The organism is Pseudomonas sp. AF03-9 (genome assembly GCF_020515815.1).
Classification (GTDB): domain Bacteria; phylum Pseudomonadota; class Gammaproteobacteria; order Pseudomonadales; family Pseudomonadaceae; genus Aquipseudomonas.
Window position 1 is genome coordinate 283192 of record NZ_JAHPJF010000002.1, and the last position, 56895, is coordinate 340086.

Consider the following 56895-nt stretch of genomic DNA (forward strand, 5'->3'; position numbering starts at 1 on the left):
GTGGCGCGGTAGCCGGCGTCGATCATGTCCTTGGCGCGGCCGAAGTCGGTCACGCCGTAGGCGGCCAGGGGCGGCTGGATCAGCACGTCCTTGGGGTGCAGGTCCTTGAGCTGTTCTTCGGAATTACGCCGGGTCATCAGGGTGATGGATTGGTTGAGTACGTCCACCACCGTTGCCAGTTGTTTGCGCGAACGTAGCGGGGTGCCGATGTCCACCACGATGGCGATATCCACGCCCATCTCCCGCGCCACATCCAGCGGGATATTGTCGGTCATGCCGCCGTCCACCAGCAGTCGGCCGTCCAGTTCCACCGGGGCGAACACCGCCGGGATCGACATGCTGGCGCGGATCACCTGGGGCAGATGGCCCTTGCGAAATACCACCTTTTCCCCGGTGGTGATGTCGGTGGCTACGGCACGAAACGGGATCGGCAGCTTGTCGAAATTTCGCGTGTTGCTGGCGTGGGCGAACATGCTTTCCAGCAGCAACGCCAGGTTCTGGCCCTGGATCACACCCAGTGGCAAGCCCAGGCTGCCGTCGTCGCGAAAGCTGAGTTTCTGTTTGATCAGGAAATCGCGGTCATCCTGCTTGCGCCGGAACGGCACGTCTTCCCGTGGCGGCGCGTCGGACAGGGCCTGTTGCCAGTCGATGCTCAGCGCGAGCTTTTCCAGTTCGTCGATCTTGTAGCCGGAGGCGTACAGCCCGCCGATCACCGCGCCCATGCTGGTGCCGGCAATGGCATCGATCTGGATGCCCTGTTCTTCCAGGGCCTTGAGCACGCCGATATGCGACAGGCCTCGGGCGGCGCCGCCGGAGAGCACCAGGCCGATTTTCGGGCGTGGGCTTTCAACGGCTTGGGCGAGGAGGGGGAGCAGGCACAGCAGTAGGCAGGACAACAGGCGGCGCATCGTGAATCTCGGGGCTGGGCGATAAAGGCCGGTATTATAGCCACCCGAACCCCCGAGCCCGTTACGCCAGGAGCCTGTCAAAAAATGTCCACGCGCAAACCCGAGATCGTCATCACCTATTGCACCCAATGCCAGTGGCTGTTGCGCGCCGCGTGGCTGGCCCAGGAACTGTTGAGCACCTTCGCCGATGACTTGGGCAGGGTGGCGCTGGAGCCGGCCACAGGTGGCGCATTTCGCATCACCTGCGACGGCGTGCAGATCTGGGAGCGCAAGCTTGATGGCGGTTTCCCCGAAGCCAAGGTACTCAAGCAGCGCGTGCGCGACAGGATCGACCCGCAACGCGACCTCGGGCACAACGACCGCACGCCGTAAAGGCCGCCGCCCCAGAGGGCGGTGGCCGGGCACCTATTTGGCGTCGAGCTTTTGCTTGATGAAGCCGATGACCCACGTCAGCACCAACCCGCCGACGCCACCGCCGACGATATTGCTGCCGACCGCTGCCACATCCAGTGCTTCGGTGCCGGCGGTGCCGGTGAGCGCCGAAACAATCTGGCCCAGTACCAATCCGCCGATACCGCCGAGAAAGGTGTTGAGCCCGGTCCCCATACTTTGTTTGGTCATGCCGGCGATGTTGCCACCGACTGCGCCGCTGATGATTTGAACCAACAAGTTGATGAGCATTTCCATGGTAAAGCTCCTGCATCGCGTTAATGGGGTGACCACTCGCTTGCAGCAACTTCGGAAAACACCAGGGCTGTCATCGAGCTGTCGGGTACCCGTTGAACGACTACTGGCTGTTGCGGATGTTTAAAGTATAGATCAGGCCGTTGTCGCGGGCTGTTTGGCCTGGCTCGCACTGCCCATCAGCCCCGACAGCACAATGGCGATGATGATCAGCAGGCCACCGAGCAACATGCGTAAGGTCGGGGTTTCGGCGAACAGCAGCCAGGCCACGGTGATGCCATAGACCGGTTCCATGGCGAACACCACCGACGCGGTGCGCGCCTTGATCACCGCGAGGCTGGCGACAAACAGGCTGTGGGCCAGGCCGGTGCAGAACACTCCGAGCAGGCCGATCCACAGCCAATCAATGCCCCGCACGTCCGCCAGACCAGGCGCCGCTACGGGCAAGAGCAGCGCGGCGACCACCACGTTCTGGCACAGCGCCGCCTGCACCGCTGGAATCCGTCCGGAGCTGGCGCGGTTGTTCAGCGACAGCAGGGAAAACAGCAGCCCCGACGCGATGCCCCAGAGCAAGCCGCCGGTGGCCGCGCTGGCGAGGTTGAAGTCTGGCGTGACCAACACCAGGCCGATGCTGACCAGCACCACCAGCAGCACTTCGTTGGCGCGGATGCGTTCACGGAAGATTAGCCCTTCGAGGATCACGGTAAACGCCGGGAACGCGGTAAAGCCCAGCGTGGCAACGGCCACGCCGGCGACCTTGACCGCCATGAAGAACGTCACCCAATGCGCCGCCAGCAATACGCCGCTGACCAGCAGCCGGCGCCAGTCGCGGCTTTCCAGGTGTTTCCAGGGGGCATTGCTGGCCAAGCGCGCGAACACCGCCAGGGCCAGCACGGCGAACGCGGCGCGACCAAACACGATAATGGCCGGCGACGCCGCCGCCAGCTTGCCGAATACGCCGGTGAGGCCAAACATCAATGCGCCGATATGCAGGGCGCCGAGGGCTGAACGGGGAGTCATTGCGATCCTTGAAACAACGAGGTGACAGAAGCCCAGTCTAGGGGGTTGCAGGCGTGGGTGTCTGTCGTACGACTCGCGATTTTTAGCGCAGGACTCTTCTACGCTGAACGTCGCAGCGCGCCTGGCGAAGCGCCAAACTCGCGCAGCATCGCGGCGGCAAACGCGCTTTGCGAGCTGTAGCCGACTCGCTCGGCGATTTCGCCGATGGGCAGCGGGGTACTTCGCAGCAAACCGAGGGCCAGTTGCAGGCGTCGGCTGCGGATGTAGTCCATGGGCGTCTGCCCGCATTCGGCCACGAACCGCGCATGCAGGCGCGGCACCGACAGGTCGGCGATGCGTGCGAGGTCGGCGACCTGCAAGGGGTGGGCGACATGGCGTTCGATGTGCGCATTGAACGCGGCATACGGCAGGCGCTTGCCAGCCAGCGGCTGCTCCTGGGGATGATTGAGACTGGCCAGCAGCAACACCGCGCCTTGCTGCACGATCAGCGGGTCGTCCACCGGACTGCGGGCCAGCCATTGCACCAGTTGGTGTTGCCGGGCGTCCAAGGCCAGGCGCGCCGGTTGATCGAGCAGGCGGCGGCTGGCGTCGGCGTGCTCGCCCAAGGATTGCAGCACCCAGTGCTCGGTGGGCACGTCCAGCACCAGGCAGCGGCTGCCGTCGCGGCTGTCGCAGGCGTGGTGGGCGTCGTAGGGCAGCACCATCACGCTGCTTTCCCGCACCTGGCTGCCACGGCCATCGACCTCGAAATCCAGGTGCCCGGACAGGCCGAACACCAGTTGCGCATGCTCGTGGCTGTGGGCAATCGGGGCGGTGGTGTAATGGCGTAGCGTGAGGATCGGTCTCATCGCGGTCTCCTGGGGCAGGCTGTCGCAGTCTACAACGCTTCGCGTCTTGCGGGCGCTGTCATCAGACTGACGCACAGTTGTCATGGGCTATTAATCGCCCTGGCGCAAGCTCGCGAAAACACCGTCGAGGGACACCCATGACCAGTGCCGAGTTGATCAAGCCCAGCCGCAAGCAACGGGTGCGTACCCTGTGGATTTCCGACGTGCACCTGGGCACCCGGGATTGCCAGGCCGAACATCTGTCGCAATTCCTCAAGGGCTACCAGGCCGACAAAATCTACCTGGTGGGCGACATTATCGATGGCTGGAAACTGCGCGGCGGCATGTATTGGCCCCAGGCTCACACCAATGTGATCCGTCGCCTGCTGACCATGGCCAAGCGTGGCACTGAAGTGATCTACGTCACCGGCAACCATGACGAATTCCTGCGCCGTTATTCGAAGCTGATCCTGGGCAATATCCAGTTGGTCGACGAAGCGGTGCACGTGACGGCCGACGGTCGCCATCTGCTGGTGATCCACGGTGACCAGTTTGACGTGATCACCCGATATCACCGCTGGCTGGCGTTCCTTGGCGATTCGGCCTACGAATTCACCCTCACGCTGAACCGCTGGCTCAATCACTGGCGCGCGCGGTATGGCTACGGTTACTGGTCGCTGTCGGCGTATCTGAAGCACAAGGTGAAGACGGCCGTGAACTTCATCAGCGATTTCGAAGAAGCCATCGCCCATGAGGTCACCAAGCGTGAGTTGCACGGGGTGGTGTGCGGGCATATCCACCATGCGGAGATTCGCAAGGTGGGCGAGGTGGACTACCTCAATTGCGGGGATTGGGTGGAGTCGTGCACGGCGCTGATCGAGCACTGGGATGGGCAGATCGAGTTGTATCGGTTGGCGGATGCGCAGGCCAAAGAGGCGCAGCTCAAGGCCGAAATGGTTGCTGGCTGAGAGGTTGTCCTCGGTCCAAATGTGGGAGCTGGCTTGCCTGCGATAGCTGGCTATCAGTGAAAAATGTGGGGCTGACACACCGCTATCGCAGGCAAGCCAGCTCCCACACAAGCCAGCTCCCACACAAGCCAGCCCCCACACAGGCCAGCTCTGGGTTTCGTCAGTTGGAAACGTCGGCGATCGCTTCGGCAAGCAGCGCCAACCGCGTCGCATCAATCCCGGCAACGTTGGCCCGCCCCGAATTGACCATATACACGCTGTGCTTCTCGCGCAGCTGTTTGACCTGCTCGGCACTCAAACCGGTGTAGGAAAACATCCCGCGCTGCGCACCAATATGAGCAAAACGCTCGGCCAGACCGTGGGGGGCCAAGGCCTCGACCAAACCGGAGCGCAGGTGCGCGATCCGTGAGCGCATGGCTTCGACTTCTTCGCTCCACTGCTGTTTCAGGCCAGCATCACCGAGGATGGTCGCGACCACCGCGGCGCCGTGATCCGGCGGTGTCGACCACAGGTTGCGCGCGATATTCGCCAGTTGGCTGCGCACATCCGTCAGCTTTTCGGCATCCGCCGCGCACACGATCAGCGCGCCGACACGGTCGCTGTACAGGCCGAAGTTCTTCGAGCAGGAACTGGTGATCAACACTTCCGGCAGCTCGGCGGCAAACAACCGCACCGCCCAGGCGTCTTGCTCCAGGCCATCGCCAAAGCCCTGGTAGGCGAAGTCGATCAGGGGCAGTAACCGGCGTTCGCGCACGATCTGCAACACCTGGCGCCAGTCATCCTGGGACAGGTCGAACCCAGTCGGGTTATGGCAGCATGCGTGCAGCAGCACCACATCACCGTGGGGGATGGTGGCGAGGGTCGCGAGCATCGCTGCCACATCCAGGCGATTGTCCGCGCCCACGTAGGGGTAGTGGCTGACCTTGAGCCCGGCCTTGGCGAAGATGCTTTCGTGGATCGGCCAGGTCGGGTTGCTCAGCCATACGCCACGGCCGGGCAGGCTGTGGGCGATGAAGTCGGCGCTCAGGCGCAGGGCACCGGTGCCGCCCGGGGTCTGGGTGGCGCCGGCGCGGCGGGCGTGGATCAGCGTGGAGTCGCTGCCGAGCACCAGTTGGCTGATCAACGTGCCGAAGGCGGCATTGCCGTGGCCGCCGATGTAGGTCTTGGTGGTTTGCGTGTCCACCAGGCGCTGTTCGGCGAGTTTTACCGAGTGGGGAATCGGCGTCAGGCCCTGGTCGTCTTTATACACACCTACGCCGAGGTCGAATTTGTGCGGGTTGCTGTCCTGGGCATACAGGTCCATCAGCCCGAGGATCGGGTCGCCGGGCACGCGGTCAATCGCATCAAAATGCATTACTTACGGCCCTCGGCGTCCTTGGCCACTTCGTCGGTGCGCGCGGCCATGATGAAGTCGTTGCGGTGCAGGCCCTTGATGGAGTGGCTCCACCAGGTCACGGTGACTTTGCCCCACTCGGTGAGCAGGCCTGGGTGGTGGCCTTCGGCTTCCGATATTTCACCCATGGCGTTGGTAAAGGCCAGGGCGAATTTGAAGTTCTTGAACAGGAAGACCTTTTCCAACTGCATCACGCCGTCGCGCACTTCGATATTCCAGTCGGGGATCTGCTTGATCAGCACCGGCAGTTCTTCGTCGCTGACTTGCGGGGCGTCGGCGCGGCAGGCTTCGCAGTGGGCTTGGTTCAAGGTGGTCATGTGAAAGTGTCCTGAATTCGAGTATTTGAAGGTCAGTGGCGTCACCCTAAAGCAACGCGGGGCCAGGGAACAGACTCACCTGGCGCAAAAAACCGAGGTTTAGGCGGCTTTGGGTTTGGGCGGGAACTTGGGCGCGTGCAGACCCAGCTGCATGCCGCGCTCGACCATGCCCATGATGTCCTCCTGCGCGACTTCGAACAGACGCTTGAGCTCGGGCAATACGAAGTACAGCGGTTGCAGGATGTCGATGCGATACGGCGTGCGCATCGCTTCCAGCGGATCGAAGGCCTGGTGCTCGGGTTCGGACGACAGGCTGTACACCGTCTCCTTGGGCGACGACAAAATGCCGCCACCGTAGATGCGCAGGCCGGCGGGCGTATCGACCAGGCCGAACTCGATGGTCATCCAGTACAGCCGCGCCAGGTACACCCGTTGCTCCTTGGTGGCCGCGAGGCCGAGCTTGCCATAGGTGTGGGTGAATTCGGCGAACCAGGGGTTGGTCAGCAGCGGGCAGTGGCCGAAGATCTCGTGGAAAATATCCGGTTCTTGCAGGTAGTCCAGCTCTTCACGGGTACGGATGAACGTCGCTACCGGAAACTGTTTGCTGGCGAGCAATTCGAAGAAGGTCTGGAAGGGGATCAGTGCCGGCACGCGGGCGACTTGCCAGCCGGTGGTCTCGGCCAGCACTTTGTTGACCTCGCCCAACTGCGGGATACGGTCCAGGGGCAGGCCGAGCTTGTCGATGCCGTCCAGGTATTCCTGGCAGGCGCGACCCTCGATCACTTTCAACTGGCGCGTGATCAGGGTGTTCCACACCGCGTGTTCTTCCGGCGGGTAGTGGATAAAACCTTGCGCATCGGGCTCGCGGGCCACGTACTGCGTCTGCTTCATACGGCTCTCCTGCTAGGCATTCGTTCTTGTTATGTCCTGCTGTGCCTCTATTGATAACCCGGCGTGGGCAAGAATCCATCCGCCTCTGACGACGGTGTGTAGGAAAATGCGCTGGTTTTCGTAAAGTAATCGTTACGATTGTGGCATCTTGCGCTGCATTGGGCTGGGAAAAGCTCACAAGCTGTCACATAATCTTGACGACTATCTGCGCCCAGCGACAAAAAGACGCGGCGCCTCCCCACCTTTCGGGTCTTTTCATGCGTATCAAAGTGCACTGCCAGAACCGCATCGGCATCCTGCGGGACATCCTCAACCTGCTGGTGGAGTACGGCGTCAACGTCGCCAAAGGCGAGGTGGGCGGTGAGCATGGCAACGCCATCTATCTGTTCTGCCCGAACCTGGTGAACATGCAGTTCCAGGCATTGCGCCCGCAATTCGAGGCGATTGCCGGGGTGTTTGGTGTGAAAAGGGTAGGGCTGATGCCCAGCGAACGTCGGCATATGGAGCTCAATGCGCTGCTTGGCGCCCTGGAGTTCCCGGTGCTTTCCATCGACATGGGCGGCTCCATCGTCGCCGCCAACCGCGCCGCGGCGCAGTTGCTGGGCGTGCGGGTGGATGAGGTGCCGGGCATTCCGCTGTCGCGCTACGCCGAGGATTTCGATTTGCCGGAGCTGGTGCGCGCGAGCAAATCGCGGATCAACGGGCTGCGGGTCAAGGTCAAGGGCGACGTGTTTCTGGCGGACATCGCGCCGCTGCAATCTTCCGAGCACGATGACAGCGAAGCCATGGCCGGTGCCGTGTTGACCCTGCACCGAGCCGATCGGGTCGGTGAGCGCATCTATAACGTACGCAAGCAGGAGCTGCGCGGTTTCGACAGCATCTTCCAAAGCTCCAAGGTCATGGCCGCCGTGGTCCGCGAGGCCCGGCGCATGGCACCGCTGGATGCGCCGCTATTAATAGAAGGCGAAACCGGCACCGGCAAGGAATTGCTCGCGCGTGCCTGCCACCTGGCCAGCCCGCGTGGGCAGTCGCCGTTGATGGCCCTCAACTGCGCGGGTTTGCCGGAGTCGATGGCCGAGACCGAATTGTTCGGTTACGGCCCAGGTGCATTTGAAGGCGCACGGGCTGAAGGCAAGCTGGGGCTGCTGGAGCTGACGGCGGGGGGGACGTTGTTTCTCGATGGTGTCGGGGAAATGAGTGCGCGCTTGCAGGTGAAGTTGCTGCGCTTCCTGCAGGACGGTTGCTTCCGGCGTGTGGGCAGTGATGAAGAGGTCTACTTGGATGTGCGGGTGATCTGCGCGACTCAAGTGGACTTGTCGGAACTCTGCGCCCGTGGTGAGTTCCGCCAGGACCTTTACCACCGGCTCAACGTGCTGTCGCTGCATATCCCGCCGCTGCGCGAATGCCTGGATGGCTTGGCACCCTTGGTTGATCACTTCCTTGACCAGGCCAGCCGCCAGATTGGTTGCCCGCTGCCCAAGCTGGCGCCGGCGGCCATGGAGCGCCTCAGCCATTACCACTGGCCGGGCAACGTGCGGCAGCTGGAAAACGTGCTGTTCCAGGCGGTGTCGTTGTGCGAGGGCGGTACAGTGAAGGTTGAGCATATTCGGTTGCCGGACTATGGGGTGCGTCAACCCCTTGGCGATTTTTCCCTGGAGGGTGGGTTGGAAGAGATTGTCGGACGGTTCGAGAAGGCGGTGCTGGAGGCGCTGTACGCAGAACACCCCAGCAGCCGGCAGTTAGGTAAACGGCTAGGGGTTTCGCATACCACGATTGCCAATAAGTTGCGGGACCATCATGTGACCAAGTAACGGTTCCATAGGGTTGCGCGCTGAACACTACGCAAGGTGCGCAGTGTTCAAATTAGCGTGCGTGAGCGGTATCAGTGTGAGCGCTCATCTACAGAACCAATGGGCACGTAGTTGTCTCGATTGCCTTTTTCTTCCCATACGAGCAGGGAGGTATCATTTCCCATGTAATCGGGGAGTGAGACCAGTGAATAGTTTTTACCTTGCGTCAGTAGGTCCATGCTCTTCTTTATTTCTGGTGAAAGTTTGCCATGTACGCCTTTTTTTAAGTCGTCTGAAGTTACACCAAGATTGATGGAGTTTGCGTTGGTTTTAATTATGTTTGGCAAGTCCCATATTGGGTGTCCGATGTTTTTCCTGGAAGCGTCGTCGTTCAGCGGTTGGGTCAAGGTGGGCTTGTTCTCGTCAGTGGGTATCCAGGCGGACTCCAAACCTTTTTCGCTACTTACAATGACCAGTCGGTAGTTTTGACCTTCGTCCAGTTTTTCAAGCTCCTTCCTTGCGTTTGGTGGGAGCGTTCCATACTTGCCGGCTCGGATGTCATCGGACGTAATACCGTGGTCGAACTCTGTTTTTCGATTGGGTATACGGTCGAGTAATTGACCTATTGCCTCAATGGTCCGGGTGGTTTGAGATGTGTCGAGGGCAGGGCGAACGTCCGGGTCGCGACGAGAGTCGGGCAGTCGACGGTCGGGGTTGTAGTCCCGATCATGGCGGGTATCGGGCAGTCGACGGTCGGGGTGGCAGTCCCGCTCATGGCGGGTGTCGGGCAGTCGACGGTCGGGGTGGTAGTCCCGGTCATGGCGGGTTTCGGGCAGTCGACGATGGGGGTGGCAGTCCCGCTCATGGCGGGTATCGGGCAGTCGACGGTCGGGGTGGTAGTCCCGGTCATGACGGGTTTCGGGTAGTCGACGATGGGGGTGGTAGTCCCGGTCATGGCGGGTATCGGGCAGTCGACGGTCGAAACGGTGGTCCCAGTCACGATGGGTGTCGGGGAGCCTACGGTCGTGGCGGTACCCGCGATCCGGTCCGAACTCCGGAAAGTCTCCGTTTGCGTTATGGTCGCGATCGCAGCGGTGGTAATGGGGTTCGGTATACGTGCGGTAAGTATCGCGTCGGTCGTAGTGACTGTCGCGGTTGTTTGGGAAGTAAGGCTCCCTGAAATAGATTGAAGGGTTGTCGTTAACTCTAAACATGTTTGTGGGCCTTGTATAAGAGGATAAGTGTGTGTTGCGGAGTGACTTGGGGGTTGTAAGTGGTCGCCGCCGGTTAGGCGGTGGGAGGAAGTTACGCCGGGTGGAAAAGTGCGGCAAGGGAGCTTTTTTGAGGAAATGTAATTGTGTGCCGGTCGCGATTGGAAAATAGTGCGCCTTATCAGCGCGTCGTGGAATGCAAGTTAAAACACATGCCTTAACTAATTGTGCGAGTGTGTGGAGGTGGCGGTTTTCGCAGTGCGTGTGATTTTTGAAATAATAAATAGAGAGGGCCTGAGATTTATATCAATAAGTCTCGGTTGTGTTGCATTAGTCAAGTCAACTTTGCGGGATGCGCGGGCTTGGTTTGTGCTGGGGCGGCGAGATCTTTTGAGGGGGATGGTCCTTGGCGCCGGTGTTTGCCGTTAGCGGCATAACTCCGCCGTTTTTTCGACTCATCTGTTGGGCGCGACGCTTGAGGAAAATCCTGAACCCCCTGTGTTCATTGGCTTTTTACGCCATTTTGAAAGTTGGTTCGCAAATTGCTTATCCCTTATCAGTACAGCGGTGGGCGGCAAGCGTCCGTCAGAAAGAGGATAGAGCGTGGACAAGTACCTTTATGTGGCAATGACCGGCGCCAGCCAGAATGCTCTGGCGCAGAAGGCCCATGCCAACAACCTGGCGAACATTTCCACCAATGGTTTCCAACGCGACCTGGAACAGGCGCGTTCGATGCCGGTGTTTGGTGACAGCTTTCCGGCGCGGGCGTTTGCCCTTACCGAACGCCCGGCCACCGACTTCACCCCTGGCGCGATGATCGAAACCGGCCGTGACCTTGACGTGGCCGTCAGCGGCGACGGCTGGATGGCCGTGCAAACCCCTGACGGCAGCGAGGCCTACGTGCGCAGCGCAAGCATGAACGTCGATGCGTTGGGCGTGCTGCGTGCCGGCAACGGCATGCCGATCATGGGCAACGGTGGCCCGATTGCGGTGCCACCCCAGCAGAAAATCGAAGTGGGCGCCGACGGCACCATCAGCATCCGCGCCATGGGCGAAGGCCCGCGCGTCATGGCTGAAGTGGACCGGATCAAGCTGGTCCAGCCTGACCTGAAGAATATGACCAAAGGCCTCGACGGCACCATCCACACCAAGGATGGCCAGCCGGCCCAGGCCGATGCGGGCGTCAAGCTGACCTCGGGCTTCTTGCAGGCCAGCAACGTCAATGCGGTGGAAGAAATGACCGCAGTGCTCGCGCTTTCCAAGCAGTTCGAGCTGCACATCAAGATGATGAACAGCGCCAAAGAAGACGACCAGGCCATGACTCGCGTCATGCAGATGAGCTGATTGCAGCCCACTAATTAATTTGCCACGCCGCGCCAACAAACAGGCGCACAGAGGAGAACAGCATGCTTCCGGCTCTATGGGTTGCCAAAACCGGTCTGTCCGCCCAGGACACCAACCTGACCACCATCTCCAACAACCTGGCGAACGTGTCGACCACGGGTTTCAAGCGTGACCGCGCCGAGTTCCAGGACCTGCTCTACCAGATCAAGAAGCAGCCGGGCGCCCAGTCGACCCAGGACAGCGAACTGCCATCGGGCCTGCAACTGGGTACCGGTGTGCAGATCGTCGGCACGCAGAAGAACTTCAGTGCCGGTAACCTGCAACAGACCGGCCAGCCGCTGGACATGGCGATCAACGGCCGTGGTTTCTTCCAGATCCTGCAACCGGATGGCACTACCTCCTACACCCGCGACGGTACTTTCCACCTGGATTCCAACGGCCAGATCGTGACCGCCAACGGTTTCGCCCTGGAGCCTGCGGTTGTCGTGCCAGCAGATGCCAAGACCTTCACCGTCGGCAACGACGGCACCGTGTCGATCACCGTAGCCGGCAACCCGGCGTCGCAAGTGATCGGCAACCTGCAAACCGCCGACTTCATCAACCCGGCCGGTCTGCAAGCCATGGGCAACAACCTGTTCCTCGAAACCGCCTCCAGCGGCGCGCCGCAAATCGGCACCCCTGGCCTGAACGGTTTCGGCACCACGCTGCAAAGCACCCTGGAAACCTCCAACGTGAGCACGGTTGAGGAGATGGTCAACATGATCACCACCCAGCGCGCCTACGAGATGAACTCCAAGGTGATTTCCACCGCCGACCAGATGCTCTCGTTTGTCACGCAGAATCTGTAATCAAGTCTATGGGGCGCTCTTGAGGGCGCCTGCAACACCGTGAGGTAAGGGTCATGAATCGCTACGTTTCTGTTCTGGCATTGAGTGGGATCACCGTGCTCGCGGGCTGTGTCGCCCCTACGCCAAAACCCAATGACCCGTACTACGCGCCGGTGTTGCCACGCACGCCGCTGCCGGCGGCGGCCAACAATGGCTCGATCTACCAGGCCGGTTTCGAACAGAACCTGTACAGCGACCGCAAGGCGTTCCGGGTCGGCGACATCATCACCATCACCCTGAACGAGAAGACTCAGGCCAGCAAGAATGCCAACTCCCAGGTCGGCAAGACCAGCAAGACCGGTATCGGCCTGACCTCGTTGTTCGGTGCCGTGCCCAACACCAACAACCCACTGGGCGATGGCGACCTGAGCCTGAGCGCCGGCTACAGCGGTGATCGCGCCACCAACGGCAAGAGTTCGGCGGGGCAGGGCAACAGCCTGACCGGTTCGATCACCGTCACCGTGGCCGATGTGCTGCCCAACGGCATCATCGCCGTGCGCGGTGAAAAGTGGATGACCCTCAACACCGGTGACGAGCTGGTGCGCATTGCCGGCATGGTCCGTGCCGATGACATCTCCACCGACAACACTGTGCCGTCCACACGGATTGCCGATGCACGCATTACCTACTCGGGTACGGGTTCGTTTGCGGATGCAAGTCAGCCGGGCTGGTTCGACCGTTTCTTCCTTAGCCCGCTGTTCCCTTTCTAGGTGATGACTTTGAACCTCAAACAGCTGATGGCAGCGGCACTCTTGCTGTCCCTGAGCGCCGTCGCCCAGGCCGAGCGCCTGAAAGACATCGCGAGCATCTCCGGCGTGCGTTCCAACCAGTTGATCGGTTACGGCCTGGTGGTGGGGCTCAACGGTACGGGTGACCAGACCACCCAGACCCCGTTCACCTTGCAGACCTTCAACAACATGCTCTCGCAGTTCGGCATCAAGGTGCCGGCGGGTTCGGGCAACGTGCAACTGAAAAACGTCGCGGCCGTGTCGATCAGTGCCGACCTGCCGGCGTTCTCCAAGCCGGGCCAGGTGGTGGACATCACCGTGTCGTCCATCGGTAACTCGAAAAGCCTGCGTGGCGGCACCCTGTTGATGACGCCGCTCAAAGGTATCGACGGCAACGTCTACGCCATTGCCCAGGGCAACCTGGTGGTGGGCGGGTTTGACGCCGAAGGTCGCGACGGTTCGAAGATCACCGTCAACGTGCCGTCGGCCGGGCGGATTCCTGGCGGCGCCACGGTAGAACGCACCGTGCCGAGCGGCTTCAACCAAGGCAATAGCCTGACCCTGAACCTCAACCGTTCCGACTTCACCACCGCCAAGCGTGTGGTTGACAAGATCAACGACATGCTCGGCCCTGGCGTGGCCCAGGCCATCGACGGCGGCTCGATCCGCGTGACCGCGCCGCTGGACCCAAGCCAGCGGGTGGACTACCTGTCGATCCTGGAAAACCTTGAAGTCGACCCGGGCCAGGCGGTGGCCAAAGTCATCATCAACTCGCGCACCGGCACCATCGTGATCGGCCAGAACGTCAAAGTTTCGCCGGCGGCGGTGACCCACGGCAGCCTGACCGTGACCATCACCGAAGACCCGATCGTCAGCCAGCCTGGGCCGTTGTCCAACGGCCAGACGGCAGTGGTGCCGCGCTCGCGTGTCAACGCTCAGCAAGAAGCCAAGCCGATGTTCAAATTCGGCCCCGGCACCACCCTGGATGAGATTGTCCGTGCGGTGAACCAGGTGGGCGCAGCGCCCGGCGACTTGATGGCGATCCTTGAAGCATTGAAACAGGCCGGCGCCTTGCAAGCCGACCTGATCGTGATCTGAGGCCATGGCCATGGATATGCGCAAGAGCGGGATCAGCAGCACGGCGGACTCGGGGTCTTACTCCGACTTGGGCAGGCTTAACCAGCTCAAGGTCGGCGCCGACAAGAACAGCGAAGGCAACATGCGCAAGGTGGCGCAGGAGTTTGAGTCGTTGTTCGTCAGCGAAATGCTCAAGTCCATGCGTTCGGCCACCGAGGCGTTGGGCAAGGACAACCCGATGAACACGCCGGCGGCCAAGCAGTATCAGGAAATGTACGACCAGCAGTTGGCGGTGTCGATGTCCCGCGAAGGCGGCGGTATCGGCCTGGCCGATGTGTTGATGCGCCAGATGCAGAAGAACAAGCCGGTGGACGCCCAGGCGGCCACCTTGCAGGGCCCGGCGGCGGCAGAGCCGGTGAAGAAGGTCGATGTGCCGACGGAAATTGGTGCCGGTACCCAGGCCGACGGTGCACTCGGTCGCTCCAATGGCCAGCGTCCATTGTGGGCCTATCGCGTCGCGGTGCCCGAAGGCACTGCCAGCGCTCACGTCAACGATATGGAGCTGATGAACCAGCGCCGCATCGCCTTGCCGAGCAAACTCACCGACCGCCTGCTGGCCGGCATCGTGCCCAGCACCGACACCACGGTCGCCAAGGCTGCACCGCTGCGTAACAGCGCTGCCGATGACAATGTGGTCAACAGCACCACGCGCAGCTTTGCCGTGCCCAGCGATCGCATGCAGATCTACAGCCGCGCCATCGCCCAGCCGCCGCTGGCGCCAGCGAAAAAAGCCTTCAGTTCCCAGGATGAGTTCGTCGCCACCATGTTGCCGATGGCCAAGGCCGCCGCCGCGCGGATTGGCGTCGATCCGAAGTACCTGGTGGCCCAGGCCGCCCTGGAAACCGGCTGGGGCAAATCGGTAATGCGTGCCGAAGACGGCAGCAGCAGCCACAACCTGTTCGGCATCAAGGCCGGCCAGAGCTGGCAGGGCGGTCAGGCCCGTGCGATCACCAGCGAGTTTCGTGATGGCGCGATGGTCAAGGAAACGGCGCAGTTCCGTTCCTACGCCTCGTACCAGGACAGCTTCCACGACCTCGTGACCTTGCTGCAAAGCAATGATCGCTATAAAGAAGTTGTGAAATCGGCCGATAACCCCGAACAGTTTGTACGCGAGTTGCAAAAAGCCGGTTACGCAACCGACCCGGCCTATGCCAGCAAGATTTCGCAGATCGCCAAAACGATGGACAGTTACCAGAATTACGCTGCCGCTGGCGCAACCACACATTTATAAGGTCTGAACCATGAGTTTGCTCAGTATCGGGATGTCAGGGCTCAATGCCGCTCAAGGATCGTTGTCGGTCTTGAGTAATAACATTGCCAACGTTAATACCCCGGGATACTCGCGTCAGCAGAGCAGTCAGACCGCCAATGCGTCGAACCAGTTCGGTGGGGTGTTCATTGGCAGCGGCACCACCCTGGCTGACGTGCGTCGGGTGTACAACGAGTACCTGGATGCTGCTTACCAGAACAGCACTGCCTTGAGCAGCGATGCCAATACGTACCAAGGTCAGATCAGTGCGGTGGATAAAGTCCTCTCGGATAAGACCACGGGAATGTCGTCGGTGCTCAGTTCATTCTTTGCGACCTTGCAGACGGCTTCGTCCAATCCGAGTGATTTGTCTGCTCGGCAGTTGCTGGTTGCCAATGCCAAGACCCTGAGCAATCGCTTCAACTCAATTTCGACGCAGTTGACCCAGCAGAAAGAAACCATCAATAGCCAGCTCAAAACGATGAGTGATCAGGTCAATCAACTGACCGACTCGATTGCAGCGCTCAATAAGCAGATCGTCCAGGCCCAAGGCTCGGCGAGTTCCCCGCCGGCCAATCTGCTGGACTCGCGCAATGAGGCGGTGCGCTCTCTCAATCAGTTGATCGGGGTGACAACCACCGAAAAGAATGGGCAGTTCACGGTTACCACCGGCACGGGCCAGCCGCTGGTGGAGGGCGGTATTTCCAATACCATTTCGGCGGTGCCCAGTTATACCGACAACAGTCAATACACCATCCAACTGAACGTCAACAGTACCAGTCTGGATCTAGGCTCGGTGATCAGTGGTGGCAGTATTGGTGGCTTGCTGCGTTATCGCAGCGACGCTCTGATGCCAGCCATCAACGAGTTGGGGCGACTTGCCATTGCCACTGCGGACACCCTCAATAACCAACTGGGGCAAGGCCTGGATTTGAATGGTGATTTCGGTACTTCGCTGTTCAAGGACGTCAACAGTGCCATGGCAATTGCAGCGCGTAGTCAGGGCGCTTCCGGCAACACTGCGGCCTCCAGTAACCTGAATGTGACGATCACCGACAGCAGCAAGCTGACGACGTTTGATTACAAGGTCACCTTCAGCGACCAAACCAATCCCAATATGGTGACTGTGCTGCGTTCGGACGGTAAGGCGATGGGTACTTTCGACATCACCGCTACCACCCAGGTGCCGATCGACGGCTTCACTCTGGCACTCGATGGCAAAGGCACAATGGGGTTTGGCGACAGCTTCAAGGTCAGCCCAACCGCAACCGGCGCGAGCTCCATCGGTGTCGAAATGGTTGATGCCAACAAGCTTGCGTTTGCCGCGCCGTTGGCGGGTGAGAGCAGCAAGACCAACTCCGGTACCGGCACCTTTACTGCACCATCCCTGACTAAGGCGCTGGATATCCACGGTGGTGCCGCGACCGCGCAACTGCGCGGCAATATCGAAGCCCTGATGCCGGTGAAGATGGTGTATGGCAAGCCGGCCGCCGACGGTACTCAGTCGTATACGATCAGCAATGCCCAAGGCAAACCCCTGGGTACCGGTACCATCATTCCGGGGCAGGCCAACGCGCTCACCATCAATGTTCCCGAGTTGGATGCCAGCGGAGCCGTGATTCCCGGTTCTGGCTTCACGTTCGACACCACCGTCAATGGCTCACCGGCGGAGGGTGACAGCACCACGTTTTCGTTCAACAGTGGCGGCAAATCCGATGGTCGCAATGCGCAGCAATTGCTTGATCTACAGACTAAGGCCACGGTTGGATTGGGTGACGGCAATGTTGGCGTTAGCCTGGTCGGTGCCAATAGTCGCCTGGTGTCCCAAGTAGGTGCCAAGGCCAGTCAGTCCGGCGTCGATGTGGCTGCCACGGGCGCTTTGCTGACGGCCAACAAAAGTGCGCGTGACTCGGTGTCCGGGGTCAATCTGGATGATGAGGCGGGCGATATGATCAAGTTCCAGCAGTACTACACCGCATCGTCGCAAATCATCAAGGCTGCGCAAGAAACCTTCACCACGTTGATCAATAGCCTTTAAGGGAGTCTGGGACGATGCGTATTTCTACACAGCAGTATTTCGAAACCAGCTCCGCCAAATACCAGGAAAATTATTCCAGTGTGGTGAAGGCTCAGGATCAAGCCAGCTCTGGCGTGCGGGTGCAAACGGCGGCGGATGATCCGGTGGCGGCGGCGCGGTTGTTGATGTTGCAGCAGCAGAAAGACATGCTGGCGCAGTATGGCGGCAATATCGACACGTTGAAAAACTCGCTGAATACCGAAGACAGCGTTCTGGCAAACATCAACACTGCCGTGCAGAGAGGCAGCGAGCTGGCACTGAAGGCCGGTAATGTCGGAATCAGTGATGCTGACCGCAAGTCGATTGCTGCTGAAATCGGGTCCCTGGAAGACCAGATCATGGGGCTGCTCAACACCAAGGATGCCAGCGGTAACTACCTGTTCTCCGGGAGCAAGACCGACACCCCGCCTTACGCCCGCAACAACGATGGTACCTATACCTATCAAGGTGATGACACCGCGCTGAACCTGCGGGTGGCGGAGAACCTGTCCATACGCATGGGGGATACGGCGAAATCCATGCTGGAGACGTCGGCGAACACCGGTCGTACTCAAGCGACGCGGGTGCTTGCAGATCCGGCAGTGGATGTGGACGACGGCAAGGTGACCGTTTCGGCCGGCCTGATTGCTTCGGGCGTCGACAGCAAATTTGCGGATGGCCAGCCTTATACGCTGAAGTTCACCAGCAGCACCCAGTACACCGTCAGTGACCGGACCGGTAAAGACATTACCTCGGAGATTCCGGGCAATGGCACTTTTGACTCCACCAAGGAGGGCGCTTCGACGGTCAATCTGCGCGGGGTCAAGTTCGACATCGGATTGAACCTGGGCAAGGACGTTTTGCCGGGCGCGCCTGCGGATGCGCTGGTCAAGGACCGTGAGTTCACCCTGGCACTCAAGCCGGACAGCTTCAGCGTTTCACGCACGCCGAGCAACCCGTCGACTGCGCAGTTGAGCGGTGGTTCGGTGACCGACGCGGCGGCTTACGCCAGCACTTTTCCCAACGCCGGCCTAGTCGTCAAGTTTGGTGCAAGTGGTGCTTATGACGTTTACGCGCAGCCGTACACCGCTGACAGCAAAGCCATCGCCAGCGACACCCTGGCGGCGGGTGCGACCTCTATAACGGTGGCTGGTGTGACGCTTGGCGTTACCACTGCGCCTGCACCGGCCGATGGTGATCAGTTCCTGGTTGGTGCCACCAGTAACAAGAATGAAAACGTGCTCGATACCCTCAGTCGCTTGCGCAGAACCCTTGAGACGCCGTCGGATGGCAATCCTGCGGCGCAGAAGGAGCTCAAGGATGTGGTGGCCCGGTCCATCGGTAACTTGACCAATGCCTACAGTCAGATCGATCAGGTGCGCGGCAGTATCGGCGCGCGCCTTAACACCTTGGACATCCAGGTCGAGGAAAACACCAGTCTGAGCCTGGCAAACAGCACGACCATGAGTTCGCTGGGGAACGTCGACTTTGCAGAGGCGGCCATTAATCTGAGCTTGCAACAGACGATGTTGCAGGCTTCGCAGCTGGCCTTCGTGAAAATCTCGCAGTTGAGCCTGTTCAACAAGATGTAAACGGCGTCATCCCCAGCGGCCCAGCCTGGAAACAGGCTGGGCCGTTGTCGTTTACGCGGTTTAATTGTTTGAAGGTTTTGCATAAACCACACAGAATTGAGTGACCTGTGAGTCATAAAGCGCATCTTCACTGTATCGTGTGAAAAGGATAAGTCGTCTCAGAGTCCTTGCGCAGCGGCTTTCAGCGAGTTTTTTGCGGGGTTGCCCCCTTTATTGTCAGCACCCGGCGAGGCGACTCGCGGGGTGATCTCCAGCTATTTAGTATTGGGAAGCCACAATGATTGGCATAAAAAGCATCGCCAGTTACGTGCCGGCCGACGGGATCGATAACTACGCCCAGGGTGCCAAATTCGCCAAGGATGAAGAGTTCATCATTGGCAAGATCGGTTCGGCGTTCCTGCCGCGCAAGGAAGCCGCGCAGGAAACCTCCGATCTGTGTGTCGAGGCGGTCAACGCTTTGTTTGCCAATAACCCCGATTTGAAGCGTGAGTCCATCGACGCGCTGATCGTCGTCACCCAGAACGGTGATGAAGAGGGTTTGCCCCACACGGCCGCCATCGTCCAGGACAAGCTCGGCTTGCCGACTCACGTCGCGGCGTTCGATATTTCCCTGGGCTGCTCCGGCTACGTCTACGGCATCTACGCGATGAAGGGCTTCATGGAAGCCACTGGCCTGAAAAACGGCCTGCTGATCACCGCCGACCCGTATTCGAAGATCGTTGATCCGGAAGACCGCAACACCACCATGCTGTTCGGTGACGCTGCCACCGCGACCTGGATGGGCGAAGACGCGTCCTGGCTGCTGGGCAAGTCCAAGTTCGGCACCGACGGTTCCGGCGCGCCGCACCTGAAGGTCAGCGACGGCGTGTTCTTCATGAACGGTCGCCAGGTGTTCAACTTTGCCCTGCTTAAAGTGCCTGCGCATCTGCACGAGCTGCTCAATGAGTCGGATCTGCAAGCGGATGACATCGATGCGTTCTGCATCCATCAGGGCAGTGCGGCGATTGTCGATGCCGTGGCGCGTCGGTTTGAAGATGCGCCGGTGGACAAGTTCATCAAGGACATGGTCGAGACCGGCAACACCGTGTCGTCGAGCATTCCATTGCTGCTGGAAAAGCACGTGATGGATGCGACCTGGAAGCGCGTAGCCATCAGCGGTTTTGGGGTGGGCCTGTCGTGGGGTTCGGCGATTCTGCATCGTCCGTGAGCCTTTAACGCGTAGCACAAAAAAACGCCGATGATCGAAAGATCATCGGCGTTTTTTATTTGGCGCCAGAAAAGCCAATGAATCCGGGGTTTTTTGCCTGCGTAAGCCCTTGAATTGCAAGGGGTGGCACGTCGCCAGCAAAAAAATCAAAAAAAATCCTCAAGCAACCGACACACACGACGATAACTATTACGAAGGTTCTCTAGGCCACACCCGGCGGTTGCCAGGGCCGGAAGCCGCAGTATCCCATCCAACGAGGATTTCGTCATGGCATTATCAGTAAACACCAACATCACTTCCCTGGGTGTCCAGAAGAACCTGAACAAAGCTTCCGACGCTCTGAGCCAGTCGATGAACCGTCTGTCCTCCGGCCTGAAAATCAACAGCGCCAAAGACGACGCTGCCGGCATGCAGATCGCCAACCGTCTGAACAACCAGGTCAAAGGCCTGAACGTTGCCATCGCCAACGCCAACAACGGCGTGTCGATTGCCCAGACTGCTGAAGGCGCGATGCAAGAATCCACCAACACCCTGCAGCGTCTGCGTGAACTCGCCCTGCAAGCGGCGAACGGTGATAAAAGCGACGCTGACCGTGTTTCCCTGCAGCAAGAATTCACCGCTAAAGTGGGCGAGCTGAACCGTATCGCCAGCACCACTACCTTCGGTGGTCGTAACCTGCTGGACGGCTCGTTCAACAACGTAGCTTTCCAAATCGGCGCCAACGCTAACGAGACTATCTCGTTCGGCATGACCGACATCAGCTCCACTGCCCTGAAAGGCAACTACAAAGAAGCTGCTGTAAACGGCACTGCAATGACTGGCCTGGCTGCTACTGCTACTGGTTCGGTTGTTGGTGACAAGGCCACTGTAACTGGTGGTGCTGCCGCTACTGCTTTGGCTGCTGGCGATGCCATCACCATTAACGGTACTTCGATCACCCTGGCTACCGGTGTTGTGGCTGCTGGTTCTGCTGCCGGTACCGCTGCGGTCGCCGCGATCAACGCACAAACCGCTACCACCGGCGTAACTGCCAGCACTACCGCTGCTGGTATCGTTAGCCTGTCGTCGAGCAGTGCAATCACCATCGGCGCTACTCCAGCTACCGGTCCAACCGCTCTGGGCATGACCGCTGGTACTACCGCTGCAGCTACCCCGACTACCCTGACTGCTGCTGGCTCCGTCTCGGTAAACGGTAACAACGTGACTTGGGCTGCAAACGACACCATCGCAAGCGTTGTGACTAGCCTGACCACTGCTGCCGGCACTGGCGGTAGTGCATCGTTCACCAACGGTCGCTTCCAAGTGACTTCGGGTCAAGGCGCTGACATCAAGCTGGCTAACAACACCAGCGGTTCGCTGTCGCAATTGGGCCTGGCTGCTGGTACTACCCAAGCCAAACTGACTGCCGACACTTCGATCAGCCTGAACGGCGTTGAAGTCAAGTTCAAGAAGGGCGACACCTCTGACTCGATCGTTTCCTCGATCAACAGCGCCAGCACCGGTGTTAAAGCCAGCAAAAACGCTGACGGTACCCTGAACCTGTTCGCCGACAAAGACATCACTGTCAAAGACGGCAGCGCTGGCACTGGCCTGGCTGCTCTGGGTCTGACCACTGTTGCCGCTGCTGGCACCAAGTCTGCCGTGACCATGGAAACCAGCGTTTCCGACCTGAGCATCCTGTCCGCCGCTTCCTCGCAGCAGGCTATCCAGGCTCTGGATGACGCCATGCAGCAGATCGACAGCCAGCGTTCGCAGCTGGGTGCCGTACAAAACCGCTTCGCCAGCACCGTGGCCAACCTGCAGAGCATTTCGCAGAACTCCTCCGCTGCCAAAGGCCGCGTAGAAGACGCTGACTTCGCTTCTGAAGCTGCTGAACTGACCAAGCAACAAACCCTGCAACAGGCTTCCACTGCAATCCTGTCCCAGGCCAACCAACTGCCATCCTCTGTTCTGAAGCTGCTTCAGTAATAGCCGGTAGCGGTTAAATAACGGGAGGGTGCGTGAATAACGTGCCCTTCCGTTTTTCAGTTTGGAGGTGATGACATGGACATGAGCATCAAGCTGAACACGCCGTACCCGGCTGCCGTAACCCAGGCCAACACTGCGCCTGTCGCCAAGGCTGAGCCTGCGGTGAACAGTGACGCGAAAGTTCCAGCGAGTGAAGAGCCGCAACGCGTTGCGCTGGAAAAAGCAGTCACCGATATGCGTGAGTTTGTGCAGGCCTCACAGCGCAACCTGGATTTTTCCATCGATGACTCCACTGGCATAGTGGTCGTCAAGGTGATCGCCACCGACAGTGGTGAAGTGATTCGACAGCTTCCATCGGAGACCGCGCTGAAATTGGCGCAGAATTTGAGCGATGCCAGCAGCCTGCTGTTTGATAGCAAGGCTTGAGTTGGCACGAAACATGTTTCTGATTGCGGCATCGGCGCTCTAGCGCCAAAAAAACGGCCGCTTCAGGACAAGGAGAATAAGCAGATGGCTAGTTCAACGATTTCCGGCCCAGGTTCGGGCTACAACACGCAAGCTATCGTCGAGGCGCTGGTTGGGGCTGAAAAAGCACCCAAGCTGGCCCAGATCACCAGCCAGCAAAAAGACGCGACCATCAAGTTGTCGGCTGTCGGTTCGATCAAGACGGCGTTGGAAGCCTACCAGGCGGCAATCACCAAGTTGAACAACGTCTCTGCGTTCAACGGGCTTTCAGCCAGTTCCTCCGAAGACAAGAACATCAAGGTTACCCTGGGTGACGGTGCCTCCAGCGGTAAGTACGATGTGAAGGTCGATAACCTTGCCACCGCCGCCAAAGTCACCACCAAGGTGAATACGGACGGTGCCACGGGCAAGGCCAACAGCACTGACGAAGCGCAGACGTTGACCATCAACCAGTCGGGCAAAAGCTACGACGTGGTGATTGCCGGCGGCGCTACCCTCAAGGAAGTGCGTGAAGCCATCAACACCCAGCTCTCGGCACAGGGCATCAGTGCCAACGTGCTGAGTGATTCCAACGGCGCACGCCTGGTCCTGACGTCGACCAACACCGGCGAGGGCACCGATATCACCCTCAGCGGTGACTCAGAGCTTGTTACCGGTTACGACAAAGGCACGGCCCCAGCCAACGCCAAGTACAGCATCGACGGCGTTGCGATGTCGTCCGCCACCAATAAGATTGATTCCGCCATCAGTGGTGTGACCCTGGACTTGCTGGCCGTTGACTTGACCAAGCCGGTCACAACCATCACTGTGGCCACGAATACCGACACCTTGAAGACCTCGGTACAGTCCTTCGTTACCGCCTACAACGCGTTGACCACGGCGATCAACACCCAGACCAAAGTGACCGCCACGGGCGATGCGTCGACGACGGTTGCTGGCGCCCTGACGGGGGATGCGTCGATGCGGCAGTTGGTGAACAGCATGCGAACCGAACTGACCAGTGGCACCGGTGCGGGCAGTATTACCAGCCTGGCACAGATAGGGGTCACCACGGACCAGAAAACCGGCCTGTTGAGCCTGGACGACAAGGCGTGGGACAAGGCGGTGGTCAAGGGCGCTGGCGATGTTGCCAAGTTCTTCACTGGCGATACGGGCTTGATCACCCGCATGAATAAAGCCACCGCCAGCTACGTCGGCACCACCGGCACCCTGGCGACGCGCGCAACCGATCTCAACAACAAGTTGACCTCGCTGACCACCGAATCAACCGCCCTGGACGTGCGCATGGAGGCCTTGAAGAAGTCCCTGAGCGCCAAGTACACCGCGATGGATACGATGATCGCACAGATCAACGCCAGCAGCTCCAGCATCATGACCACCCTCAACTCGCTGAACAACGCGAAGTCGTCGTCCTGATCGACGGGGGCGCTTCGGCGCTCCGCAGCAGGGCTTTCCGGTGGTCTGGCGTATGACGCCTGGATTAAAGAATTTTGTGACCTGGTCGAAAAACTGGTTAAGCAACCCTATTCGACATGGCCAGTAACGAGGTAGCAACATGAACCCTATGAGAGCCCTTCGCCAATACCAGAAGGTCAATTCCCACGCCCAAGTCTCCGAAGCCAGCCCGCACCGTCTGGTGCAGATGCTAATGGAGGGTGGTCTGGATCGCATGGCCCAGGCCAAGGGGGCATTGAGCCGTGGCGATATCGCTCAGAAAGGTCTGATGCTGGGCAAGGCGATAGAAATCATCTCGGGCCTGCGTGATGGCCTTGAGCCGGAGAAGGCGGAAGACCCGGCGTCGGTGCAGCAGCTGGATGCGCTGTATGACTACATGAGCAACCGTCTGGTTGAAGCCAACCAAGTGAACGATGCCGACATGATCGACGAAGTCGCGCGCTTACTGATTACCGTCAAGTCCGGCTGGGATGCCATCGCTCCACAATAAGGCCAAGCGCCTTGAGGTACACATCATGAGCCAAGCACTGCAACGCATCGATGAAGCCCGCGACGCCCTGATAAGCGCGTTGGCCGAGCGCAATTGGGATGCTGTCGGTGAGCTGGATATGGGCTGTCGTGCGGTGATTGATGAGGTGCTCAGCGAGGTGCCGGTGGACGAAGATGCGCTGCGCGAGAAGTTGGAGAGCCTGCTGGCGGTATATCAGCAGTTGCTGGAAGTGACGACGGGCGAAAGACAGGCGATTTTTGAAGAGATGTCGCAGATCAACCAAGCTAAAAATGCGTCAAAGGTTTACCATCTGTTCGGCTGAATAGCGTCAGTTGGTCCGAACGGTGCGTCATATATTTGACTGTGCCAGCATTTTTGACTTAACTAGTGCTGTTTTCAGATTTCAGACGTCTAGTAGGTACAAAATCGTACAAGCGTCTTGATTGCCCTCATTCTTGGGCAGGAAGTTTTACTAGGGAAGTTGCTATTGCATGTGGCGTGAAACCAAAATTCTGCTGATTGATGACGATAGCGTCCGCCGCCGCGATTTAGCGGTGATTTTGAATTTTCTTGGCGAAGAAAATCTGCCCTGCGGCAGCCATGACTGGCAGCAGGCGGTCAGCTCATTGTCATCGAGCCGTGAAGTCATTTGTGTGCTGATCGGGACGGTAAACGCTCCTGGCGCTGTTTTGGGCTTGTTAAAGACACTGTCCACCTGGGATGAGTTCCTTCCAGTTTTGCTAATTGGCGAAATTTCTCCCGTCGACCTGCCCGAAGACCAGCGTCGCCGGGTACTTTCCTCCCTGGAAATGCCGCCCAGCTACAGCAAATTGCTTGATTCCCTGCACCGCGCCCAGGTCTATCGCGAGATGTACGACCAGGCCCGCGAGCGCGGTCGCCACCGTGAACCCAACCTGTTCCGCAGCCTGGTCGGCACCAGCCGTGCGATCCAGCATGTGCGCCAGATGATGCAGCAAGTGGCCGATACCGACGCCAGCGTGCTGATCCTCGGCGAGTCGGGCACTGGCAAGGAAGTGGTGGCGCGCAACCTGCACTACCACTCCAAGCGTCGTGACGGGCCCTTTGTGCCGGTCAACTGCGGGGCGATCCCGGCAGAGCTGCTCGAAAGCGAATTGTTCGGCCACGAGAAGGGCGCCTTTACCGGGGCGATCACCAGCCGTGCCGGGCGTTTCGAGCTGGCCAACGGCGGCACCCTGTTCCTCGACGAAATCGGCGACATGCCGCTGCCGATGCAGGTCAAGCTGCTGCGCGTGTTGCAGGAACGCACCTTCGAACGCGTGGGCAGCAACAAGACCCAGAGCGTCGATGTACGCATCATCGCGGCGACCCACAAAAACCTCGAAAGCATGATCGAGGTCGGCAGCTTCCGCGAAGACCTGTACTACCGCCTCAATGTCTTCCCGATCGAGATGGCCCCGCTGCGCGAGCGCGTCGAAGACATCCCGCTGCTGATGAACGAACTGATCTCGCGCATGGAGCACGAAAAGCGCGGCTCTATCCGGTTCAACTCCGCGGCGATCATGTCCCTGTGCCGCCACGGCTGGCCGGGCAACGTGCGGGAGCTGGCCAACCTGGTCGAACGCATGGCGATCATGCACCCCTACGGTGTGATCGGCGTGGTCGAGCTGCCGAAGAAATTCCGCTATGTCGACGACGAAGACGAGCAACTCGACAGCCTGCGCAGCGACATGGAAGAGCGTGTAGCCATCAACGGCCATACCCCGGACTTCGGTTCCACCGCCATGCTGCCGCCGGAAGGCCTCGACCTGAAGGATTACCTCGGCAACCTGGAACAAGGCCTGATCCAACAGGCCCTGGACGACGCCAACGGCATCGTCGCCCGCGCCGCCGAACGCTTGCGTATCCGCCGTACCACCCTGGTGGAGAAGATGCGCAAGTACGGCATGAGCCGTCGAGAAGGTGATGAACAGGCGGATGATTGACGCCTGTTTTTTAAACCACTGAAACTTCAGTGGTTTTTTTTAGGCACGGGTATTGCTACAGCCCTCGCAACGTTCCGTTTAACTGACGGTCAGCCAAGCGAGAGAGCATGATGCCCCACGCCGCCCAACTATCTTCGGTGCCTGACGCCGAGCAGCTCAGCCGCAATGGCCTGGAACAGGCCTTTTCGCTGTTCAACCAGATGTCCAGCCAATTGACAGACTCCTACAGCCTGCTGGAAGCCCGGGTTTCCGAGCTAAAAGGCGAGCTGGCCGTGGTCAGTGCGCAGCGCATGGAAGAGTTGGCCGAGAAAGAGCGCCTGGCCAACCGTCTGCAAAACCTGTTGTCGCTGTTGCCTGGTGGCGTGATCGTCATCGACGAAGACGGCCGCGTGCGCGAGGCCAACCCGGCCGCCTGCGACCTGCTCGGCCTGCCACTGGAAGGCGAGCTGTGGCGCCACGTCATCACCCGCTGTTTCGCCCCGCGTGAAGACGACGGCCATGAAATCTCCCTGAAAGACGGGCGCCGCCTGTCCATCGCCACCCGCTCCCTGGATGCCGAGCCCGGCCAGTTGGTGCTGCTCAACGACCTGACCGAAACCCGTCACCTGCAAGACCAGTTGGCGCGGCATGAGCGTTTGTCGTCGTTAGGGCGGATGGTCGCTTCTTTGGCGCATCAGATCCGTACGCCGCTGTCGGCCGCGTTGATCTACGCCAGTCATTTGACTGATGAGCAATTGCCACCACAGACCCAGCAGCGGTTCGCCGGGCGCCTCAAGGAACGCCTGCACGAGTTGGAACACCAAGTGCGCGACATGCTGGTGTTCGCCCGTGGCGAGTTGCCGCTCACCGACCGCATCACCCCGGCCGAGCTGATGCGTGCCCTGCAAGCGGCTGCGAGTACCCATATCCAGGACGTCCAGGTGCGCTGGCAGTGCGATAGCCACCTCGGCGAACTGCTGTGCAATCGCGACACCCTGGTCGGCGCGCTGCTCAACCTGATCGAAAACGCCACCCAGGCCAGCGCTCCCGGCGCACGCCTGAAGATTCACCTGTACTGCCGCGAACAAACCCTGCGCCTGTGCATCAGCGACAGTGGCAGCGGCATCGACCCGCAGGTACTGCGGCGCCTGGGCGAACCCTTTTTCACCACCAAGACCAACGGAACGGGCCTCGGCCTGACCGTGGTCAAGGCCGTGGCACGCGCCCATCAGGGAGAATTGCAGCTGCGTTCCCGTGTGGGGCGTGGCACCTGTGCATTGATGACCTTGCCGCTGTTTTCAGGCGTGGCAAGCACGGAGTAAACGAACATGGCAATCAAGGTTTTATTGGTAGAAGACGACCGCGCCCTGCGTGAAGCACTGGCTGACACGCTGCTGTTGGCGGGCCATGACTATCGGGCGGTCGGCTCGGCCGAGGAAGCCTTGGAGGCGGTAGAGCAGGAGTCCTTCAGCCTGGTGGTCAGCGACGTCAACATGCCTGGCATGGATGGTCACCAATTGCTCGGCCTGCTGCGCGCGCGCCAGCCACAGCTGCCAGTGTTGCTGATGACGGCCCACGGCGCGGTAGAGCGCGCGGTGGATGCCATGCGTCAGGGGGCGGCGGACTATCTGGTCAAGCCTTTTGAGCCGAAGGCCTTGATCGACCTGGTCGCGCGCCATGCCCTTGGAGTGATCTCGGCCAGCGACGGCGAAGGCCCGATTGCCTTCGAGCCGGCCAGCGCCCAGTTGCTGGAACTGGCGGCCCGTGTCGCGCGCAGCGATTCCACGGTGCTGATCTCCGGCGAGTCCGGCACCGGCAAGGAGGTGCTGGCGCGCTACATCCACCAGCAATCCAGTCGCGCCAGCCAGCCGTTCATTGCGATCAACTGCGCGGCGATCCCGGACAACATGCTTGAAGCCACCCTGTTCGGCCACGAAAAAGGCTCGTTCACCGGCGCCATCGCGGCTCAGGCCGGCAAGTTCGAACAGGCCGACGGCGGCACCATCCTGCTCGATGAAATCTCCGAAATGCCCCTGGGCCTGCAAGCCAAATTGCTGCGGGTGCTACAGGAGCGCGAGGTGGAGCGGGTCGGCGCGCGCAAGCCGATCCAATTGGATATTCGCGTGGTCGCCACCACCAACCGCGACCTGGCGGGTGAAGTGGCGGCGGGGCGCTTCCGTGAAGACCTGTTCTACCGGCTCTCGGTGTTCCCCTTGGCCTGGCGCCCGCTGCGTGAACGCCCGGCCGACATCGTGCCGCTGGCTGAGCGCCTGCTGAATAACCACGTCAAAAAAATGAAGCACGCCCAGGCGCGCCTGTCGGCCGAGGCCCAGGCCTGCCTGATCGCCTACCCGTGGCCCGGCAACGTGCGCGAGTTGGATAACGCGATCCAGCGCGCGCTGATCCTGCAACAGGGCGGCCTGATCCAGCCCCAGGATTTCTGCCTGGCCATGGGCAGCGGTGCCGCGCCACTGCCGACCTTGGCGCCCGCGCCAGTGGTGGCCGAGGCCGAGTCTGCCGGAGCGTTGGGTGACGACCTGCGTCGCCGCGAGTTTCAGATGATCATCGACACCCTGCGCGCCGAGCGCGGCCGGCGCAAAGAGGCTGCCGAACGCCTGGGCATCAGCCCGCGCACCCTGCGCTACAAGCTGGCGCAGATGCGCGATGCGGGGATGGATGTGGAAGCTTATCTGTTTGCCACCTAGTCGGTATTAAGGCCGACAAGGTTTGTCGCCTTTTCTTACGAATCGATACAGAGCTGGCACCCTTGTTGCTACTTCCCTTGGTAATTGCGGCGTAGTGTCAAAAAAAATGCGGGTTGTCGGAGAGAGAAGGTCATGAGCCAGGGTATTGAGTTCAATCGGTTGATGTTGGATATGCGCTCCATGCAAATGGATGCCATGGCTCAACCGAAATCCGTCGCGCCAGCGCCGGAATTGGGCCAAAGCAGTTTCGCCGACATGCTCGGTTCGGCAATCAATAAAGTCAGTGACACCCAACAAGCGTCCAACCAATTGGCGAGCGCGTTCGAAATCGGCAAAAGCGGCGTGGACCTCACCGATGTGATGGTCGCCTCGCAAAAAGCCAGCGTGTCGTTCCAGGCGTTGACCCAGGTGCGTAACAAGCTGGTTCAGGCTTATCAAGACATCATGCAGATGCCGGTTTAAGGACGAGATTTAAGTCATGGCAGAAGCAGTCGTGGACAACGCACCCGCCAAGGCAGACGGCAAACCGCCGCTGTTTGGCCTGTCGTTCCTGGAAAACCTCTCCGAAATGACCATGCTGCGTCAGGTAGGCCTGATGGTCGGCCTGGCTGCCAGCGTGGCGATTGGTTTTGCCGTGGTGCTGTGGTCGCAGCAACCGGATTACCGGCCGTTGTACGGCAGCCTGGCGGGCATGGACTCCAAGCAGATCATGGAAACCCTCGCCGCCGCCGACATCGCCTACACCGTCGAGCCCAATTCCGGCGCCTTGCTGGTCAAGGCCGACGACGTGGCCCGTGCGCGCATGAAGCTCGCCGCTGCCGGCGTGACGCCGTCCGACGCCAACATCGGTTTTGAAATTCTCGACAAAGACCAGGGCCTGGGCACTTCCCAGTTCATGGAAGCCACCCGCTACCGTCGTGGCCTGGAAGGCGAGCTGGCTCGCACCATCTCCAGCCTGAACAACGTCAAGGGCGCCCGCGTGCACTTGGCCATCCCGAAGAGCTCGGTGTTTGTGCGTGACGAACGCAAGCCAAGCGCCTCGGTCCTGGTGGAGCTGTTCTCCGGCCGCTCCCTGGAGCCTGGCCAAGTGATGGCGATCATCAACCTGGTGGCCACCAGCGTTCCCGAGCTGAGCAAGTCGCAAATCACCGTGGTCGACCAGAAGGGCAACCTGCTGTCGGACATGGCTGAAAACTCGGCACTGACCCAGGCTGGCAAGCAGTTCGACTACAGCCGCCGCATGGAAAGCATGCTCACCCAGCGTGTGCACAACATCCTGCAACCTGTGCTGGGCAACGACCGCTACAAGGCTGAAGTGTCAGCCGATGTGGACTTCAGTGCCGTCGAGTCGACTTCCGAACAATTCAACCCGGACCAGCCGGCGCTGCGCAGCGAGCAGTCCACCAGCGAACAACGCACCGCCAGCAGTGGCCCGCAAGGTGTGCCGGGTGCCCTGAGCAACCAGCCACCAACCCCGGCCTCGGCCCCGCAAACCACCGGCGGCGCCGCAGCCACCGCAGGCGCCATCGCCCCGGGCCAACCGCTGTTGGACGCCAACGGCCAGCAGATCATGGACCCGGCCACCGGCCAGCCAATGCTCGCACCGTACCCGGCGGACAAGCGTAACCAGTCCACCAAGAACTTCGAGCTCGACCGTTCCATCAGCCACACCAAGCAGCAACAGGGCCGCGTCAATCGCCTGTCGGTGTCGGTGGTGGTCGATGACCAGGTCAAGGTCAATGCCGCTGACGGCACCATTACCCGTGCCCCATGGGGCGCCGACGAATTGGCGCGCTTCACCCGCCTGGTGCAGGACGCGGTCGGTTTCGACGCAAGCCGTGGCGACAGCGTCAGCGTGATCAACATGCCGTTCTCCGCCGAGCGTGGCGAAGTGATTGCCGAAGCGGCGTTCTATACGCAGCCGTGGTTCTGGGACATCGTCAAGCAAGTGTTGGGTGTGTTGTTCATCCTGGTACTGGTGTTCGGCGTGCTGCGCCCGGTGCTCAACAACATCACCGGCAATGGCAGCAAGAAACAACTGGCGGCCTTCGGTGGCGGCGACGTGGAGTTGGGTGGCATGGGCGGCCTGGATGGCGAACTGGCCAACGACCGCGTCAGCCTCGGCGGCCCGCAAAGCATCCTGTTGCCAAGCCCGAGCGAAGGTTACGACGCTCAGCTGAACGCAATCAAAAGTCTGGTGGCAGAAGACCCGGGTCGTGTGGCCCAGGTCGTGAAAGAGTGGATCAACGCAGATGAGTGATAATCGAGCCGCTGTTGCCAAACTGACCAAGGTCGACAAAGCCGCCGTGCTGCTGCTGTCCCTCGGTGAAACCGACGCCGCCCAAGTGCTGCGCCACATGGGCCCCAAAGAGGTCCAGCGGGTTGGCGTGGCCATGGCGCAGATGCGCAATGTGCACCGCGAGCAAGTCGAGCAGGTGATGAGCGAGTTCGTCGAGATCGTCGGCGACCAGACCAGCCTGGGCGTCGGCTCCGACAGCTACATTCGCAAGATGCTCACCTCGGCCCTGGGCGAAGACAAGGCCAACGGCCTGATCGATCGCATCCTGCTGGGTGGCAACACCAGTGGCCTCGACAGCCTCAAGTGGATGGAACCGCGCGCCGTCGCCGACGTGATCCGCTTCGAGCACCCGCAGATCCAGGCCATCGTCGTCGCGTATCTTGACCCGGACCAGGCCGGTGAAGTGCTTGGCCACTTCGACCATAAAGTGCGCCTGGACATCATCCTGCGCGTGTCGTCGCTGAACACTGTGCAGCCGGCGGCCTTGAAGGAATTGAACACCATCCTGGAGAAGCAGTTCTCCGGCAACTCCAACGCCGCGCGCACCACCCTGGGTGGTATCAAGCGTGCTGCCGATATCATGAACTTCCTCGACAGCTCGGTCGAAGGCCAGTTGATGGACTCGATCCGCGAGATCGACGACACCCTGTCCGGCCAGATCGAAGACCTCATGTTCGTGTTCAACAACCTCTCCGATGTCGATGACCGTGGCATTCAGGCGTTGCTGCGCGAAGTCTCCTCCGACGTGCTGGTGCTGGCCCTCAAGGGCTCGGACGAAGGCGTCAAAGAGAAGATCTTCAAGAACATGTCCAAGCGTGCCTCCGAACTGTTGCGCGACGACCTCGAAGCCAAGGGCCCGGTGCGCGTCAGCGACGTGGAAACCGCACAGAAAGAAATCCTCACCATTGCCCGCCGTATGGCCGAAGCCGGAGAAATCGTTCTCGGCGGGAAGGGCGGCGAAGAAATGATCTAAGGCGCCCCTGATGTCGAACAAAGATGAGGCACCCAGCGATCTGATTCGCGCACGGGATGTCGGCGGGTTCGACATCTGGTCGCTGCCCAGCTTCGATCCGCATGTGCCGCAACCCGAGCCCGAGCCGGAACCCGAAGTGCCGGCGGAAATGGAAGAAGTGCCGCTGGAGGAAGTCCAGCCACTGACCCTCGAAGAGTTGGAAAGCATCCGCCAGGAAGCCTACAACGAAGGCTTTGCCGCCGGGGAAAAGGACGGCTTTCGCGCCACCACGCTCAAGGTGCGCCAGGAGGCCGAGGCTGCGCTGGCCGTCAAGCTTTCCAGCCTGGAGCGCTTGATGGTCGGGTTGTTCGACCCGATTGCCGAGCAGGATTCGCAGATCGAAAAAACCATGGTCGGCCTGGTGGAGCACATTGCGCGCCAGGTGATCCAGCGCGAACTGGTGCTCGACTCCAGCCAAATCGAAAGCGTCATGCGCGAAGCCCTCAAGCTGCTGCCTCTGGGCGTCGGCAATGTGCGGCTGTACATCAACCCGCAGGATTTCGAGCAGGTCAAAGCCCTGCGCGAGCGCCATGAGGAAACCTGGCGCATCGTTGAAGATGCGGCGTTGCAGCCCGGTGGCTGCCGGGTCGAGACCGAGCACAGCCGCATCGACGCCACCGTGGAGACGCGCGTCAGCCAGATCATGGCCAAGCTGCTCGACCAAGCCCACGAGCAGGTGCTCAACCCCGCCGAACCCGACCTGAGCGTTGACCTGGACGCCCCCGATGCGCCTTGATCGCACCAGCTTCGCCAAGCGCCTGAGTGGTTACACCGAGGCCACCGAGTTGCCCGGCCAACCGATCCTCGAAGGGCGCCTGTTGCGTATGGTCGGCCTGACCCTCGAAGCCGAAGGCCTGCGTGCCGCCATGGGCAGTCGCTGCCTGGTGATCAACGACGACAGCTACCACCCGGTGCAGGTTGAAGCCGAGGTGATGGGCTTTTCCGGCAGCAAGATTTTCCTGATGCCCGTTGGCAGCCTGGCCGGTATCGCCCCTGGCGCCCGCGTGGTGCCCCTGGCCGACACCGGCCGCCTGCCGATGGGCATCAGCATGCTCGGCCGCGTACTCGACGGCGCCGGCCGTGCGCTGGACGGCAAGGGTGGCATGAAGGCCGAAGACTGGGTGCCGATGGACGGCCCGACGATCAACCCGCTCAAGCGCAACCCGATCAGCCAGCCGCTGGACGTGGGCATTCGCAGCATCAACGGATTATTGACGGTCGGGCGCGGCCAGCGTCTGGGCCTGTTTGCCGGTACGGGTGTGGGTAAATCGGTATTGCTGGGCATGATGACCCGGTTTACCGAGGCCGACATCATCGTGGTCGGGCTGATCGGCGAGCGGGGTCGCGAGGTGAAGGAGTTCATCGAGCACAGCCTTGGCGAAGAAGGTCTCAAGCGTTCAGTGGTGGTCGCCTCCCCGGCGGACGATGCGCCGTTGATGCGTTTGCGCGCCGCGATGTATTGCACGCGCATCGCCGAATATTTTCGCGACAAGGGCAAGAATGTCCTGTTGCTGATGGACTCGCTCACCCGTTTCGCCCAGGCCCAGCGGGAAATCGCCCTGGCCATCGGCGAGCCGCCAGCGACCAAGGGCTATCCGCCGTCGGTGTTCGCCAAGTTGCCGAAACTGGTGGAGCGTGCCGGTAATGCCGAGGCCGGTGGCGGCTCGATCACTGCGTTTTATACGGTGTTGTCCGAAGGCGATGACCAGCAGGACCCCATCGCCGACTCGGCGCGGGGCGTGCTTGACGGCCACATCGTGCTGTCGCGGCGCCTGGCGGAGGAGGGGCACTACCCGGCCATCGACATCGAAGCGTCCATCAGCCGGGTGATGCCATCGGTGGTCACGCCGCAGCATATGGCCCGCGCACAACAGTTCAAGCAGTTGTGGTCGCGTTATCAGCAGAGCCGCGACTTGATCAGCGTCGGCGCCTATGTGGCCGGTGGCGACCGCGACACCGACCTGGCGATTGCCCTGCAACCGCAACTGGTGACCTACCTGCGCCAGGGCCTCAACGACAAGATCAGCATGGGTGAAAGCGAAGCGCACCTGGGCTCGATCTTCGCCCCGGCGCCAGGCGGCTAAGCCATGGCCAGTACGCGCTCTTCACGCCTGGCGCCGGTGGTGGACATGGCCGAAAAGGCCGAAAAAACCGCCGTGCAACGTTTGGGCTATTTCCAGGGCCAGGTGCGCCTGGCGGAAAGCAAGCTGGGCGACCTGGAGCGCTTTCGCAGCGAGTACCAGCAGCAGTGGATCGAGCGCGGGACCCAAGGTGTGTCGGGCCAGTGGTTGATGGGCTACCAGGGCTTCCTCAACCAGCTGGAAACCGCCGTCGACCAGCAGCGCCAAAGCCTGCTCTGGCACCAGAACAACTTCGAAAAGGCCCGCGACAGCTGGCAGCAGGCCTATGCGCGGGTCGAGGGCTTGCGCAAATTGGTGCAGCGCTACATCGACGAAGCGCGGGCGCTGGAAGACAAGCGCGAGCAAAAGCTGCTGGATGAACTCTCCCAGCGTCTCCCAAGGCCGTCGCAATACTGAATGTGGATGAGGGCTTGTGTGGGAGCGGGCTTGCTCGCGAATGCGGTGTATCAGTCGGAAAACTCATTGACTGATCCATCGCATTCGCGAGCAAGCCCGCTCCCACATTTGAACTGCTGTGTTGCTGCTATTCACTTCAGCTGCTAAACCTTTGTCTACCGCCTATGACAAGGAAGCAGTCACATGTCAGTCGAGTCCGAAGTATCCCTGGATGGGAAGAAGTTGACGATCGCGATCCGAGGTCGTTTCGATTTTGGCAGCCACCAAGTGTTTCGTGATGCCTATGAGCGTTTCTACAAGGTGCCCGAGCTGTACGTCGTGGACCTCAAGGAAACCACCTACATGGACAGCTCGGCCCTGGGCATGCTCCTGCTGCTGCGCGATCATGCCGGCGGTGACAACTCGGAAGTGCAGGTGGTCAACAGCAACTCCGATGTGCGCAAGATCCTCGCCATCTCCAACTTCGACAAACTGTTCGACATCAGTTGAGCGGCCTGGCCACTGTGCTGGAGCCGTTGACGGTGCTGATTGCCGAAGACAGCGCCGCCGACGTGCTGTTGTTGTCGACCATCGTCAAGCGCCAGGGGCACCGCGTGCTCACGGCCAGCAACGGCCTCGATGCCGTGCAGGTGTTTGCCCGCGAGCGCCCGCAACTGGTGTTGATGGACGCGCTGATGCCGGTGATGGACGGTTTTGAAGCCGCGCGCCAGATCAAGCAACTGGCCGGTGAGGCGCTGGTGCCGATCATCTTCCTGACCTCCCTGCGCGAGAGCGCGGCCCTGGCCCAGTGCTTGGATGCCGGCGGTGATGACTTCCTGGCCAAGCCCTACAACCAACTGATCCTGGCGGCGAAGATCAACGCCATGGACCGCCTGCGCCGCTTGCAGGCCACGGTGCTGCAGCAACGCGACCTGATCGCCAGGCACCACGACTACCTGGTGCACGAGCAGCGGGTGGCCAAGGCGGTGTTCGACAAAGTCGCGCATTCGGGCTGTATCAACGCCGCGCCGAATATCCGCTACCTGCAATCGCCCTATGCGTTGTTCAACGGTGACCTGCTGCTGGCCGCGTATACGCCGTCGGGCGATATGCATGTGCTGCTCGGCGACTTTACCGGCCACGGCCTGCCGGCGGCGGTCGGCGCCATGCCCCTGGCGGAGGTGTTCTACGGCATGACCGCCAAGGGCTACGGCTTGGCGCAGATCCTGCGGGAGATGAACGTCAAGCTTAAGCGCATCCTGCCCGTGGACATGTTCTGTTGCGCCACCCTGTTGTGCCTGAGCACCCAGCGGCGTGTGGTGGAGGTGTGGAACGGCGGCATGCCCGAAGGTTATGTACATGAAGTCGCCAGCGGCAAGCGTACGGCGCTGGAGCCACGGCATTTGCCGTTGGGCGTGTTGTCGGCCGAGGCGTTTGACGACAGCACCGAAGTCTGGCCGATGGCCCTGGGTGACCGGGTGTTTTTGCTCTCCGACGGCGTACTCGACACGGCTGACACCGCTGATCAGCTGTTTGGCGTCGAACGTTTACATCAGGTATTCGCCGCCAATCGCGAGCCCGACCGGCTGTTTGAAGAGATCGAGCAGGCCTTGGCCGCGTTTCGCGGTGAGGCGCGCGACGATGTGAGCATGGTGGAAATCACCCTGCAAGATGGGCCATCCCTGCGTGCGACGGGGCCGCTGTATACCGATAGCGGCCAGTCGTGCCCGCTGGATTGGTCGGTGAGTTTCGAGTTCCGCGCCGAAACCCTCAAGCGTTACAACCCCTTGCCCTACCTGTTGCAGTTGCTGCTGGAGGTCCATGGCCTGCGAGAGCAGAGCGGGGCGCTGTACAGCGTGATGGCCGAGTTGTATTCCAACGCCCTGGAGCATGGCGTGCTGGGCCTGGACTCGCGGCTCAAGCGCGACGTGCACGGTTTTGCCGACTACTACCGCCAGCGCAACGAGCGGCTGGCGCAGCTCAGTAGTGGCTATGTGCGCGTGCATGTGCAGGTGGTGCCGACGCTGGGCGGCGGGCAGCTGTCCTTGCGCATCGAAGACAGCGGCGCCGGGTTTGACGTGGATCAAGTGTTGGCGCGGCCCCTGGACGTTGATCGGCTGTCCGGTCGCGGCTTGAATCTGGTCCGTCAATTGAGCGGCGATGTGCGCTGGTCCGATGGTGGGCGCAGTGTCTGCGTGGAGTTTTCATGGCCGGCTCAGGCATAATCCGTCGATTCTTGATCAAGGAGCGAACAAGTGGCTGAGATTCATCTGGACCCCGACGTGCTGTCGGGTTTGCAGGAAGTCATGGAGGGCGAGTACCCCAGGCTGTTGGATACCTTCCTCGATGATTCGCAAAAACGCGTCGAAGCCTTGCGCAAGGCGCGCGATGACGCCAAGGCGCTGGGGCGTATCGCCCATAGCTTCAAGGGCAGCAGCGGCAACCTCGGTGCGGTGCGGCTGGCGCAGTTGTGCCAGCGGCTGGAGGCTGAGTCTGCGCAAGCGCCTGGCGCTGACCTGGGGGTTCTGGTGGATCAGATTGATCATGAGTTTGCCTTGGTGCGGCCGCTGTACGAATCGGAGCGCCAGCGCTTCCAGCTCTGATGTGCTGATAGAGATATGAAGATCCAAATGTGGGAACGGGCCCTCTCCCACATTTTTCAGCTGCGCTCGGCAACCTGGCCCGACTCTTGCTCTACCTCCAGATACTGCATCCCCGACCCTCATGCAGTGGAGACCTTTACCTATGCCAGTCGCCCCTAATTCGCTTCTTCAGGCTGCCCCTGCGGCCAAGCCTCAAGCGCCTGCCGCCAACCCGCCGGCAGCGGCTGCGGAGCCGCGTGACAAGGGCGCCGGCTTTGCTCAGGTGTTCGCCAATCAGGGTTCCAAACCTGTGGCAAAGGCCGACGATACCCCGTCGAAAACCAGCCGTGACAAGCCTGCCGACAGCAGCGCCAAGCCTGCGGCCGGCGGCGACAAGCCTGCCGCCAGCACACCGGCAGTTGCCGATAGCGGCAATCCTTTGCCTGCCAACCCGCCGGCCAAGGCTGATGACAGCGCCAGCAAGAGTGATGACGACAAGCCCGCCGACCCAAGCCTGGTGCAACAGCCGGTGGTTGACCCGGTCGTAGACCCCGCGTTGGTGGCGACGGTCACGCCAGTCGCCGTGCCAGTGCCGGTGGCTCCGGCAACCGTCGCGCCTGTGGTTGATGAAAAGGCTCAGCCCGTGGCCGCAGCACCGCTTGCCGTGACCGATGAGGTCAAGGCACCAGCGTTCGACCCCGCCAGCGACCCTCTCGACGCAATGCCGGCCGTGCGCCTGGCGATGGAGCAGGGCGGTCACGTCTCGGCCAGTAGCCAGGCCCCCCAGAAAAGCGCACCGCCGCCGGACCTGGACCAGCCGACCGCCGCCCAGAATTTCAGTGCCGGCCTGGCCAGTATGGTCGACCAGCAAGCCGCCAAGGACAGCACTGACCAGGGTGGTGACAAAGCCTTCGGCGGGCTGATCGAAGACGGCCTCAAAGACCTCAAGGGCGCCAGCAGCGACACCCGCGTCGATGACTTCGCCAATCGTCTGGCTGCCTTGACCCAGGCCGCCACGCCGAAAACCGCAAACGCCCTGCCGCCGGTGACCAACGCACCGCTGGCCATGCACCAGAGCGGCTGGACCGAGGAAGTGGTCAACCGCGTGATGTACCTGTCCAGCGCCAACCTCAAGTCGGCGGAGATCCAACTGCAACCGGCCGAACTCGGGCGCCTGGACATCAAAGTCAATATGACGGCGGACCAGCAAGCCCAGGTCAGCTTCATGAGCGGCCATGCGGTGGTGCGCGAGGCGCTGGAAAGCCAATCCGGGCGCTTGCGTGAGATGTTTGCCCAGCAGGGCATGGGGCAGGTGGATGTGAACGTGTCGGACCAGTCCCGTGGCCAGGAGCAGCAGCAACAGCAGAATCAGGCGCGGGGTATCAGCAGCAGCGGACGTGGTGACAGTGGCGACAGCACTGCCCATGCCGAAGTGGCTGAAGCAGTGACGCCTGTGATCTCCAACGTCATCGGCTCCAGCGCCGTCGACTACTACGCCTGACCTGAACCTGTCGCGGGACAAAATGTGGGAGCGGGCTTGCTCGCGAATGCGGTGTGTCAGTCAATACATCTGTCACTGACACACCGCATTCGCGAGCAAGCCCGCTCCCACATTTGATTGGTGGTGCTGGCTCTGCCCAATTACCAGACAACTCTGGCATAACACTTGCTCTTGCCTTTCCGTAGATCTATGAATCCCCGAATAGTGACGGATTATTGGCATGGCGAAGAGCGACGACGCAGCAAAACCACCCGCAGGCAAAGGCAAGCTCAAGCTTATCCTGATGATTGTCGTGGGCCTGATCCTGGCCATTGGCGCCTCGGTGGGTGGCACTTGGTACATCATGCACAGCAGCGCGAGCAAACCGGCGCCTGCGGCCGAAACCGCCAGCAACGTCAAGCAACCGGCAATCTTCGAGCCGATGCTCCCGGCCTTTGTCGCCAACTTCAATCAGAACGGCCGCCAGCGCTACCTGCAAGTGAGCATCACCTTGCTCGCGCGCAACCAGGCTGACCTGGAAGCCCTCAAGGTGCACATGCCGGTGATCCGCAACAACCTGGTGATGCTGTTCTCCGGGCAGAGCTTCGATGCCCTGGCCACCCCGGTCGGCCAGGAAATGCTGCGCCAGAAGGTCACTGCCAGCGTGCAGGAAGTGGCCCAGAAAGAGCTCGGCAAAGTCGTGATCGAGCAGGCGCTCTTCACTAACTTCGTATTGCAGTAGGATCACGACATGGCCGTGCAAGACCTGCTGTCCCAGGATGAAATCGACGCGCTGTTGCATGGCGTCGACGATGGTCTGGTGCAGACCGAAATGGCTGCCGAACCCGGCAGCGTCAAAAGTTATGACCTGACCAGCCAGGATCGCATCGTCCGTGGACGTATGCCGACCCTGGAGATGATCAACGAACGTTTCGCCCGTTACACCCGCATCAGCATGTTCAACATGCTGCGCCGCTCGGCGGACGTGGCGGTCGGTGGCGTGCAGGTGATGAAGTTCGGTGAATACGTGCACTCGCTGTACGTGCCCACCAGCCTCAACCTGGTCAAGATCAAGCCGCTGCGCGGCACCGCGCTGTTCATCCTTGACGCCAAGCTGGTGTTCAAGCTGGTGGACAACTTCTTCGGCGGCGACGGCCGTCACGCCAAGATCGAAGGCCGTGAATTCACCCCCACCGAACTGCGGGTGGTGCGCATGGTGCTGGAGCAAGCCTTCATCGACTTGAAGGAAGCCTGGCAGGCGATCATGGAAGTCAATTTCGAGTACATCAACTCGGAAGTGAACCCGGCCATGGCCAACATCGTCGGCCCCAGCGAAGCCATTGTGGTGTCCACGTTCCACATCGAACTCGATGGCGGTGGCGGCGACCTGCACGTGACCATGCCGTACTCGATGATCGAGCCGGTGCGCGAGATGCTCGACGCCGGTTTCCAGTCCGACCTGGACGATCAGGACGAGCGTTGGGTCAAGGCCCTGCGCGAAGACCTGCTGGATGTGGACGTGCCGCTCAGCGCCACCGTGGCCCGTCGCCAATTGCGCCTGCGTGACATCCTGCACATGCAGCCGGGTGATGTGATCCCTGTGGAATTGCCGGAAGAAATGATCATGCGCGCCAATGGCGTGCCGTCATTCAAGGTCAAGCTCGGTTCCCACAAGGGCAACCTGGCACTGCAAGTGATCGAGCCGATCAACCGTCGCTGATCCAACCCTAATTTATGAATGCTTGCTCCGCCGAGGACATGTAATGGCTACCGAACACGAAAACACTTCCGCCGAAGACCAGGCCCTGGCTGACGAATGGGCTGCGGCCCTGGAAGAAACTGGCGAAGTCGGCCAGGACGACATCGACGCGCTGCTGGCCGCTGACGCCGCCACCGCGCCGGCCGGCAACCGCTTGCAGATGGAAGAATTCGGCAGCGTGCCGAAGAACCACGAGCCGGTGAGCCTCGATGGCCCGAACCTGGACGTGATCCTCGACATCCCGGTGTCGATCTCCATGGAAGTCGGCAGCACCGACATCAACATCCGCAACCTGCTGCAACTCAACCAGGGTTCGGTGATCGAGCTCGATCGCCTGGCCGGTGAGCCGCTGGACGTACTGGTCAATGGCACCCTGATCGCCCACGGCGAAGTGGTGGTGGTCAACGAAAAGTTCGGCATCCGCCTGACCGACGTGATCAGCCCGAGCGAACGCATCAAGAAGTTGCGCTGATATGAAGCGGCTGATGCTCGCACTGTTGCTCGCGCTGCCGTTGAGCGTGTTGGCGGCGGAGCCCGTGGCCCAGGCCGCGGCGGCACCGGTCGGCAGTGGCGTCGGTGGCCAGTTGACCCAACTGGTGCTGGGCCTGTTGCTGGTGGTCGGCTTGATCTTCGTGCTCGCCTGGCTGATGCGCCGCGTGCAGAACGTCGGCCCGGGCAACGCCCAGGTGATCGAACTGATCGGCTCGCGCGCCCTGGGCCCGCGTGATCGGCTGGTGCTGGTGCAGGTGGGTGAGGAGCAGATCCTGCTCGGCCTCACCCCCGGCCGCATCACTCCGCTGCATGTGCTCAAGACGCCCGTCAACGTGGATCAGACCCAGTCCGCCACGCCAGAATTCGCCCAGCGCCTGATGGAGTTGTTGGGCAAGGATCAGAAGGATAAGAAGTAATGCGCGTTTTCTTGACGCTCATGCTGTTGCTGGCTGCGCCACTGGCGTTCGCCGCCGACCCGTTGTCGATCCCGGCGATTACCCTGGGCACCAACGCCGCCGGCGCCCAGGAATATTCGGTCAGCCTGCAGATCCTGCTGATCATGACTGCGCTGAGTTTCATCCCGGCGTTTGTCATGCTGATGACCAGTTTCACGCGGATCATCATCGTGTTCTCGATCCTGCGCCAGGCCCTCGGCTTGCAGCAGACGCCGTCGAACCAGATCCTCACCGGCATGGCCCTGTTCCTGACGATGTTCATCATGGCGCCGGTGTTCGACAAGGTGAACCAGCAAGCCCTGCAGCCTTACCTCGCCGAAACCATCACTGCCCAAGTCGCGATCGACAAGGCCCAGGGGCCGATCAAGGACTTCATGCTGTCGCAGACCCGCTCCAGCGACCTGGAGCTGTTCATGCGCCTGTCCAAGCGCACCGATATCGCCACCCCGGACCAGGCGCCGTTGACCATCCTGGTGCCGGCGTTCGTCACCTCCGAATTGAAGACCGCGTTCCAGATCGGCTTCATGATCTTTATCCCGTTCCTGATCATCGACCTGGTGGTGGCGAGCGTGCTGATGGCCATGGGGATGATGATGCTGTCGCCGCTGATCATCTCGTTGCCGTTCAAAATCATGCTGTTTGTGCTGGTGGACGGCTGGGCGCTGATTATCGGCACGCTCGCCGGCAGTTTCGGAGGGGTATAGCGCCATGACGCCAGAAGTCGCCGTTGACCTGTTCCGTGAAGCGCTGTGGCTGACCACCATGATGGTTGCCGTGCTGGTGGTACCAAGCCTGTTGGTGGGCCTGTTGGTGGCGATGTTCCAGGCCGCGACCCAGATCAACGAACAGACCTTGAGCTTCCTGCCGCGCCTGCTGGTGATGCTGATCACCCTGATCGTCGCCGGCCCGTGGCTGGTGCAAACCTTCATGGAATACATCCTGCAGTTGTACGGCAGTATTCCGCAGTTGATCGGCTGAGCCGATGCAATCCTTGCTGGCATTGACCGACACCCAGATCAGTACCTGGGTGGCGTCCTTCATTCTGCCGCTGTTTCGCGTGACGGCGATGTTGATGGCCATGCCGGTGTTCGGCACGACCCTGGTGCCGCGCCGGGTGCGCCTGTATTTCGCGGTGGCGATCACCGTGGTGCTGGTCCCCGGCTTGCCGCCGATGCCACCTGTGAATGCGCTCGATCTCAGCGCCTTGCTGCTGATCGCCGAGCAGGTGCTGATCGGCGCCATGCTGGGCTTCTCCCTGCAACTGTTCTTCCAGGCGTTTGTGATCGCCGGGCAAATCATCTCGATCCAGATGGGCATGGGCTTCGCGTCCATGGTCGACCCCACCAACGGCGTGTCGGCAGCGGTGATCGGGCAATTCCTGACCATGCTGGTGACCTTGTTGTTCCTTGCCATGAACGGCCACCTGGTGGCGTTCGAAGTGCTGACAGAGAGCTTCACCACCTTGCCGGTGGGCTCGGGGCTGGTGGTCAACCATTTCTGGGAGATGGTCGGGCGTCTCGGTTGGGTGCTGGGCGCCTCGCTGCTGCTGGTGTTGCCCGCGATCACGGCGCTGCTGGTGGTCAACATCGCGTTTGGCGTGATGACCCGCGCAGCGCCGCAACTGAACATTTTCTCGATTGGTTTCCCGTTGACCCTGGTGTTGGGCATGGGGATTTTCTGGATCGGCCTGGCCGACATTCTCAATCAGTATCAACCGCTGGCGTCCGACGCCTTGCAGTTCTTACGTGATCTGGCACGGGCGCGCTGAGCCATGGCCGAGAGCGAGAGCGGTCAGGACAAGACAGAAGACCCCACGGAGAAACGCAAAAAGGACTCCAGGGAAAAGGGCGAGATCGCCCGCTCGAAAGAGCTGAATACCGTGGCGACCATGATGGCCGGCGCCGGCGCCCTGCTGATCTACGGCGGTGGCCTGGCGCTGGATTTGATGGAGTTGATGAAACACAACTTCAGCTTGCCCCGCGAAGTGCTGCTGAACCCTGGCGCGATGGGCCAGTACCTGCTGCATTCGGGCAAGATCGCGATTCTGGCGGTGCAGCCGATCCTGATCACCTTGCTGTTGGCCGCGCTGATCGGCCCGGTCGCCCTTGGCGGCTGGCTGTTCGCGGCCGGCAGCATGGCGCCCAAATTCAGCCGCATGAACCCCGCTGCCGGGCTCAAGCGCATGTTTTCGGCCAAGGCGCTGGTGGAGTTGCTCAAGGCCTTGGCCAAATTCATCCTGATCCTGTTCGTCGCGCTGATGGTATTGACGTCCGACATCGACGACCTGCTGCGCATCGCCCACGAGCCGCTGGAGTCGGCGATCATCCACAGCGTGCAGGTGGTGGGGTGGAGCGCGCTGTGGATGGCCGCCGGGCTGATCATCATTGCTGCCGTGGATGCGCCGATCCAGCTGTGGGAAAGCCACAAGAAACTGCTGATGACCAAGCAGGAAGTGCGCGATGAACACAAGGACCAGGAAGGGCGTCCCGAGGTCAAACAGCGCATTCGCCAACTGCAGCGGGAAATGTCCCAGCGCAAGATGATGGCCTCGGTGCCCGACGCCGACGTGATCATCACCAACCCGACCCACTACGCCGTGGCGCTCAAGTACGACCCGGAAAAAGGCGGCGCGCCGATGCTGTTGGCCAAGGGCAGTGACTTTACCGCACTGAAAATCCGCGAAATCGCTGTGGCCAACGACATCCTGCTGCTGGAGTCGCCGGCACTGGCGCGGTCGATCTTCTACTCCACCGACCTCGACCAGGAAATCCCGGCCGGGCTTTACCTGGCGGTGGCGCAGGTGTTGGCCTATGTCTATCAGATCCGCCAATACCGCGCGGGCAAAGGCAAGCGGCCTGATCCGCTCAAGGACCTGCCGATTCCCCCGGATTTACGCCGCGACTCCTGATATTTCCCCTTACCCTGTAGTGAGCGCGCTTGCCCCGCGCTGGGTGGCGAAGCCGCCCTAAATCCCGACACCTCGGTCTTCCTGAAACATAGCGGCGTCCCGTTTGGGGCGGCTTCGCCACCCAGCGCGGGCAAGCCCGCTCACTACGGCAATCGCATGCGTACCGTTCGTCGTAAATCCTTGCTGACCTGTCAACTCTGACAGTAGCCAGCCTGCGCGTCCCGCGTTTCCATGGCAGCAGAAACTGCGTGTAGGAACAAGCAGCGAGGTAGCAATGAAGTGGGTGACCGGAACCGTCAGGTTTTACAGCAGTGAGACAGGGGAAGGGGTCATCGCAATGGATGGCGGGAGTGAGCAGGTGCGGGTAGACCTCACCAGCTCGGCCGGGGTTCGGCTCAAGGTTGGGCAGCGGGTGCGATTTGGCAGGATTCATCGTCCCCGGGGCATCTTTGCAGTCAACGTCACACTGATCTCGGGTTTTTGAATGAGATGTCGGGAGAGCGGCAATGGCGACAGGCACGGTGAAGTGGTTCAACGCAGAAAAGGGCTTTGGGTTTATCCAGCAGGAAGCTGGTACGGATGTTTTTGTCCACTATTCGGCGATTGAGGCCAGCGGATTCAAGAGCCTTACTGAAGGGCAAAAGGTCGAGTTCGAGATAACGCCCGGACAAAAAGGGCCGCAGGCTGCAAACGTACGGGTCGTGTAAAAAAACGGTACTCGTCTGACTTGGGTAAAAGTTGGAAGGCTTCTTGCAATACCGCCTTCAAGTCGCCTCCCGGCGTCAAAACTTTGCTTCAAGGAACACGAGGAATACCGGTGGTAGATCGCTCTCAAATGTTCAGCACGGCCCGTGGCACCCTGACTGACCTGTCGCGGGGCAATCTGGGTGTGCCGTTGCTGTTACTGGTGATGCTGGCAATGATGATGTTGCCGATGCCGCCGTTCCTGCTGGATGTGTTCTTCACCTTCAACATCGCCCTGTCCGTCGTAGTCCTGCTGGTCTGCGTATACGCGCTGCGGCCGTTGGATTTCGCGGTATTCCCGACGATCCTGCTGGTGGCAACCCTGTTGCGCCTGGCGCTCAACGTGGCGTCGACCCGCGTGGTGATGCTTCACGGCCAGGACGGCCACGCCGCCGCCGGTAAGGTGATCCAGGCCTTTGGTGAGGTGGTGATCGGCGGTAACTACGTGGTCGGTATCGTGGTGTTCGCGATCCTGATGATCATCAACTTCGTCGTGGTGACCAAGGGGGCCGGGCGGATTTCCGAGGTGAGCGCACGGTTCACCCTCGATGCGATGCCCGGCAAGCAGATGGCGATCGACGCCGACCTCAACGCCGGCCTGATCGACCAGAACCAAGCCAAGACTCGCCGCCTGGAAGTCGCCCAGGAAGCCGAGTTCTACGGTTCCATGGACGGTGCCAGCAAGTTCGTGCGCGGTGACGCCATCGCCGGCCTGCTGATTCTGTTCATCAACCTGATCGGTGGCATGGCCGTCGGTATCTTCCAGCACGGCATGACCTTCGGCGATGCGGGCAAGGTGTACGCCTTGCTGACCATCGGTGACGGTTTAGTGGCGCAATTGCCATCACTGTTGTTATCCACAGCTGCCGCGATCATGGTGACCCGTGCCTCGGGCTCCGAAGACATGGGCAAGCAGATCAGCCGGCAGATGTTTGCCTCGCCCAAGGCCCTGGCCGTGGCGGCGGGCATCATGGCGATCATGGGCATCGTGCCGGGCATGCCCCACGTATCGTTCCTGAGCATGGCGGCCCTGGCAGGCGGCGCGGCGTACCTGTTCTGGAGAAAGCAAAACGCGGTCAAGGTCCAGGCCCTGCAAGAGGTGGCGCGCCAGCAGGAACTGCTGCCGTCCCCGGCCCGCGCCTCGGAAACCAAGGAGCTGGGCTGGGACGACGTGACCCCGATCGACATGATCGGCCTGGAAGTCGGCTACCGCCTGATCCCGCTGGTGGACCGCAACCAGGGCGGCCAGCTGCTGGCGCGGATCAAGGGCGTGCGCAAGAAATTGTCCCAGGACCTGGGCTTCCTGATGCCCACCGTGCACATCCGCGACAACCTCGACCTGGCCCCCAGTGCCTACCGCCTGACCCTGATGGGCGTGATCCTCGCCGAAGCCGAGATCTACCCGGACCGCGAGTTGGCGATCAACCCCGGCCAGGTATTCGGCAGCCTCAATGGCATTACCGCCAAAGATCCGGCTTTTGGCCTGGAAGCGGTGTGGATCGAAATCAGCCAACGCAGCCAGGCGCAGTCCCTGGGCTACACCGTGGTTGACGCCAGCACCGTGGTCGCCACCCACCTCAACCAGATCTTGTACAAGCACTCCCACGAGCTGATCGGCCACGAGGAAGTCCAGCAATTGATGGGTTTGCTGGCCAAGGCTTCGCCAAAACTCGCAGAAGAGCTGGTGCCGGGCGTGCTGTCGCTGTCGCAGTTGCTCAAGGTGTTGCAGGCGCTGCTGGCCGAACAGGTGCCGGTGCGCGACATTCGCAGCATCGCCGAGGCCGTCGCCAACAATGCCGCCAAGAGTCAAGATACCGCCGCGCTGGTGGCGGCGGTGCGTGTCGGATTGTCTCGCGCCATCGTGCAAAGCATTGTAGGGACTGAGTCTGAGCTGCCTGTGATCACCTTGGAGCCAAGGTTGGAACAAATATTGCTCAATAGTATTCAGAAGGCAGGACAAGGCCAGGAAGAGGGCGTTCTGCTGGAGCCAAGCATGGCTGAAAAACTGCAGCGTTCGTTGATCGACGCCGCACAACGCCAGGAAATGCAGGGCCATCCGGTGATTCTGCTGGTGGCCGGCCCCGTCCGGGCGATGTTGTCGCGGTTTGGACGCCTGGCAGTTCCGAATTTGCACGTTTTGGCTTATCAGGAAATTCCTGACAACAAGCAAGTGACTATCGTCGCGACAGTAGGGCCCAACGGCTGAGGTAGTGGGTTATGCAAGTGAAGCGTTTTTTCGCCGCCGATATGCGTCAGGCCATGAAACTGGTGCGTGATGAGCTGGGCGCCGATGCCGCGATTATCGGTAACCGTCGTATTGCCGGCGGTGTCGAGCTGACGGCTGCCTTGGATTACACGCCTTCGGCGCTGGCGCCGCGTGTGCCGAACATGGAACTCGAAGACGAGCTGCGCAAGACCGCCTCGCGCATTGTGTCGGCCCAGGCCGAACTGAGCATGCGCGGCGACAGCGATGCCACCACCAATCGCCAGTTGTTCGCCGGCCTGCCGCTGACCGCTGCGGAGCCCTTGGTTGAGCCCACCTTCACCGAACCACCGCGTCCTGCAGCGCCGCCACCGGCGGGCGCAGTCGACCAGCGTGTGTTCGACTCGATGCGCTTTGAACTCAATGGCCTGCGTGAGCTACTGGAAGTGCAGCTGGGCTCCCTGGCGTGGACACAGTTGCAAGGCAGCAAGCCGGCCCAGGCCAACCTGTGGCGCCGCCTGCAACGCATTGGCCTGTCCGGCCCGTTGTCCCGCGACCTGCTGGCACTGACCACCGAAATCGAGGAGCCTCGCCAAGCCTGGCGCATGCTGTTGGCGCACTTGGCGCGGATGATCGTCACCCCGGAAATCGAGCCCCTGGAAGAGGGCGGTGTGATCGCCATGGTCGGCCCTGCCGGCATGGGCAAGACCACCACGCTGGCCAAGCTGGCCGCGCGTTATGTGCTCAAGTACGGCGCGCACAACATCGCGCTGGTGAGCATGGACAGCTACCGCATCGGCGCCCAGGAGCAGCTCAAGACCCTGGGCCGTATCCTCAATGTGTCGGTAACCCACGTCGACCCGGGCCAGTCCCTGGCCAACGCCCTCGATCCGCTGCTGCGCAAGCGCGTGGTGCTGATCGACACCGCCGGCCTGCAGGCCAGCGATCCGGCGCTGCGCATGCAACTGGAAAGCCTGGCCGGGCGTGGCATCAAGTCGAAAAATTACCTGGTGCTTGCAACCACCAGCCAGAAACAGGTTCTTACCGCTGCATACCACAGCTACAAACGTTGCGGTCTGGCCGGCTGCATCCTGACTAAACTGGATGAGACGGCGAGCCTGGGCGAAGTATTGAGCCTGGCGATCAGCCATGAATTACCGGTCGCCTACCTGACCGACGGGCCGCGGATCCCGGATGATTTGCATCTGCCGCGCCGTCATCAGTTGGTCAGCCGTGCTGTCAGCGTGCAAATGCAAGAAGAGCCTAGCGAGGAAGCGATGGCCGATATGTTCGCCGACCTCTACCACAACCCGGCAAAGCGGGTGGGTTGAGGGCAGGGCGAACACCGTGAAATGTATCTACATCGTTGGTCTGCAAGCGATTCACGCGGCCAAGCCATGTAGCCTGCGTCTAAGCAAGACAAGGTAAAGAAATAAAATGGGCAGCATGCATCCCGTACAGGTGATCGCGGTGACCGGCGGCAAAGGTGGCGTCGGGAAAACTAACGTGTCAGTGAATTTGTCCCTGGCCCTGGCAGAGCTTGGCCGTCGGGTCATGTTGCTGGATGCTGACCTGGGTCTGGCGAACGTCGACGTTCTGCTGGGGCTGACGCCCAAACACACCCTCGCCGATGTGATCGAGGGCCGCTGCGAGCTGCGTGATGTGCTGCTCCAGGGGCCTGGCGGGATCCGCATCGTACCGGCTGCCTCCGGCACCCAGAGCATGGTGCACCTGAGCCCGGCGCAGCATGCCGGCCTGATCCAGGCGTTCAGCGACATTGGCGACAACCTCGACGTGCTGGTGATCGACACCGCCGCCGGGATCGGCGAGTCGGTGGTCAGCTTCGTGCGCGCCGCGCAGGAAGTCTTGCTGGTGGTCTGCGATGAACCCACCTCGATCACCGATGCCTACGCCCTGATCAAATTGCTTAACCGTGACTACGGCATGAACCGCTTCCGCGTCCTGGCCAACATGGCCCAGAGCCCGCAGGAAGGGCGCAACCTGTTCGCCAAGTTGACCAAGGTCACGGATCGCTTTCTTGATGTCGCCTTACAATACGTAGGCGCAGTTCCCTATGACGAGTGCGTGCGCAAGGCCGTGCAAAAGCAGCGTGCGGTCTATGAAGCGTTCCCTCGTTCGAAGTGCGCACTGGCGTTCAAGGCTATTGCTCAGAAGGTCGATACTTGGCCATTGCCCGCCAATCCCCGGGGGCATCTGGAGTTTTTCGTCGAGCGATTGGTGCATCAGACGAGCGCGGGACCTGTGCTATGACATCCAGCGGCTACAACCTTTACAAGAAGTCGGCACGTGACAGCCAGGGCGAATTGATCGAGCGCTATGCGCCGCTGGTCAAGCGCATCGCCTATCACCTGCTGGCGCGCCTGCCGGCGAGTGTGCAGGTCGAAGACTTGATCCAGGCCGGCATGATCGGCCTGCTTGAAGTGTCGACCAAATACGATGCGAGCAAGGGTGCCAGTTTCGAGACGTACGCGGGCATCCGTATCCGTGGCGCGATGCTCGATGAGGTGCGTAAAGGTGATTGGGCGCCGCGGTCGGTACACCGCAATACGCGCATGGTCAGTGACGCAATTCGTGCAATTGAAGCAAAAACCGGTCGCGACGCTAAAGATCACGAAGTTGCGGCCGAACTCCAATTGAGTCTCGACGATTATTACGGGATTTTGAACGATACCTTGGGCAGCCGCCTGTTCAGCTTCGACGACCTGCTACAGGACGGCGAACACGAAGGGCTGCACGAGGACGGCGCGAGTGCACATCTTGAGCCGTCGCGCGACTTGGAGGATGAACGCTTCCAGGGCGCGTTGGCGGACGCGATTGCCAATTTGCCGGAGCGTGAGCGACTGGTGTTGGCGCTGTACTACGACGAAGAGCTGAACCTCAAGGAAATCGGTGAGGTCCTGGGGGTCAGCGAATCGCGTGTCAGCCAGCTGCATAGCCAGTGCGCAGCCCGCTTGCGGGGGCGGTTGGGAGAGTGGCGCGCGCGCTGACAGGCAGTGTGGGGACACTGCAGACGAGACCGTGAAGGCGTGACGCTTTTGCGGTTTTGCGCCGTGGTGCCCTGGGCAGTCCTTTTTGTGTAACGCCTGTTGATTGAAATGGCGCGTCCAGGTGCTGGGCGCGTTTAAGACTGCTTGGAGGTCGAATTGGACAAGAACATGAAAATCCTCATCGTTGATGACTTCTCAACGATGCGGCGGATCATTAAAAACCTGTTGCGTGACCTTGGGTTCACAAACACGGTCGAGGCGGATGACGGCCTTACGGCGATTCCGATCCTCAACAGCGGGAGCATCGACTTTCTGGTAACCGACTGGAACATGCCGGGCATGACCGGTATCGACCTGCTGCGTCACGTGCGTGCCGACGAAAAGCTGCGCGGCCTGCCCGTGTTGATGGTGACCGCCGAAGCCAAGCGTGAACAGATCATCGAAGCCGCCCAAGCCGGGGTAAACGGTTACGTGGTCAAACCTTTCACTGCATTGGCCTTGAAAGAGAAGATCGAAAAAATCTTCGAACGCATCCACGGCTAATGCCATCGCGGGGGAGCTATGGAGCATAAAGAAACATCACAGGGAGACTTCGAGTCGACCCTGAAAAAGCATGCTCACCAGTTGGTCGACAGCCTTGAGAGAGGCCAGTTCGGCGACGCGGTGCAGTTGATCCATGAGCTCAACCAGACCCGTGACCGCGGCCTGTACCAGGAAGTGGGCAAGCTCACGCGTGAGCTGCATAGTGCGATCGTCAATTTCCAGATCGACCCGCACATGCCCCAGGCCGAAGAGATCTCGCAGATCACCGATGCCACCGAGCGCCTGTCCTATGTGGTCAGGCTGACTGAGGCAGCGGCCAACCGCACCATGGACCTGGTGGAAAACGCCACGCCTCTGGTCAATGGCATGGCCACCGAAGCCCAGGCCTTGAGCCACGACTGGGGTCGCTTCATGCGCCGCGAAGTCGGGGCCGAAGAGTTTCGTGAGTTGGCACGTCGGGTCGAAGGTTTCCTGTCACGCAGTGAGCAGGAAAACCGCATGGTTTCCAGCAACCTCAATGACATTCTGCTGGCCCAGGATTACCAGGACCTCACCGGTCAGGTGATCAAGCGTGTGACCCAATTGGTCACCGAAGTGGAAAGCAATTTGCTCAAATTGGTGCTCATGGCAGGCCAGGTTGACCGTTTTGCCGGCATCGAACATGACCGCGAAGCGATCCTCTCGGAAAAAGATCCACAAAAACATCTCGCCAAGGGTGAAGGTCCGCAGATTCATGCCGATAAACGTGAAGACGTTGTATCGGGTCAAGATGATGTCGATGACCTGTTATCCAGTTTAGGCTTCTAAGGAGCACCCACATGAGCTTCGGCGCCGATGAAGAGATCCTTCAGGATTTCCTTGTAGAGGCCGGCGAAATTTTAGAGCAGTTGTCCGAGCAACTGGTCGAGCTGGAAAGCCGACCGGATGATGCGAACCTGCTCAATGCAATTTTTCGCGGTTTTCATACTGTAAAAGGGGGCGCCGGCTTCCTCCAGCTCCATGAGCTGGTGGAGTGCTGCCACATCGCCGAGAACGTGTTCGACATCCTGCGCAAGGGTGAGCGGCACGTCGACTCGGAGTTGATGGACGTGATTCTCGAAGCACTGGATGCGGTCAACGGCATGTTCAGCCAAGTGCGTGAACGTGCCCCGATCACCGCAGCTACGCCGGAACTGCTGGCCGCCCTGGCGCGCTATGCCGAGCCTGCCGACATGTCGGCGGCACCGGTGGCTGAAGCTGTGCCGGAACCTGTGGCAGAGCCCGAAGCGGACGTGACCGACAGCGAGTTCGAGCAACTGCTCAACTCCCTCAGCGCGGTCAAGGCCGAGGCTGAAGCTCCGGCAGCGCCCGTTGCGGCGCCGACGGGTGAAGACATTACCGACGCTGAATTCGAATCGCTGCTCGACCAGCTGCACGGCAAAGGCCAGTTCGCCGCCGACGCGGTGGCACCTGCCGCGCCGACCGAAACGCCTGCCGAAGCGCCAGCCGCCTCGACCAGCACCGACATCACCGACGACGAATTTGAAGCGTTGCTCGACCAGCTGCATGGCAAGGGCACGTTTGCGGCCGACGCCTTGCCCGCCGTCGCAGCCACCGCGCCAACCGCGGCGGCTGCCACGCCTGCCGCACCTGCCGCACCTGCCGGCGACGGACTGATCTCCGATCACGAGTTCGAGTCGTTGCTGGACGAACTGCACGGCAAAGGCAAGTTCACCGAAGTGGGTGCGACGGCCAAGGTCGCCACGCCAGCGCCAGCAGCGGCGGCGAAAGCTGCGACTCCGGCAGCCGCCAAACCGGCTCCCGCGCCTGCTGCGGCGCCCGCCGCCGCCCCTGCACGTGCCGCGGCACCTGTACCGGCTGGCGCTGAAAAACCTGCCAGTGAAGCCGAAACCACCGTGCGGGTTGATACCGCACGCCTGGACGACATCATGAACATGGTCGGCGAACTGGTGCTGGTGCGTAACCGCCTGGTGCGCCTGGGCCTGAACAGCGGCGACGAGGCCATGCAGAAGGCCGTGTCGAACCTCGACGTGGTCACCGCCGACCTGCAAACCGCCGTGATGAAAACGCGGATGCAGCCGATCAAGAAAGTCTTCGGCCGCTTCCCGCGCCTGGTTCGCGACCTCGCGCGCCAGCTCAAGAAAGAAATCAACCTGGAACTGGTGGGTGAAGAAACCGACCTCGACAAAAACCTTGTCGAGGCCCTGGCCGACCCGCTGGTCCACTTGGTGCGCAACGCCGTCGACCACGGCGTGGAAACCCCGGAAGAACGCGAAGCCTCGGGCAAGTCCCGTGGCGGCAAGGTGATCCTGGCGGCCGAGCAAGAAGGCGACCATATCCTGCTGTCGATTACCGATGACGGCAAAGGCATGGACCCGACCATCCTGCGCAATATCGCGGTCAAGCGTGGCGTGATGGACAAGGACGCCGCCGACCGCCTGACCGACACCGAGTGCTACAACCTGATCTTCGCCCCGGGCTTCTCGACCAAGACCGAGATCTCCGACGTGTCCGGCCGTGGCGTCGGCATGGACGTGGTGAAGACCAAGATCAGCCAGCTCAACGGCTCGATCAATATCTACTCGACCAAGGGCCAGGGCTCGAAGATCGTGATCAAGGTGCCGTTGACCTTGGCGATCATGCCGACCCTGATGGTGATGCTGGGCAACCAGGCGTTCGCCTTCCCGCTGGTCAACGTCAACGAGATCTTCCACCTTGACCTGTCGCGCACCAACGTGGTCGACGGCCAGGAAGTGGTAATCGTGCGTGACAAGGCGTTGCCACTGTTCTACCTCAAGCGCTGGCTGGTGGCTTCGGCTGCCCATGAAGAGCAGCGCGAAGGCCATGTGGTGATTCTTTCCGTGGGCACCCAGCGTATCGGCTTTGTCGTCGATCAACTGGTTGGCCAGGAAGAAGTGGTGATCAAGCCTTTGGGCAAAATGCTGCAGGGAACCCCGGGCATGTCGGGTGCGACCATCACCGGTGACGGTCGGATCGCGCTGATTCTCGATGTTCCGAGCATGCTCAAGCGTTACGCCGCTCGGCGTATTTGATTCTGGTGGGGTAGGGCGGTTCGCCCGCCCCGCCTAACGGAGTGTTTATGGCAGTCAAGGTCCTGGTGGTGGACGATTCGGGTTTCTTCCGCCGCCGCGTCTCGGAAATTCTTTCCGCCGATCCAAGCATCCAGGTGGTCGGCACGGCCACCAACGGCAAAGAGGCGATTGATCAAGCCATTGCGTTGAAGCCGGACGTGATCACCATGGACTACGAGATGCCGATGATGGATGGCATCACGGCAGTTCGACACATCATGCAACGCTGCCCGACCCCGGTATTGATGTTCTCCTCGCTGACGCACGAAGGCGCCCGGGTAACCCTCGATGCGCTGGACGCTGGTGCGGTGGACTTCCTGCCGAAGAATTTCGAAGACATCTCGCGCAACCCCGAGAAGGTCAAGCAACTGCTGTGCGAGAAAGTCCACAGTATTTCCCGCAGCAACCGTCGCAGCCTGTTCAGCGCACCGGCCCCCGCGCCTGCGCCGACACCGGCGGCTGCCGCATCGGCGAGCACGTTCGGGCGCCCGGCACCCGCTCCGGTTGCCCGGCCTGCGGTGGCAGCACCGGCGCGTGCTGCGGCCGCCACGGCGTACTCGCCAGCGCCGAAACGCAAAGCCTACAAGTTGGTCGCTATCGGCACCTCCACCGGCGGCCCGGTGGCCTTGCAACGCGTGTTGACGCAGTTGCCGGCCAACTTCCCGGCGCCGATCGTGTTGATCCAACACATGCCAGCGGCCTTCACCAAGGCGTTCGCCGAACGCTTGGACAAGCTGTGCCGCATCAGCGTCAAGGAAGCCGAGGATGGTGACATCCTGCGTCCTGGCCTGGCGCTGCTGGCGCCCGGTGGCAAGCAGATGATGGTGGACGGGCGCGGTGCGATCAAAATCCTGCCGGGCGACGAGCGCCTGAACTACAAACCCTGTGTGGACATCACCTTCGGTTCGGCTGCCAAGTCCTACGGCGACAAAGTTCTGGCGGTGGTCCTCACCGGCATGGGCGCCGACGGCCGTGAAGGCGCGCGCCTGCTCAAGCAGGGCGGCAGCGCGATCTGGGCGCAGGACGAAGCCAGCTGCGTGATCTATGGCATGCCCATGGCCATCGTCAAGGCTGAACTGGCCGACGCCGTGTACAGCCTGGACGACATCGGCAAGCATCTGGTGGAGGCCTGCCTCTAATGGATGTGTTGAGCCTGATCGGCATTACCATGGCGTTTGTCGCAATCATCGGCGGCAACTACCTCGAAGGCGGCCACCTCGGCGCCCTCGCCAACGGTCCGGCCGCGTTGATCGTGATTGGCGGCACCGTGGGCGCCGCGTTGTTGCAGTCGCCGTTGAGCTCGTTCAAGCGCGCCATGCAGATCTTGGTGTGGATCATTTTTCCGCCGCGCGTCGACCTGGCCGGCGGCATCGACCGCGTGGTCAACTGGAGCCTCACCGCCCGCAAGGAAGGCCTGCTGGGCCTGGAAGGCGTGGCCGATGCCGAGCCCGACAGCTACGCGCGCAAAGGCCTGCAATTGCTGGTGGACGGCGCCGAACCGGAAGCGATCCGCAGCATCCTGGAGGTGGATTTCTACACCCAGGAGAGCCGTGACATCAATGCCGCCAAAGTCTTTGAAAGCATGGGCGGCTACGCGCCGACCATCGGCATCATTGGTGCGGTGATGGGCCTGATCCACGTGATGGGCAACCTCGCCGATCCGTCGCAACTGGGCAGCGGGATTGCCGTGGCGTTCGTCGCCACCATCTACGGCGTGGCCAGCGCCAACCTGGTGTTGCTGCCGGTGGCGAGCAAGCTCAAGTCCATTGCCCAGCGCCAGTCGCGTTATCGCGAGATGTTGCTCGAAGGCATCCTGTCGATTGCCGAGGGGGAAAACCCACGCTCCATCGAATTGAAGCTCCAGGGCTTCATGGACTGATGGCGATGGTTATCGATCTGTGGCGCACTGGCCTTTGGTGGCGAGCGAGCAAGCTCGCCCGTCACCACCACAACACGCTCGCCAGCCACAGGGAATTGTGTGTTCAGAGAGGTAACTGCCAGTGAGCCGTCGCCGTCGCGAGCCTGAAGAACACGTCAACCACGAACGTTGGCTGGTGTCCTACGCGGACTTCATCACCTTGTTGTTCGCGTTTTTCGTGGTGATGTACTCCATCTCGTCGATCAACGAAGGCAAGTACAAAGTCATTTCCCAGGCGCTGATCGGGGTGTTCAACGACACCGATCGCGCCCTCAAGCCGATTCCCATTGGCGAAGAGCGGCCCAGGACCGTGACCCCGGCCAAGCCGCTGGTCAACGACAGCGACGAAACCGCCGCCGGCGTCGGTGGCACCAGTGACCCACTCAAGAGCATCGCCGACGACATCAGCGCCGCCTTTGGCGACCTGATCAGTTCCAACCAGATGACCGTGCGCGGCAATGAGTTGTGGGTCGAGATCGAACTCAATTCCAGCCTGCTGTTCGCCAGTGCCGATGCGCTGCCCAGCGACCAGGCGTTCACCATCATCGACAAGGTCGCGGCGATCCTCAAACCGTTCGAGAACCCGATCCACGTCGAGGGCTTTACCGATAATTTCCCGATCAGCACCGCGCAGTACCCGACCAACTGG

At 61.0% G+C, this 56895-nt stretch carries 56 protein-coding genes (2 of these 56 cut by a window edge); 48 read left to right on the plus strand and 8 right to left on the minus strand.

All coding sequences use genetic code 11. The features are described 5' to 3' along the window. On the minus strand, positions 1-908 hold the beginning of the coding sequence (locus LIY36_RS04930; RefSeq protein ID WP_226454980.1) for a patatin-like phospholipase family protein. The gene continues 1282 nt to the left of window position 1, outside the view; 908 of the gene's 2190 nt are visible here — the first part of the coding sequence; its start codon is at positions 906-908; the stop codon falls past the left edge of the window. A gap of 84 nt (positions 909-992) precedes the next feature. Here LIY36_RS04930 and LIY36_RS04935 point away from each other — a divergent pair, with 84 nt between their 5' ends. Then, a complete protein-coding gene (locus LIY36_RS04935) occupies positions 993-1280 on the plus strand; it encodes a SelT/SelW/SelH family protein (protein ID WP_226454981.1) in 288 nt (95 codons plus the stop codon). A gap of 33 nt (positions 1281-1313) precedes the next feature. Here the strand turns inward: LIY36_RS04935 and LIY36_RS04940 are convergent, their stop codons facing one another. From LIY36_RS04940 to LIY36_RS04950, 3 genes are all read right to left on the minus strand, one after another. Beyond that, entirely contained in the window at positions 1314-1595 is a 282-nt protein-coding gene (locus tag LIY36_RS04940) for a hypothetical protein (protein ID WP_192297035.1), read from the minus strand. A 132-nt stretch (positions 1596-1727) separates the two neighbouring features. After that, a complete protein-coding gene (locus tag LIY36_RS04945; protein WP_226454982.1) occupies positions 1728-2612 on the minus strand; it encodes a DMT family transporter in 885 nt (294 codons plus the stop codon). Positions 2613-2710: 98 nt separating this feature from the next. Next, a complete protein-coding gene (locus LIY36_RS04950; RefSeq protein WP_192297033.1) occupies positions 2711-3460 on the minus strand; it encodes an AraC family transcriptional regulator in 750 nt (249 codons plus the stop codon). A 137-nt stretch (positions 3461-3597) separates the two neighbouring features. On the opposite strand from LIY36_RS04950, the gene LIY36_RS04955 reads away from it, so the two are divergent. Further along, positions 3598-4407, plus strand: coding sequence for a UDP-2,3-diacylglucosamine diphosphatase (locus LIY36_RS04955; RefSeq protein ID WP_192297032.1), 810 nt, complete (start codon positions 3598-3600; stop codon positions 4405-4407). A 160-nt stretch (positions 4408-4567) separates the two neighbouring features. Here LIY36_RS04955 and LIY36_RS04960 read toward each other — a convergent pair whose 3' ends face one another. From LIY36_RS04960 to phhA, 3 genes are all read right to left on the minus strand, one after another. Continuing rightward, the gene (locus LIY36_RS04960) at positions 4568-5761 is read right to left on the minus strand and encodes an amino acid aminotransferase (protein WP_226454983.1); all 1194 of its coding nucleotides are present in this window, start codon (positions 5759-5761) and stop codon (positions 4568-4570) included. After that, positions 5761-6117 (minus strand): 4a-hydroxytetrahydrobiopterin dehydratase, encoded by a 357-nt coding sequence (locus LIY36_RS04965; RefSeq protein WP_017134918.1) that lies wholly within the window; start codon positions 6115-6117, stop codon positions 5761-5763. The genes LIY36_RS04960 and LIY36_RS04965 overlap by 1 nt, the downstream gene beginning before the upstream one ends. A 99-nt stretch (positions 6118-6216) precedes the next feature. After that, on the minus strand, positions 6217-7008 hold the full coding sequence (gene phhA / locus LIY36_RS04970; protein ID WP_192297030.1) for a phenylalanine 4-monooxygenase: 792 nt from the start codon (positions 7006-7008) through the stop codon (positions 6217-6219). A 257-nt stretch (positions 7009-7265) separates the two neighbouring features. Between phhA and LIY36_RS04975 the strand changes: the two genes are divergently transcribed. After that, positions 7266-8819, plus strand: a complete 1554-nt coding sequence (locus tag LIY36_RS04975; protein WP_226454984.1) for a sigma-54-dependent transcriptional regulator — start codon at positions 7266-7268, stop codon at positions 8817-8819. Positions 8820-8890: 71 nt separating this feature from the next. On the opposite strand, the gene LIY36_RS04980 is transcribed toward LIY36_RS04975, so the two are convergent. After that, positions 8891-10012 (minus strand): hypothetical protein, encoded by a 1122-nt coding sequence (locus LIY36_RS04980; RefSeq protein ID WP_226454985.1) that lies wholly within the window; start codon positions 10010-10012, stop codon positions 8891-8893. Between the two features lie 600 nt (positions 10013-10612). Between LIY36_RS04980 and LIY36_RS04985 the strand changes: the two genes are divergently transcribed. The 45 genes from LIY36_RS04985 to motD all read left to right on the plus strand — a co-directional run. Then, positions 10613-11353, plus strand: coding sequence for a flagellar basal body rod protein FlgF (locus tag LIY36_RS04985; protein WP_192297027.1), 741 nt, complete (start codon positions 10613-10615; stop codon positions 11351-11353). 62 nt (positions 11354-11415) lie between these two features. Further along, the gene (gene flgG / locus LIY36_RS04990) at positions 11416-12201 is read left to right on the plus strand and encodes a flagellar basal-body rod protein FlgG (protein ID WP_005790105.1); all 786 of its coding nucleotides are present in this window, start codon (positions 11416-11418) and stop codon (positions 12199-12201) included. Between the two features lie 53 nt (positions 12202-12254). Beyond that, positions 12255-12950, plus strand: a complete 696-nt coding sequence (gene flgH / locus LIY36_RS04995) for a flagellar basal body L-ring protein FlgH (protein ID WP_192297026.1) — start codon at positions 12255-12257, stop codon at positions 12948-12950. Between the two features lie 3 nt (positions 12951-12953). Continuing rightward, complete coding sequence (locus LIY36_RS05000) at positions 12954-14066, plus strand: flagellar basal body P-ring protein FlgI (RefSeq protein ID WP_370694869.1); 1113 nt, start codon at positions 12954-12956, stop codon at positions 14064-14066. Positions 14067-14070: 4 nt separating this feature from the next. Further along, positions 14071-15336 carry a flagellar assembly peptidoglycan hydrolase FlgJ gene (gene flgJ / locus LIY36_RS05005; RefSeq protein WP_226454986.1) on the plus strand — a complete coding sequence of 422 codons (1266 nt, stop codon included), beginning with the start codon at positions 14071-14073 and terminating at the stop codon, positions 15334-15336. 10 nt (positions 15337-15346) lie between these two features. Then, a complete protein-coding gene (flgK, locus tag LIY36_RS05010; protein ID WP_226454987.1) occupies positions 15347-17392 on the plus strand; it encodes a flagellar hook-associated protein FlgK in 2046 nt (681 codons plus the stop codon). Positions 17393-17406: 14 nt separating this feature from the next. After that, positions 17407-19002: a flagellar hook-associated protein 3 gene (locus LIY36_RS05015; RefSeq protein WP_226454988.1), complete on the plus strand. Its 1596-nt coding sequence runs from the start codon at positions 17407-17409 to the stop codon at positions 19000-19002. Between the two features lie 277 nt (positions 19003-19279). Further along, complete coding sequence (locus LIY36_RS05020) at positions 19280-20209, plus strand: ketoacyl-ACP synthase III (RefSeq protein WP_192297022.1); 930 nt, start codon at positions 19280-19282, stop codon at positions 20207-20209. A gap of 267 nt (positions 20210-20476) precedes the next feature. Next, positions 20477-22177, plus strand: a complete 1701-nt coding sequence (locus LIY36_RS05025) for a flagellin N-terminal helical domain-containing protein (protein WP_226454989.1) — start codon at positions 20477-20479, stop codon at positions 22175-22177. A 75-nt stretch (positions 22178-22252) separates the two neighbouring features. Then, on the plus strand, positions 22253-22603 hold the full coding sequence (locus tag LIY36_RS05030; protein ID WP_226454990.1) for a flagellar protein FlaG: 351 nt from the start codon (positions 22253-22255) through the stop codon (positions 22601-22603). A gap of 84 nt (positions 22604-22687) precedes the next feature. Further along, positions 22688-24058: a flagellar filament capping protein FliD gene (gene fliD / locus LIY36_RS05035; RefSeq protein WP_226454991.1), complete on the plus strand. Its 1371-nt coding sequence runs from the start codon at positions 22688-22690 to the stop codon at positions 24056-24058. Positions 24059-24197: 139 nt separating this feature from the next. Continuing rightward, complete coding sequence (gene fliS / locus LIY36_RS05040; protein ID WP_026136596.1) at positions 24198-24587, plus strand: flagellar export chaperone FliS; 390 nt, start codon at positions 24198-24200, stop codon at positions 24585-24587. A 25-nt stretch (positions 24588-24612) separates the two neighbouring features. After that, positions 24613-24909 carry a flagellar protein FliT gene (fliT, locus tag LIY36_RS05045; protein ID WP_226454992.1) on the plus strand — a complete coding sequence of 99 codons (297 nt, stop codon included), beginning with the start codon at positions 24613-24615 and terminating at the stop codon, positions 24907-24909. Positions 24910-25078: 169 nt separating this feature from the next. Beyond that, the gene (locus LIY36_RS05050) at positions 25079-26551 is read left to right on the plus strand and encodes a sigma-54 dependent transcriptional regulator (protein WP_192297016.1); all 1473 of its coding nucleotides are present in this window, start codon (positions 25079-25081) and stop codon (positions 26549-26551) included. A 110-nt stretch (positions 26552-26661) separates the two neighbouring features. Further along, positions 26662-27852, plus strand: coding sequence for a sensor histidine kinase (locus LIY36_RS05055; RefSeq protein WP_305392793.1), 1191 nt, complete (start codon positions 26662-26664; stop codon positions 27850-27852). Between the two features lie 6 nt (positions 27853-27858). Continuing rightward, positions 27859-29235 (plus strand): sigma-54-dependent transcriptional regulator, encoded by a 1377-nt coding sequence (locus LIY36_RS05060; protein WP_226454994.1) that lies wholly within the window; start codon positions 27859-27861, stop codon positions 29233-29235. Positions 29236-29367: 132 nt separating this feature from the next. Continuing rightward, positions 29368-29697 (plus strand): flagellar hook-basal body complex protein FliE, encoded by a 330-nt coding sequence (fliE, locus tag LIY36_RS05065; protein WP_192297013.1) that lies wholly within the window; start codon positions 29368-29370, stop codon positions 29695-29697. Between the two features lie 16 nt (positions 29698-29713). After that, positions 29714-31495, plus strand: a complete 1782-nt coding sequence (gene fliF / locus LIY36_RS05070) for a flagellar basal-body MS-ring/collar protein FliF (protein WP_226454995.1) — start codon at positions 29714-29716, stop codon at positions 31493-31495. Continuing rightward, complete coding sequence (gene fliG, locus LIY36_RS05075; protein WP_017735208.1) at positions 31488-32507, plus strand: flagellar motor switch protein FliG; 1020 nt, start codon at positions 31488-31490, stop codon at positions 32505-32507. The genes fliF and fliG overlap by 8 nt, the downstream gene beginning before the upstream one ends. A gap of 10 nt (positions 32508-32517) precedes the next feature. Next, on the plus strand, positions 32518-33282 hold the full coding sequence (gene fliH, locus LIY36_RS05080) for a flagellar assembly protein FliH (RefSeq protein ID WP_192297011.1): 765 nt from the start codon (positions 32518-32520) through the stop codon (positions 33280-33282). Further along, on the plus strand, positions 33272-34630 hold the full coding sequence (fliI, locus tag LIY36_RS05085) for a flagellar protein export ATPase FliI (RefSeq protein ID WP_192297010.1): 1359 nt from the start codon (positions 33272-33274) through the stop codon (positions 34628-34630). Before fliH ends, fliI begins: the two co-directional genes overlap by 11 nt. A 3-nt stretch (positions 34631-34633) precedes the next feature. After that, positions 34634-35083 carry a flagellar export protein FliJ gene (gene fliJ / locus LIY36_RS05090; protein ID WP_192297009.1) on the plus strand — a complete coding sequence of 150 codons (450 nt, stop codon included), beginning with the start codon at positions 34634-34636 and terminating at the stop codon, positions 35081-35083. A 183-nt stretch (positions 35084-35266) separates the two neighbouring features. Beyond that, positions 35267-35572 carry an STAS domain-containing protein gene (locus LIY36_RS05095; RefSeq protein ID WP_192297008.1) on the plus strand — a complete coding sequence of 102 codons (306 nt, stop codon included), beginning with the start codon at positions 35267-35269 and terminating at the stop codon, positions 35570-35572. After that, positions 35569-37287 (plus strand): fused response regulator/phosphatase, encoded by a 1719-nt coding sequence (locus LIY36_RS05100; RefSeq protein WP_226454996.1) that lies wholly within the window; start codon positions 35569-35571, stop codon positions 37285-37287. The genes LIY36_RS05095 and LIY36_RS05100 overlap by 4 nt, the downstream gene beginning before the upstream one ends. Before the next feature lie 30 nt (positions 37288-37317). Then, positions 37318-37665: an Hpt domain-containing protein gene (locus tag LIY36_RS05105; protein WP_192297006.1), complete on the plus strand. Its 348-nt coding sequence runs from the start codon at positions 37318-37320 to the stop codon at positions 37663-37665. 142 nt (positions 37666-37807) lie between these two features. Beyond that, the gene (locus tag LIY36_RS05110; RefSeq protein ID WP_226454997.1) at positions 37808-39145 is read left to right on the plus strand and encodes a flagellar hook-length control protein FliK; all 1338 of its coding nucleotides are present in this window, start codon (positions 37808-37810) and stop codon (positions 39143-39145) included. A gap of 220 nt (positions 39146-39365) precedes the next feature. Beyond that, complete coding sequence (fliL, locus tag LIY36_RS05115) at positions 39366-39866, plus strand: flagellar basal body-associated protein FliL (protein WP_192297004.1); 501 nt, start codon at positions 39366-39368, stop codon at positions 39864-39866. A gap of 9 nt (positions 39867-39875) precedes the next feature. After that, positions 39876-40844: a flagellar motor switch protein FliM gene (fliM, locus tag LIY36_RS05120; RefSeq protein ID WP_017735217.1), complete on the plus strand. Its 969-nt coding sequence runs from the start codon at positions 39876-39878 to the stop codon at positions 40842-40844. A gap of 43 nt (positions 40845-40887) precedes the next feature. After that, positions 40888-41355, plus strand: a complete 468-nt coding sequence (fliN, locus tag LIY36_RS05125; protein WP_192297003.1) for a flagellar motor switch protein FliN — start codon at positions 40888-40890, stop codon at positions 41353-41355. Between the two features lies 1 nt (position 41356). Continuing rightward, complete coding sequence (gene fliO / locus LIY36_RS05130; protein WP_226454998.1) at positions 41357-41791, plus strand: flagellar biosynthetic protein FliO; 435 nt, start codon at positions 41357-41359, stop codon at positions 41789-41791. Then, positions 41791-42534 carry a flagellar type III secretion system pore protein FliP gene (gene fliP / locus LIY36_RS05135; RefSeq protein WP_192297001.1) on the plus strand — a complete coding sequence of 248 codons (744 nt, stop codon included), beginning with the start codon at positions 41791-41793 and terminating at the stop codon, positions 42532-42534. The genes fliO and fliP overlap by 1 nt, the downstream gene beginning before the upstream one ends. 4 nt (positions 42535-42538) lie before the next feature. Further along, the gene (gene fliQ, locus LIY36_RS05140) at positions 42539-42808 is read left to right on the plus strand and encodes a flagellar biosynthesis protein FliQ (protein ID WP_003214552.1); all 270 of its coding nucleotides are present in this window, start codon (positions 42539-42541) and stop codon (positions 42806-42808) included. A gap of 4 nt (positions 42809-42812) precedes the next feature. Continuing rightward, positions 42813-43598: a flagellar biosynthetic protein FliR gene (gene fliR, locus LIY36_RS05145; RefSeq protein ID WP_192297000.1), complete on the plus strand. Its 786-nt coding sequence runs from the start codon at positions 42813-42815 to the stop codon at positions 43596-43598. A gap of 3 nt (positions 43599-43601) precedes the next feature. Further along, complete coding sequence (gene flhB, locus LIY36_RS05150) at positions 43602-44738, plus strand: flagellar biosynthesis protein FlhB (protein WP_192296999.1); 1137 nt, start codon at positions 43602-43604, stop codon at positions 44736-44738. Between the two features lie 506 nt (positions 44739-45244). Beyond that, entirely contained in the window at positions 45245-45445 is a 201-nt protein-coding gene (locus LIY36_RS05160; RefSeq protein WP_226455000.1) for a cold-shock protein, read from the plus strand. 128 nt (positions 45446-45573) lie between these two features. Next, a complete protein-coding gene (flhA, locus tag LIY36_RS05165) occupies positions 45574-47688 on the plus strand; it encodes a flagellar biosynthesis protein FlhA (RefSeq protein WP_226455001.1) in 2115 nt (704 codons plus the stop codon). 11 nt (positions 47689-47699) lie between these two features. Continuing rightward, a complete protein-coding gene (flhF, locus tag LIY36_RS05170) occupies positions 47700-49016 on the plus strand; it encodes a flagellar biosynthesis protein FlhF (RefSeq protein WP_226455002.1) in 1317 nt (438 codons plus the stop codon). 106 nt (positions 49017-49122) lie between these two features. Further along, on the plus strand, positions 49123-49956 hold the full coding sequence (gene fleN, locus LIY36_RS05175; RefSeq protein WP_003192912.1) for a flagellar synthesis regulator FleN: 834 nt from the start codon (positions 49123-49125) through the stop codon (positions 49954-49956). Continuing rightward, entirely contained in the window at positions 49953-50693 is a 741-nt protein-coding gene (gene fliA, locus LIY36_RS05180) for an RNA polymerase sigma factor FliA (RefSeq protein WP_065909829.1), read from the plus strand. The genes fleN and fliA overlap by 4 nt, the downstream gene beginning before the upstream one ends. 168 nt (positions 50694-50861) lie before the next feature. Continuing rightward, positions 50862-51236: a chemotaxis response regulator CheY gene (locus tag LIY36_RS05185; protein WP_192296994.1), complete on the plus strand. Its 375-nt coding sequence runs from the start codon at positions 50862-50864 to the stop codon at positions 51234-51236. Positions 51237-51254: 18 nt separating this feature from the next. Beyond that, entirely contained in the window at positions 51255-52043 is a 789-nt protein-coding gene (locus LIY36_RS05190) for a protein phosphatase CheZ (protein ID WP_226455003.1), read from the plus strand. Between the two features lie 11 nt (positions 52044-52054). Beyond that, positions 52055-54289 (plus strand): chemotaxis protein CheA, encoded by a 2235-nt coding sequence (locus LIY36_RS05195; RefSeq protein WP_226455004.1) that lies wholly within the window; start codon positions 52055-52057, stop codon positions 54287-54289. Positions 54290-54336: 47 nt separating this feature from the next. After that, positions 54337-55467: a protein-glutamate methylesterase/protein-glutamine glutaminase gene (locus LIY36_RS05200; protein WP_226455005.1), complete on the plus strand. Its 1131-nt coding sequence runs from the start codon at positions 54337-54339 to the stop codon at positions 55465-55467. Beyond that, positions 55467-56207, plus strand: a complete 741-nt coding sequence (locus LIY36_RS05205) for a flagellar motor protein (protein WP_192296990.1) — start codon at positions 55467-55469, stop codon at positions 56205-56207. Before LIY36_RS05200 ends, LIY36_RS05205 begins: the two co-directional genes overlap by 1 nt. A 121-nt stretch (positions 56208-56328) precedes the next feature. Then, positions 56329-56895 carry the 5' portion of a flagellar motor protein MotD gene (motD, locus tag LIY36_RS05210; protein WP_226455006.1) on the plus strand. It continues 321 nt past the right edge of the window, so the window shows 567 of its 888 coding nt (coding positions 1-567); the start codon lies at positions 56329-56331; the stop codon falls past the right edge of the window.

What these genes read in the sequence shown, in the direction of transcription:
- LIY36_RS04935 (WP_226454981.1), top strand. Translation starts at nt 993, where the DNA reads ATGTCCACGCGCAAACCCGAGATCGTCATCACCTATTGCACCCAATGC.
- LIY36_RS04940 (WP_192297035.1), bottom strand. Translation starts at nt 1,595, where the DNA reads ATGGAAATGCTCATCAACTTGTTGGTTCAAATCATCAGCGGCGCAGTC.
- LIY36_RS04945 (WP_226454982.1), bottom strand. Translation starts at nt 2,612, where the DNA reads ATGACTCCCCGTTCAGCCCTCGGCGCCCTGCATATCGGCGCATTGATG.
- LIY36_RS04950 (WP_192297033.1), bottom strand. Translation starts at nt 3,460, where the DNA reads ATGAGACCGATCCTCACGCTACGCCATTACACCACCGCCCCGATTGCC.
- LIY36_RS04955 (WP_192297032.1), top strand. Translation starts at nt 3,598, where the DNA reads ATGACCAGTGCCGAGTTGATCAAGCCCAGCCGCAAGCAACGGGTGCGT.
- LIY36_RS04960 (WP_226454983.1), bottom strand. Translation starts at nt 5,761, where the DNA reads ATGCATTTTGATGCGATTGACCGCGTGCCCGGCGACCCGATCCTCGGG.
- LIY36_RS04965 (WP_017134918.1), bottom strand. Translation starts at nt 6,117, where the DNA reads ATGACCACCTTGAACCAAGCCCACTGCGAAGCCTGCCGCGCCGACGCC.
- phhA (WP_192297030.1), bottom strand. Translation starts at nt 7,008, where the DNA reads ATGAAGCAGACGCAGTACGTGGCCCGCGAGCCCGATGCGCAAGGTTTT.
- LIY36_RS04975 (WP_226454984.1), top strand. Translation starts at nt 7,266, where the DNA reads ATGCGTATCAAAGTGCACTGCCAGAACCGCATCGGCATCCTGCGGGAC.
- LIY36_RS04980 (WP_226454985.1), bottom strand. Translation starts at nt 10,012, where the DNA reads ATGTTTAGAGTTAACGACAACCCTTCAATCTATTTCAGGGAGCCTTAC.
- flgG (WP_005790105.1), top strand. Translation starts at nt 11,416, where the DNA reads ATGCTTCCGGCTCTATGGGTTGCCAAAACCGGTCTGTCCGCCCAGGAC.
- flgH (WP_192297026.1), top strand. Translation starts at nt 12,255, where the DNA reads ATGAATCGCTACGTTTCTGTTCTGGCATTGAGTGGGATCACCGTGCTC.
- LIY36_RS05000 (WP_370694869.1), top strand. Translation starts at nt 12,954, where the DNA reads ATGACTTTGAACCTCAAACAGCTGATGGCAGCGGCACTCTTGCTGTCC.
- flgJ (WP_226454986.1), top strand. Translation starts at nt 14,071, where the DNA reads ATGGCCATGGATATGCGCAAGAGCGGGATCAGCAGCACGGCGGACTCG.
- flgK (WP_226454987.1), top strand. Translation starts at nt 15,347, where the DNA reads ATGAGTTTGCTCAGTATCGGGATGTCAGGGCTCAATGCCGCTCAAGGA.
- LIY36_RS05015 (WP_226454988.1), top strand. Translation starts at nt 17,407, where the DNA reads ATGCGTATTTCTACACAGCAGTATTTCGAAACCAGCTCCGCCAAATAC.
- LIY36_RS05020 (WP_192297022.1), top strand. Translation starts at nt 19,280, where the DNA reads ATGATTGGCATAAAAAGCATCGCCAGTTACGTGCCGGCCGACGGGATC.
- LIY36_RS05025 (WP_226454989.1), top strand. Translation starts at nt 20,477, where the DNA reads ATGGCATTATCAGTAAACACCAACATCACTTCCCTGGGTGTCCAGAAG.
- LIY36_RS05030 (WP_226454990.1), top strand. Translation starts at nt 22,253, where the DNA reads ATGGACATGAGCATCAAGCTGAACACGCCGTACCCGGCTGCCGTAACC.
- fliD (WP_226454991.1), top strand. Translation starts at nt 22,688, where the DNA reads ATGGCTAGTTCAACGATTTCCGGCCCAGGTTCGGGCTACAACACGCAA.
- fliS (WP_026136596.1), top strand. Translation starts at nt 24,198, where the DNA reads ATGAACCCTATGAGAGCCCTTCGCCAATACCAGAAGGTCAATTCCCAC.
- fliT (WP_226454992.1), top strand. Translation starts at nt 24,613, where the DNA reads ATGAGCCAAGCACTGCAACGCATCGATGAAGCCCGCGACGCCCTGATA.
- LIY36_RS05050 (WP_192297016.1), top strand. Translation starts at nt 25,079, where the DNA reads ATGTGGCGTGAAACCAAAATTCTGCTGATTGATGACGATAGCGTCCGC.
- LIY36_RS05055 (WP_305392793.1), top strand. Translation starts at nt 26,662, where the DNA reads ATGCCCCACGCCGCCCAACTATCTTCGGTGCCTGACGCCGAGCAGCTC.
- LIY36_RS05060 (WP_226454994.1), top strand. Translation starts at nt 27,859, where the DNA reads ATGGCAATCAAGGTTTTATTGGTAGAAGACGACCGCGCCCTGCGTGAA.
- fliE (WP_192297013.1), top strand. Translation starts at nt 29,368, where the DNA reads ATGAGCCAGGGTATTGAGTTCAATCGGTTGATGTTGGATATGCGCTCC.
- fliF (WP_226454995.1), top strand. Translation starts at nt 29,714, where the DNA reads ATGGCAGAAGCAGTCGTGGACAACGCACCCGCCAAGGCAGACGGCAAA.
- fliG (WP_017735208.1), top strand. Translation starts at nt 31,488, where the DNA reads ATGAGTGATAATCGAGCCGCTGTTGCCAAACTGACCAAGGTCGACAAA.
- fliH (WP_192297011.1), top strand. Translation starts at nt 32,518, where the DNA reads ATGTCGAACAAAGATGAGGCACCCAGCGATCTGATTCGCGCACGGGAT.
- fliI (WP_192297010.1), top strand. Translation starts at nt 33,272, where the DNA reads ATGCGCCTTGATCGCACCAGCTTCGCCAAGCGCCTGAGTGGTTACACC.
- fliJ (WP_192297009.1), top strand. Translation starts at nt 34,634, where the DNA reads ATGGCCAGTACGCGCTCTTCACGCCTGGCGCCGGTGGTGGACATGGCC.
- LIY36_RS05095 (WP_192297008.1), top strand. Translation starts at nt 35,267, where the DNA reads ATGTCAGTCGAGTCCGAAGTATCCCTGGATGGGAAGAAGTTGACGATC.
- LIY36_RS05110 (WP_226454997.1), top strand. Translation starts at nt 37,808, where the DNA reads ATGCCAGTCGCCCCTAATTCGCTTCTTCAGGCTGCCCCTGCGGCCAAG.
- fliL (WP_192297004.1), top strand. Translation starts at nt 39,366, where the DNA reads ATGGCGAAGAGCGACGACGCAGCAAAACCACCCGCAGGCAAAGGCAAG.
- fliM (WP_017735217.1), top strand. Translation starts at nt 39,876, where the DNA reads ATGGCCGTGCAAGACCTGCTGTCCCAGGATGAAATCGACGCGCTGTTG.
- fliN (WP_192297003.1), top strand. Translation starts at nt 40,888, where the DNA reads ATGGCTACCGAACACGAAAACACTTCCGCCGAAGACCAGGCCCTGGCT.
- fliO (WP_226454998.1), top strand. Translation starts at nt 41,357, where the DNA reads ATGAAGCGGCTGATGCTCGCACTGTTGCTCGCGCTGCCGTTGAGCGTG.
- fliP (WP_192297001.1), top strand. Translation starts at nt 41,791, where the DNA reads ATGCGCGTTTTCTTGACGCTCATGCTGTTGCTGGCTGCGCCACTGGCG.
- fliQ (WP_003214552.1), top strand. Translation starts at nt 42,539, where the DNA reads ATGACGCCAGAAGTCGCCGTTGACCTGTTCCGTGAAGCGCTGTGGCTG.
- fliR (WP_192297000.1), top strand. Translation starts at nt 42,813, where the DNA reads ATGCAATCCTTGCTGGCATTGACCGACACCCAGATCAGTACCTGGGTG.
- flhB (WP_192296999.1), top strand. Translation starts at nt 43,602, where the DNA reads ATGGCCGAGAGCGAGAGCGGTCAGGACAAGACAGAAGACCCCACGGAG.
- LIY36_RS05160 (WP_226455000.1), top strand. Translation starts at nt 45,245, where the DNA reads ATGGCGACAGGCACGGTGAAGTGGTTCAACGCAGAAAAGGGCTTTGGG.
- flhA (WP_226455001.1), top strand. Translation starts at nt 45,574, where the DNA reads ATGTTCAGCACGGCCCGTGGCACCCTGACTGACCTGTCGCGGGGCAAT.
- flhF (WP_226455002.1), top strand. Translation starts at nt 47,700, where the DNA reads ATGCAAGTGAAGCGTTTTTTCGCCGCCGATATGCGTCAGGCCATGAAA.
- fleN (WP_003192912.1), top strand. Translation starts at nt 49,123, where the DNA reads ATGGGCAGCATGCATCCCGTACAGGTGATCGCGGTGACCGGCGGCAAA.
- fliA (WP_065909829.1), top strand. Translation starts at nt 49,953, where the DNA reads ATGACATCCAGCGGCTACAACCTTTACAAGAAGTCGGCACGTGACAGC.
- LIY36_RS05185 (WP_192296994.1), top strand. Translation starts at nt 50,862, where the DNA reads ATGAAAATCCTCATCGTTGATGACTTCTCAACGATGCGGCGGATCATT.
- LIY36_RS05190 (WP_226455003.1), top strand. Translation starts at nt 51,255, where the DNA reads ATGGAGCATAAAGAAACATCACAGGGAGACTTCGAGTCGACCCTGAAA.
- LIY36_RS05195 (WP_226455004.1), top strand. Translation starts at nt 52,055, where the DNA reads ATGAGCTTCGGCGCCGATGAAGAGATCCTTCAGGATTTCCTTGTAGAG.
- LIY36_RS05200 (WP_226455005.1), top strand. Translation starts at nt 54,337, where the DNA reads ATGGCAGTCAAGGTCCTGGTGGTGGACGATTCGGGTTTCTTCCGCCGC.
- LIY36_RS05205 (WP_192296990.1), top strand. Translation starts at nt 55,467, where the DNA reads ATGGATGTGTTGAGCCTGATCGGCATTACCATGGCGTTTGTCGCAATC.